Below are 54,737 nucleotides of genomic sequence, written 5' to 3'. Positions count from 1 at the left end.
CGCATCGATGTAGCCCTGATAAAAGAAAAGTCGCCTATGAACAGCCGTATAGTTTAACCCATTGGGGCGTGCATGCCTGCATGATACGTCAGCACCATACTTATGCAAATATGCTAATATTTAGCGATGAATCGCATAAAAGATGTCCGCCAAATCCAGAACGAGCTTCGCCAATTTTTTGATCGGCGTGGAGTAGTTTCAAGTTCAGGAATATCAAAGGTTACAGGGATCAACCAATCCCAAATTTTCCGCAACCTGAACCTGCAGCCGCAGCGTGTGACCAGCACGCTCAAACGCTTATGCATTTATGCAGAAATTTCAATCTATGCCGAACAGGCTGACCCCGGCACTTCGCCTATTCTCATGGATGCCCTGGCGGCGGTCTGGGATGGGTCTGATCAGCACGCAAAGCGACTCGCGCAATTGCTTTTTGCCCACCAAAAGGCGTCTCTGTGAAAATGGCAGCATGCACAGCGGTAAACAGGAGGAGCTATGGATGAGGCTTCAGCCCCAGTGACAGTGAAGTCAGCGTTCAGTAGCCTGAAGGCTGCGGGGTACCCGCGTTCCTATATTGAGAAACTCCTGCCCGACTGGTGGGACAATAGCCTGTTCAAAACCAGCGCCGGCGCTCTCCAATTTGCTTTGATCCTCAAGCAGCGCTTAGGGTTGGAGGCCAGCTTCGGGCTCGATGGCGAGCTGCACATCCAGGCGGACGCGCGCGGCGCTAGGTTTAAGCGTCGCTCGGATACCAAAGAGTCCGAGCTCAACGTTTCTGCAGGTCTAGGCGTCGCAATCGCCAAGCTTGCCTTATTTTGTGTGAAGACGGCTTACACCGCCCCAACTACAGACCCTCAGGCGTTGCGAGAAGAAATCCTCGAGCTCACCGGCAAAAAACATGTCGACTTCGAAGGTCTGCTCCAGTTTTGCTGGGTGCATGGCATCCCTGTGCTTTATCTGAAAGATCTCCCAAAAGCCAGCAAACGCGTAACGGGTATGGCGGTGAGCATTGATGGTCGACCAGTCATCGTCCTGGGCTTCAACAGCCCACAGCATCCGCGGCAGCTGTTTGTCCTAGCGCATGAACTTGGCCACATCCTCTGCGGCCACTTGGGTAAAGACGGTGTATTGATCGACGAGGATCTCGCCGAGGTTACAGACTCGTTGATTGAAGTAACGAACCAGCGCAAGGACACAGAAGAGCGTGAGGCGGACGCGTTCGCGTTGTCCCTAATCCGGAATGGGCATATCAAGCCCTTATCGACAGTGGGTCGCCTAACATCTGGTACAGCGCTCGCTGCCAAAGCGGTCGTGCTTGGGCGAGAGCTTGGTATTGACTCTGGACACCTGATTCTTTCCTACGCCAAAGAGCATAACGATTGGGCACGTGCGAATCAGGCCCTTGGATACAGTCCTTCCCAGCCCAGTGCGATAGAAGTGATAGAGCGGTACTTTCGAGATGGTGCCTCACTTGACGAGCTGAGCATCGAGAATCAGGAGTACCTTTTGACGATCCAGGGATTTGGTGAGTAAGCGCTTTGTACCTTCTCGACAGTGACGCAGCTCGTAAACTGTGCCAGTACCAACTCATCCACGAGCTAGTACGCGCTTTGGATTGTCGGCTGACGGATCTTGCAGTGCTGCCTCAGTTGCCCTTTCAGCTTCGGCTAAACAATCCGCCGGCGGCGCTGAAAAAGCTCGGCTCAGAAGAATCCGTGGTGCTTGCCAAGGAACTGATTCGCCATGCCAGCCTCGTTGATGTACGAGTTGAGCAATCGAACTACTTTCTTGATATTGAGCGACCAGACATTGATTCCGGAGAGGCCGTTCTCTTTGCTGCCATGTATCAGAGCTCTAGCGATTACATGGTCAGCGGTGACAAGAGAGCGTTCGTTGCACTGTCCAAAATTGACGACCATGCGGCCGTAGCAGGTATTTGGGCGCGCCTGATTTGCCTTGAGGAGGCCATCATGCTCATCCTGGAGCATGAGCACTTCGACGATGTTTCGGCGAAGGTCCGCGCCCGAAATGATGTCGATAAAGCGTTGAGCATGGCATTTGGGTATTCTCAGGCTGCAGATCACTCCGGTGTTAAAGACGCGCTGAACAGCTTCGTAGGGAGTCTGCAACACGAAACGGACGGTCGATGGGTGCTTCTGGAATCCAAAGGCAGGCATCACTTTCCAGCTAACGCCTCGGCCTGAACCTCATTTCTTTATAGAGCGTTAGCTTCATCATCGCGGCCTCCAGTGCTTGCTGGTTGTGATACATACACTCAGGTAGGCCTGAAGGCGCGAAAACCGATAATGGGATGTATTGAGTTTATTGTCTTCTCCCTATTTCTAGGAACGTTTTTAAATAGTTTTCGAGTATGCCTGCGCGATCCAGCATTCTAAATGAATTTCTATGCCCTGCATCTTTTTCATGGTTGTCAGTGATGCTGCACCAGGAGCATTGTTTGGACTGTGCATTGTATTTCGGCTCTAGGCATGAAATGCATCGGTTAGCGTGTAAAACAATATCGCTGCCATCGAAGGTGTATGTGTTGTTGTCTCTGTCTAAAAGATACGGGCTTGTAGAGCTTCTGCCAATACGCTTCTCAAAATATCTACACCCGATTTTATCGGAAATTCCTTTCAATAGATTTTTCGTCTCTAGGGATGACTTCGCACCTACAATTATAGAATTCACTAGCTCGGCAGGAAAATAAAGGAGTGAAAGGTTTTCGTTTATTTTGTTGGATATTTTCTCGCTTGTGATCAGTCGTCTTTCTTGTTCGTAGCTCCAGCAGTTTTGCTTTGTGTAATACGCAGCACTCGCAACAGCCTGCCAAAGGAAGCCGACATGTCTTGGTTTGCATAATACATATGCTCGCTGCAACATGTCCTGCATATGATTATGGGGGGTATCTTGATAGTCTATGTCACCAAAGCTTTCTGCGGCCTCTTGTTCTTGCAGCCACTTTTTTAACTTGGCTTCATTTATTTCTACAACAAATCCCTGCGAGTTTGAGGCATAGTGCGCCCACATGGGGGTTATTAATGGAGACTTGGAAAAACAGGTAACCGGCCTTTCGGTTACCATAGAGATTATTTCTTGGTAGTATGCAAGTATTTGGGGTTCTTGATTGTAGTCAATGGTAAGAAAAAATTCGAACGGATCATTGTAGTCCTTGAGATAAGATAATTTCAGGCTGCATTTATTATCAGTTAGCAAGAATTTGTCTGCGATGTCTGGCCCCATGTATTTATAGAGGTTCTTATTATCATCCATAATGGTTCGTCTCTGAGTTAAGTCGTTCGAGTTGTAATTTGATAGGGGCAGAATGCCATGACTGTTCGGGCAATAGGAAGCGGGTATCACTCAGTAGCCCCGGATTCTCTAGACGCTCAGCTGCCAAGATCACGAAGGATAATCGACATGTGCCCTATCTGCAGCGTGCCAGGGTCGACAGACGGTTTTCATTGCATAGCAAGAGCGTAGAAATGGAAATGAAGATTAGAGAGCTGAATAGGTTGGAGGCGCTCGGGCAGCCCGTTACCGAGCTGAATTGAATTCATCAAGAGGGATCAGGGAGTATCGGTCGCTCCGTCGCATTAATATCCAGAACCTCTAGAATTCGGTGGATAGATTCGCGCTGAGCAAGGGTAAGGCATCAAGGCTGCTATGGTGCGATAGCAAGAAATACCAGATTATTATGCTGGATTATAAGGCGTAATTGGTTGAGAATTCTAAAAATATGTTTTTATGCGATATTATTTGAAAATTCATAATCTGTCTTGAGGCAATGCTGGGCGACGAATACGAGGTGTCGGGAGCAGAAGGCCGAAACGGATGTTTTCAAGGAGGCACGGTCCAGCAACGCGACATCTTCCCAAGTGAGAAATCACGGTACGGTGCAATCCTCGCGTTGGGCGCTCAAGCAGTGGTTTTGTAGTCGTGGGCCGGTAGGACTGTCACTGGAACCCATCGACGGCCGAGAAAGAGGCATACTCGCTAGTGGTCACCGTCGCCGATAGGGACAACGTGCAGCTCAACTCTACACCCAGATGCAGGCGCTGTTAGCTGAGCAGGCTGTGGTGAGGGAGCATCAACAGGCTCGGCTGGAGACAGCTGTGCGGTACCGGGGGTAAACACCCCGCGGTTGTGTGCTCTGGTTATGATGCTCTGCCGACCCCCACTACGCGGCGATCGGCTATGGCCTATACCAGACCTGAAACCCAGGTGTTGATTTCGGAAAGAAGAAGGTTTTCCCAGTTATTCCCTAGTTTGGGATGTTTTACTTTCCTGAGCGCCAATTTGTGTTTTTTATATAGCTCGGATTCAGCAAGTTTCGCTGTGTCGTTTTTCTTGTCTTTGCCATCGAACGTAGGCCAACCATTGCTATAGGTCGTGGCCTTTAGAAATTTGTTTATTGCATCCTTATCAAGCTTCTCGAAGTCTCTGGTGCGCAGCAGAGCTGTGCAATGTGCATCTTTGCTTTGCTCCAGCTCCAGAATATAGAAATAATTATTTGAGCTTGGGCCAAGCCTAACCTCGACGCAGATCAACTGCCGACCCAAGTGCCACGTCCAGCGCCTGCTGTTGATTGGGGGAAAGCTTGTCGCGAAATAGTTGGGGTTGTCAGTGCGTATTCGTTTATTGGGCGTGATCGTTTGTAGTTCCCATTTTTTGACTGCAAACCCTTGTTTTAACTCGGGGAGCAGCTTTATAAATGAATTTAACTCCCTGCTCGGTGGTGTAGAGTCGATAGCAGTGTTTATCTGCTGCTTACCTTTGTGCTCACCCGCATGACTACCATCGCCAATGGCGTGCCCCTCCACGTCTACAGGGATTTTAGGAGCTTCTGATCGCCAATCTCGTTGCGTCTGATTGCGCCGGTTCTCCATGGTGATGGATTCCATCCATGGGAACGGATCGGCATCTCTGGTCACCACCTTCGTGGGCAGCCGGGCATCCGAGGGAGTGTCGAGGATCATATCGTCGATCTCGTCATCTTCCTGAGGGACGAACCTGGGGGAAGTGCCGGGAACTTTTTTATCGCCACCGATCCCCACATCATTTTCGCGATTGAAAATTAGGTGGGAGTATCCGCTTGGGTGAGTGCATTGGAGAATCTCCATAGCAAAGAGCGCATTATTGAGTCCCTTCGCCAAACTCATAGATACGCCAGCAATGGTTAGATTCGTAATGCCTTTGAATGGAAAGTTCGCCTCAATGGAAAGAGCTGCATTCCTCTTTTCGTTATTATTATTGGTATTAATTCTCTGTAGTCTGTGGTGGACTTCTTTCATTTCGGCCAAGTAGGTGTCTTTATTAGCATAGGCCCGGCCAAATATGATTTTTTCTAGCTTTTGCAGGTCGGTGGCGGCGCAAAGTGTAACCGTGTCACCTTCCAGTTCTCCGGAGACAACCATTGAATCGAGGTCGCCTTGAAGTACTCTCGCGATGAGCCTGCTGGTCGGCCCCATGTAGAACCTGAGAATCTCGGAGCATGGAATGACCATCCACTGGTACTGCCTGTTTCCTTCTATCGGAACTAGCAGATAGAGGCTCGCAATGAGATCTCTATGAGTTCGGGGGTCGAGGAAGTCGGGATCAGCTACGCCGTTATCGGTGTATTTCTCCCCAAGCTTCACACTTCTGTTGAAGGAGAGGAGTTGGGCTTTGCTTGTGTCCACTTGGAAATGGTCAGGCAAGGGCTCAGGCCTCGAAATCAGCCTTCCCTCATTCCATATCGAGCCTATGGTGAGTGAGCTGAGCCAGTGAGGGTTAAGGGTGATCAGCGTCGGAGCACTCTGCATGCAGGCGTCAGCTGCAAAGGGGTTCTCCACGTCGGGCTTGAGTTCAGAAAGCACTATCCCAGCCTTGATATCCCGACCATTCCAGTTTGCTTGAGAAACACCATCTACACGCCAGCGCCCCTTAAGATGACGGAGGGGGGCAGGAACTTTCTGATCCATTCGCTAGTAACCAGTCTGATTTAGCGATGGAGTATTCCAGTAATACGAAGTGAGTCGCAACTTTCAATGGAGCTTACACTGCCACCGACCAATGCCGGCCCGGAGGCCGAGTGATGGGGTTGGCGGAACGGGCGTTGCGGCCAGTGAGTCAGCGGCGCTCCACTGGCGACGGATTGAATCGCTGCCACTTCCAGCGCTTCACTCTCGGCCAGCGGTGGCAGCAATCCCGGCAATCGGCTGGCCAGCAACGTCTTGCCCGTCCCCGGTGGCCCGCTGAACAGCAGGTTGTGGGCGCCAGCAGCGGCAATCAGCAGCGCCCGTTTGGCGGCGAGTTGGCCCTGTACTTCATTCAGATCGGGATAAGGTTTGGCGGCATGGATCAGCCCATCCGAAACATAAGGCTCGACCGGTGTATGCCCGTTGAAATGCGCCACGGCTTCGAGCAGATGATCCACCGCAATCACTCTCAGTCCCGAAGCCAGACACGCCTCCTCGGCATTCGCCCGCGGTACCACCAGCGTCCGCCCGGCCTTGCGCGCTGCCAGCGCTGCCGGCAACACCCCACGCACCGCCCGCACGGCGCCGGATAACGCCAACTCACCCAGGCATTCCACGTCATCCAGCGTCAACGTCGGCACCTGCACACTCGCCGACAGGATCCCCAGCGCAATCGCCAGATCGAACCGCCCGCCATCCTTGGGCAGATCCGCCGGTGCCAGATTCAGAGTGATCCGCCGCGCCGGAAACTGCAGCCCGGAATTGATGATCGCACTGCGCACCCGGTCCTTGCTCTCCTTCACCGCCGCCTCGGGCAGGCCGACCATGGTCAGCGAGGGCAAACCATTGGCCAGGTGAACCTCAACGGTGACGGCGGGAGCATCCACGCCTATCTGGGCGCGGCTGTGGACGATGGCGAGGGACATGGTCGTTCCTTGAGTTGAGTCAGGGGCCGCTTCCTGCGGGTTTTTGAAGGGTAGTTGAGCGGGGTTCTTGCGTTTGAGTAGAGGTTTACAAGACGTATCAGAAAGCGGTTGTGCGGGCCTATGCACTCACGCTGAAGTGTTGACTCTCGAGAAGTATTAAAGGTTTTTCGCGCTCGAGGACTGCAATTGCGCATCTATCGGGACTGGGCACCAGCAAGGCTCCCCCGCATTTTTGGCAGTAGAGAAGCTGGTTTCTCTGAAGTAGTGACGACGGGCCAGGCCGTCGGATTCTGAACCCGAGGCCGTTAAGCCAGGAGTTAAAGAATTGCTGCTAGCTTTGTCTTCCTCTTTTTATCCTTCACAGAGACCTCCAGCCTGATGGGTGTCGCTAATGTAATGACAGGCGTAAGGACTGCATAACCAGGCGCAGACGCTGATTTTTGTAGGGGCATGCCCTAATAGTTGTAGGACGCCAGCGAAAGCGACTCGACGGTCTTGTATCGCAAAGTCTGATGCACCAGTTTGGCCGCTCAATGCAGCCGCTGAAGGCAAAAAATGGACCGCAATGGTATGCGTCCGATTCATCCGGGCGAGGTGCTGAATAAGGAATTCATGGAGCCATTGGGCATGACGGTCATGGACTTGGCCACGCCCACGAACTGGCCTGAAACCGAGATCGAGAAGCTTGTGAAATGCCAGCTCAGGATCTGCGCCGATCTGGCAATCAGGCTGGCCATCCACCTCAACACCACACCTGAGTTCTGGATGAATCTTCAGTCGACTTACGATTTACGCAGGGCTCAGCTCCGGCATGCGGGCCTATAGCGATTGCAGCATCCGCGAAGCCCTCGGTATTCGGGGCAGTAGTGGTAGACGAGGAGGGCGTAGATACCGGATTCGCTGATCAGGAGGGTGTTTTCGATCTGGTTGTGGATCAGGGTTTTGCGGGTTTGGTATTGGTCGGGGTCGAGTTTTCGCAGCATGCGTTCGTTGAGGTAAATGTGCAGCAGGCGGCCCAGGTCGCGGGCAGAGAACCAGGGTTGGTTCTGGATGAGCAGGGCGTGGAGAGGGAGTTTGTGGCGGGTGAAAACCTGAGGAGTGAGATACGTCTCTTCGTTATTCATTGAACAGCTCCTTTTGCTTTAAGGGCTGCCCTCAATTGTCGCCAAACAATTGGGTGGCAGTCGTACGCGGGTTGGCGAACCGGAGCAAAAGGAACCCGGCAGACCCGAAGGTCTCCCACGCACAACCGCCATGACTCGATGTGGCGGTAAACATAGCCGCCATCATGGTTGTCGTGCGCCTTAAGCTTTCCGGGTCGCCAAACCCAGTGCTGAACATTCAGCATTGGGTGAGCTTAGGAATCAGGACTTCACGACGCAATCGGATGGCGGGGTTGCAAGCTGTAGGATTCTGCCGAGATTCGGCAGCGAATCCTGATGGCGGGAAGGTCGTTCCGACCTTCATTCGCGGGCAAGCCCGCTCCCACAGGGGGCCGCAGTCACAAAGAAACGAGGTTTTACTCAGCCGGCGGCGCCAGCTTCGCTTCCATCTCCGCCACCTTCGCCTCAAGGCTCTCGAGCCGGGCGCGAGTGCGCGCCAGTACCACCATCTGACTGTCAAACTCTTCGCGACTCACCAAGTCCAGTTTGCTGAAGGCACTTTGCAGCAGCATCTTGAACTGGCTTTCGATTTCGGCTTTTGGCAACGGCGTGTCGCCGCTGAACAGGCGGGAAGCGGTGCCGCTCAGGGCGTCGAGGAAGTCTTTGGGCGCGAGCATGGGATATGTCCTGGAAACAATGGCCGGCAGTGTATCACGCAGTGTCTATAGTCATTGGCGCAGGCACGGATGCACGCTTTTCGCGCAACGGGATGCACGGCTGCGCACCGTTGTTGTGCGTATCCCGAGTGCCATTTGGGTGATGGCATCTGCGGCAGCCGCCAAGGGATTGAAATCAGTGGTTTTTGGCGAGATGGCAAGCTTTCTGCTTAGTCACCGTTGACCCATGCACTGATGCAGTCGCTGTGACGAATGCAGTGCGGCAGACGGAGCGGGGAGTTTCGTCTGGAGCGGTTAGCTGGCGTCGACAACGAAGCGTTACAAAGCCAGGCACTGCGCTTAGACTTGAGTCGGGTTTGTTTTCCTGGGGCAAGTCCACCAATTCGGGAGAGAGTTTCATGAAGCTAGTCACTGCCATCATCAAGCCGTTCAAGTTGGACGACGTGCGCGAGTCGCTGTCCGAAATCGGCGTGCAGGGCATTACCGTTACTGAAGTCAAAGGCTTCGGTCGGCAGAAGGGTCACACCGAGCTGTATCGCGGCGCGGAGTACGTGGTCGATTTTCTGCCCAAGGTGAAAATCGACGTTGCCATCGACGACAAGGATCTGGATCGGGTTATCGAGGCGATAACCAAGGCTGCCAACACCGGCAAGATCGGTGACGGCAAGATCTTCGTGGTCAATCTGGAACAGGCGATCCGCATCCGTACCGGCGAAACCGATACCGACGCGATCTAAACGCCGCCACAAACCCAACGCCCCAGGAGAAAACAATATGACTCTGCGTAAATTCGCAGGGCTAGGAGCCCTGTTGTCTATCGTAATGCCCGGCCTGGCCATGGCGGCAGACGAAGTGGCAGCCCCAGTCCTGAACTCCGGCGACACCGCCTGGATGCTCACCTCTACTGTCCTTGTGCTGTTCATGACCATTCCCGGTCTCGCGCTGTTCTACGGCGGCATGGTTCGGTCGAAAAACATTCTTTCCGTGATGATGCAGTGCTTCGCCATTACCGGTCTGATCAGCGTGCTGTGGGTCATTTATGGCTACAGCATCGCGTTCGACACCACCGGCATGGAGCAGGGCGTCGTCAACTTCAACTCGTTCGTGGGCGGTTTTGGCAAGGCGTTCCTGGCTGGTGTCACGCCAGCGAGCCTGACCGGCCCGGCGGCGCTGTTCCCCGAGGCGGTGTTCATCACCTTTCAGATGACCTTTGCGATCATCACCCCGGCGCTGATCGTCGGTGCGTTCGCTGAGCGGATGAAGTTCTCCGCGATGCTGATCTTCATGGGCATCTGGTTCACCCTGGTCTATGCACCGATCGCGCACATGGTCTGGTCCGGCAACGGCGGCCTGATGTGGGACTGGGGCGTACTCGACTTCGCCGGCGGCACCGTGGTGCACATCAACGCCGGTGTGGCCGGTCTGATTGCCTGCCTGGTACTGGGTAAGCGCAAAGGCTTCCCGACCACGCCGATGGCGCCACACAATCTGGGTTACACCCTGATGGGCGCAGCGATGCTGTGGGTTGGCTGGTTCGGCTTCAACGCCGGTTCCGCTGTCGCCGCCAACGGCACCGCCGGCATGGCGATGCTGGTGACCCAGATCGCGACTGCCGCTGCCGCACTGGGCTGGATGTTCGCCGAGTGGATCACTCACGGCAAACCCAGCGCACTGGGTATCGCCTCCGGCGTCGTTGCCGGTCTGGTGGCGATCACGCCGGCCGCTGGCACCGTGGGCCCGATGGGCGCCCTGGTGATCGGCCTGGCGGCGGGCGTGGTGTGCTTCTTCTGCGCCACCACCCTGAAACGCAAACTCGGATATGACGATTCCCTGGACGCCTTCGGCGTGCACGGTATCGGCGGTATCCTCGGCGCAATCCTGACTGGTGTGTTTGCCGCACCGTCGCTGGGTGGCTTCGGCACCGTCACCGACATCGCCGCACAAGTCTGGATTCAGTGCAAAGGCGTCGGCTTCACCGTGATCTACACCGCGATCGTCACCTTCATTATCCTGAAGGTACTGGATGCCGTGATGGGGCTGCGCGTGACCGAGGAAGAAGAATCGGTCGGCCTGGACCTGGCACAACACAACGAGCGCGGCTACAACCTGTAAGCACGCGCCGCCAAAAACTTGCCCGGCTTGCCGGGCATTTTTTTGTCTGGAATTTGTCTTTCCTGATACAGCTGAAAGGATTTTTCGTACTGCTTTGGTCGTGTTTACGACGAGTGTTTTTCTGCGGTCAAAGGCTTACATCATTGAAGGAATATTAGGGCCTTTGTTTTTTTCCAGAGCGCGCTAGAATGCGCCCCGAACGTGCGGAGAACTGTATGTGGCAACAGACTCTGATAACCCTGCGGGCAAGGCCCCGGGGCTTTCATCTGGTGACGGATGAGTTGCTCGCCGGCCTGCCTGAACTCAAGGCCTGCCGGGTCGGTCTGTTGCATTTGTGGCTGCAGCATACCTCGGCGTCGTTGACCATCAACGAGAACGCCGATCCGGCGGTACGTCGCGACTTCGAACGATTTTTCAATCGTCTGATCCCACAAGGAACAGACGGCTATGAGCATAACGACGAAGGCCTGGACGACCTCCCGGCGCACTTCAAGGCCAGCGTGCTGGGGTGTCAGATCAGTTTGCCGGTAACGGCGGGTCGACTGGCACTGGGTACCTGGCAAGGCGTTTACCTGGGCGAGCACCGTGACCATGGCGGTGCCCGTAAAGTCCTCGCCACCTTGCACGGTGAAGGGGCATGAACCGTTGGTCACCAACGGTTACCGATTTTTTTCCGGCGGCTTTCGACAGTCGCCAAAGCTGGTCTATAACTAATCTGCTTTTCGCAAGTCATGAGGTAGAACATGAGCGACGATGATCTGGAAAACGACGACCTCGAAGTAGGCGACGAAGACGAGGCCGAAGACGGTCTGGAAGCAGCAGCGGAAGACGTTGCTGAAGACGATGGCGGTGACGATACGCCGGCCCCGGCTGCCAAAGGTAAAGCCAAGGCTGCGGTGTCGGTCGACGAGTTGCCGAGCATCGAAGCCAAGAACAAGGAGCGCGACGCCCTGGCCAAGGCCATGGAAGAATTCCTTGCGCGCGGTGGCAAGGTTCAGGAAGTGGAGGCCAACGTGGTCGCCGATCCGCCCAAGAAGCCGGACAACAAGTATGGCAGCCGCCCTATCTGAGGCGTGCCGTTTGCTTGCTGAAAAAGCCCGCCGTCGCTGCGGGCTTTTTCATGGGCAGAAGAAATCTAGCTGCGGCTGTTCCAGCGGGCGAGTACCGCGGGCAGATCGTTCAGGCTGCGAATCTCGGCATCCGGCAGGCGCTCCGCTTCCCAGACCTTGCCGGCGGGGTTGAACCAGATCGCTCGCAAACCGGCCTGCTGCGCCCCGGCGATGTCATCCCCTGGATGATCGCCGATATGCACCGCCGCTTCGGCGCTCACGCCACCGCGCTGCAAAGCCTCGTGGAACAGTCGCGCATCCGGCTTGGCGATGCCGATGTCTTCGGCGCACAGCGCAAACCTGAAGTAATCCGCCAGCCCGAGACGACGTACATCCGCATTGCCGTTGGTGACCACGCCGAGAGCGTAGTGTTTGGCGAGGGTTTCCAGAACGGGTTCGACCTCCGGGAACACCTCGATCTGATGCCGCGCATGCAGAAACACTTCAAAACTCTTGTCCGCCAGATCCGAGGCTTCGCCGTGGGCGTACCCGGCCTCTTCCAGCGCATGGAACAGCACCCGCCGCCGCAGTGCGCTGATGCGATGCTTGAGACCCGGTTCGCTGGTCAGTACCCGCTCGCGGATCGACCACAGATGCTCCACCGGTACCGCGCCCAGATTCGGCGCATGTTCGCTTAGCCATTCGCGCAAAACCGCTTCGGCGCTGACGATCACCGGGGCGGTGTCCCACAGGGTGTCGTCGAGGTCGAAGGTGATCAACTGGATGCTCATGAATCGTCGCCTTTCATGCGTTTGGCCCGTGGATGGGCGCTGTCGTAGACCGCCGCCAGGTGCTGGAAGTCCAGGTGGGTGTAGATCTGGGTGGTCTTGATGTCCGAGTGGCCGAGCAGTTCCTGTACTGCGCGCAGGTCCTGAGAGGATTCGAGCAAATGGCTGGCGAAGGAGTGCCGCAGCATGTGCGGGTGCAGGTTTTGCCCCAGTTCGCGCTCGCCGGCCAGTTTGACCCGCACCTGAATCGCTCGCGGGCCGAGGCGTCGGCCTTGCTGGCTGACGAAAACGGCATCGTCCGCCGGGTTGGTCAGCGCCCGCAGCGGCAGCCATTGCTCCAGTGCTTCCCGAGCCTTCTTGCCGACCGGCAACAGGCGCGTCTTGCTGCCCTTGCCGAGCACCTGAACCATGCCGTCGGCCAGATCGAGCTGATCGAGATTGAGCCCGGTCAGCTCTGACAGGCGCAGCCCGGAAGAATAGAACAGCTCCAGAATCGCCTGATCACGCCGAGCCAGGAAATCGTCCTCCACGGCCCCTTCGAGCAGTTGCAGGGCGCGGTCGGTATCGAGAGTTTTTGGCAGGCGGCGCTCGCCTTTGGGGGGGGCCAGACCGGTGGCCGGATCGTGATCGCAGAGGCCTTCGCGATTCAGATAGTGATAGAGCCCGCGCACCGCCGAGAGCAGGCGCGCCAGGCTGCGCGAGGACTGACCCTGGGCATGCAGGCGGGCGATCAGACTGCGCAGGCGCTGGATGTCCAGGGCCTGCCAGCTGCCGATGTTTTGTTTGTTGCACCAGCCGAGGACTTTGTCGAGGTCGCGTCGGTAGGCCGACAGGGTGTGCGGCGACACCTGCCGCTCACTGCGCAGGTGTTCGCAGTAAGCGTCCAGTTGTCGTTCCATGGTCAGCGTACCGAGCGCAGGGAGCTGTTGACCCGTGGCAGCACGCGACCCATGACTTCGGCGATGTAGCTGAGGAACAGCGTGCCGACCGAACTCTTGTAATGCTGCGGGTCACGGCTGGCGATGGCCAGAATTCCGTGGATGCCCTGATGGCTGACGGCGACCACGGCGGTGGAGCCGATCTGCTTGCGCTGCTCTTCGCCAAACAGGAAGTCCAGTTCATGTTCGCGCAGGCTGCCGCTGACGCTCTTGCCTTCGGTGAGCAATCCGCCAATGGCAGTTTGCGCGTCGGCGTGGGTGACCCAGCGGCCGACCGGGGCTGGGTTGTCGCCGAGCAGGATCAGGCTGACGAAGGGCACCTGGAAATCCTGACGCAGGCTGTCTTCAACGCTGATCACCACGTCTTCCAGAGTGGCAGCGTCCATCAGTGCAAGGATCAGGCGACGGGTCTTGTCGAACAGGCGATCGTTGTCCCGGGCCACGTCCATCAAGTGCGAGAGGCGATGACGCATCTCGATGTTGCGGTCGCGCAGGATGGCCATCTGGCGCTCGACCAGCGAGACGGTATCGCCGCGCTGATGAGGGATGCGCAGGGACGGCAGTAGATCTTCATGCTCGACGAAGAAGTCCGGATGAGCCTCCAGGTACGCGGCAACGGCTGCCGCCTCCAGGCTCTCGGACGCTGATTCACCGGACTGTCGGGCGGGTACCTGAGGCTTATCGGTCATGGCTTCTGCTCACTCAAAGACGCACTTGTCCTTCGTATACGCGCACTGCCGGGCCGGTCATCAACACCGGTTGGCCGGGGCCTGCCCACTCGATGGACAGACGCCCGCCCGGCAGGTCGATCAGCAGTGGCGAATCCATCCACCCCTGACTGATCGCCGCTACAGCAGCAGCGCAGGCACCGGTACCGCAGGCCTGGGTTTCCCCGGCGCCACGTTCCCACACGCGCAGTTGCGCGCGATGGCGGTCGATGACCTGGAGAAAACCGACGTTGACCCGCGCCGGAAAGCGCGGATGGTGTTCGATTTTCGGCCCCAGTTCATGCACCGGTGCGGTGTTGATATCGCTGACTCGCAGCACCGCATGGGGGTTGCCCATGGATACCGCGGCCAGATCGACGGGCTTACCGTCGACATCGACCTGATAACTCAGGGCCTGCTCCGGCGCCTGGAACGGAATATCCGCCGGCACCAGGCGCGGGGCGCCCATGTTCACGCCGATCTGGCCGTCGTTACGCACGTCCAGTTCGATGATGCCGCCCTTGGTCTCGACGCGAATCTGCCGTTTGGCGGTCAGGCGCTTGTCGAGCACGAAGCGGGCGAAGCAGCGCGCACCGTTGCCGCACTGCTCCACTTCGGAGCCGTCGGAATTGAAGATCCGGTACCGGAAATCCACATCCGGATTGCTCGGCGCTTCGACGATCAGCAACTGGTCGAAACCGATGCCGGTGTGCCGGTCGCCCCACATTTTTGCGTGCTTGGGCTGAATATGCGCGTGCTGGCTGACCAGGTCGAGAACCATGAAGTCGTTGCCCAGGCCGTGCATCTTGGTAAAACGCAGCAGCATGGGGTTACTCCGGCAGCAGGCTTTCGCCGGCAAACAGCTCGGCCACGGTTTCGCGGCGACGCACTTCACAGGCCTGATCGCCATCCACCAGCACCTCGGCGGCACGGCCGCGGGTGTTGTAGTTGGAGCTCATCACAAAACCATAGGCACCGGCCGAATGCACGGCCAGCAGATCGCCTTCTTCCAGCGCCAGTTCGCGTTCCTTGGCGAGGAAGTCGCCGGTTTCGCAGATCGGGCCGACGATGTCGTAGGTGCGCGCAGCGGTCTCGCGCGGCTTGACCGGGGTCACGTCCATCCAGGCCTGGTACAACGCCGGGCGGATCAGGTCGTTCATGGCCGCGTCGACGATGGCGAAGTCTTTGTGCTCGGTGTGCTTGAGGTACTCGACCTGAGTCAGCAGCACGCCGGCGTTGGCGACGATGAAGCGGCCCGGTTCGAACACCAGCGCCAGATCACGACCGACCAGACGCTCACGTACAGCCTTGATGTAGTCGGCGGCCAGTGGCGGCTCTTCATCGCGATAACGCACACCCAGGCCGCCACCGAGATCGATGTGGCGCAGGTGAATGCCGCAGTCGCCGAGGCGATCGACCAGACCCAGCAAGCGATCGAGGGCATCGAGGAACGGCGGCAGGGTGGTCAGTTGCGAACCGATGTGGCAGTCGACGCCGACCACCTCCAGATTCGGCAGGTGCGCGGCACGCACGTACACGTCTTCGGCGTCGGCGATGGCGATGCCGAACTTGTTCTCTTTGAGACCGGTGGAAATGTACGGGTGGGTGCCGGCATCGACGTCCGGGTTCACACGCAGCGAGATCGGCGCTCGAACGCCCAGTTCGGCGGCGACCACTTGCAGGCGCTCGAGCTCGTCGGTGGATTCGACGTTGAAGCAATGCACGCCGACTTCCAGCGCACGGCGCATGTCGTCACGGGTCTTGCCGACGCCGGAGAACACGATCTTGTCCGGGCTGCCGCCGGCGGCCAGAACACGTTCCAGTTCGCCACGGGAGACGATGTCGAAACCGGCGCCGATACGGGCCAGGACATTCAGGACGCCGAGGTTGGAGTTGGCCTTGACCGCAAAACACACCAGGTGCGGCATGCCGGCCAGCGCATCGGCGTAGGCCAGGTACTGGGCCTCGATGTGGGCGCGGGAGTAGACGTAGGTGGGAGTGCCGAAGCGATCGGCGATGGCGGACAGCGCCACACCTTCCGCGAACAGCTCCCCGCCACGGTAGTTAAAAGCGTCCATGGCGATCCCTTAGTAAACGTCGTGCTTGTGTGCCTTGGAGACAGGCTGCTTTTGCGAAGACTGGGCTTGCTCGGCCGGGTCCTGATCTTCATCGGGCAGGTACAGCGGGCCTTTTTGACCACAAGCCGAAACAAGGCAGGCAACCGCGACGAGCGCAGCAAGGGAAGAGATCAGGCGCTTCATGGCGAAATCCTTGAAAATGCGTTAATTGCGCCGGAGTATACCGGCCACCCGGCAGCTTGCCTATGCGACGGAACTCCCGTCCGGCGGGGCTCGGGCTGCGGCGCGGAAACTTTTCCCGCGTGGCGGATGGATATTTCGTCGCCGGGCAGGGCGCTTGGTCGTTATCCTTTGCAATCGGCCGGCAGCGTCCGTATCTTGCGGCGCTTGAGCCTGATCAGACATTTTTTGAGGTTGCCGCAATGAGTTTGTCCGAAGCCCGTTTCCACGATCTGGTCGATGAAACCCAGGAAAAACTGGAAGACATCTTCGACGACAGCGACCTGGACATCGACATGGAGAACTCGGCCGGTGTGCTGACCGTCAAGTTCGAGAACGGCACCCAGCTGATCTTCAGTCGTCAGGAACCGTTGCGTCAGCTGTGGCTGGCCGCGGTGTCCGGCGGTTTCCACTTCGACTACGACGAAGAGAGCGAACGCTGGATGTGCGACAAGAGCGAAGAACAGCTGGGCGAAATGCTTGAGCGCATCGTCAGGCAGCAGGCCGGCACCGAATTCGACTTCGAAGGCCTGTGATTTCGTGACTGACACCGCGCCCGCCCGTCCGCCGAAGCCGCTCTACAGCAACGTCAGCCCGGCCGTGCCTTCGCCGTGCACCGGCGTGTGCCGGCTGGATGAGCAGAAGGTCTGCCTCGGTTGCATGCGCCCTGTCGAAGACATCCGCGAGTGGCGCTCGGCCGATGACGAGCGCCGCCGGGTGATTTGCGCGCAAGCGGCTCAGCGCCGTCAGCTCGCCGGAGCGTAGCTTGTATATTTTTTGAGCTGTGTTAGTGTCCGGAAACGCCTCAACCCATCGAGGCCTGGTGAAAACCCCGTCTTTTTTGGCGGGGTTTTGCTTTTTTTGTGTGCAGAAGAAAGGAGTCTGCCCGGATCATGACCGCACCTTCCATCACCCTTACCCGTCTGGACGTGCAACGTCTGGAGCGCCTGATCGACAGCCTGGATGACACGCTGCCGGGCGTGATTGCGCTGCAAACCGAATTGGACCGCGCCGATACCCTGGTCGGTCACGATGAAGTGCCTGCCGATGTCGTGACGATGAATTCCCGTGTGCACTGCCGCGAAGAGAGCAGTGGCAAGGACTACCACCTGACCCTGGTCTATCCGAAGCACGCCAACGCCGACGAAGGCAAAGTCTCGATCCTGGCTCCGGTCGGCAGTGCGCTGCTGGGCCTGAAAGTCGGTCAGCACATCGACTGGCCGGCACCGGGTGGCAAGACCCTGAAACTGACCTTGCTCGAAGTCGAATCGCAGCCGGCCAACGGCGGTGATTTCCCGGAGTAACCCGCCTCAGACCTGCTCGAGGGCCTCGTTCAGAGAGCGTTCCAGGTCGGCCTTGTAGCGCAGATACAGATTGCTTGAACTCTGCCCGTCACCGATCACGCCCGACAGGTCCAGGTCGGTGATGTAGCAGCGGTAGCGCTCGGTTTCCCGGCGCTGCCCGACGATCTCCCGAGCGACCACGCTGAACAGCTGGTCGCCATGTTCCAGCTCGCTGAATTCCCGTTGATTGCAATACAGCGTGACCTGCACCTCGCCGGGGGCGGCTTTACCGACGATCGCCTGCACGTCGTAGAACGGTTTGTTGGCCGGCGTCTGCGGTGCCGGGCGCATTTCGACCCGTCGCGCGCGTCCCGGGCCTGATGGCAATAACTGGTAATACAAGATTTCAAGGCTGGCGGCGTGGCTGGAATCCATCGGCAGCGATGCTTCGCGCCGGAACTGGATCGACTGCAGGAACCGCTGCAATGGGACTAACAGGCTTTGCTCGTCGTGATAGGGCAAGTGTTGTTGCCACAGCGCATTGAACTCGTCGAGTACGTACAGCTCGGCGGTTTTTTCGGTGATCCGGTAGAACACTTGAATGCATTCAGGCTGGCCCATCGGCAGGATCAGTGCGAGGTCGTGGTCTTCCAGCGCCATCGGGTCCAGGTGCAACGGGCTGTAGCGCGGTTGCTCCTCGCCCAGGTAATCGAACAGCGCCGGCAGGGTGGCGAGGGCCACATGGCTGACCTGGCCCGGCACCAGTTCCAGCACGTGATAATGCTGCTGAACCTGAATCAGGTAGCGGTGATTCAGGTCGCTGAGCAACAGGGTCTGCGCGGTGTCGATGATTTCTTCCACCCGGCGCGCAATGAATTGCGCGCGGTTGTGACAGAAGCAACGCACCCGCAGCGACGGCTGTTGCGGTCCGCGCGGCAGGTTGTTGAGGTAATCGCGCAGGCAGTCCATCAGGGCATGCGGACCGTCGAAGCGGTTGACCAGCACTTCGTTCCAGCTGTTGAGCGTGACCTGATCCAGGGTCAGCACCAGGTTTTCGCGCACGCCGGCGTAGCTCAGTGAGTCCGTGCGTTCGGTGGTCATCAGGATGTTCAGGTCGCGGTGATGCTTGAGCGGATCGACCCCGACATTCACCAGCATCAACACCTCGCTCGGCACGGCGGCGCGCAGCAGCGGTTCTTCGGCAACGGTCGGCAAGGGCAGGGCGATGCTCTGTTGCAGGCTGCCGAGCAGGTTGAACAGCTCGAATTCGCTCATGTCGCTGGTGCCGGGGTGCAGGGCCAGTCGGGTGCTGCTGTCGATCACGCCGTTGCGGTGGCACCAGGTCAGCAGTTCCAGCAACTCGCGGCTGCGCTTGATCGGCGCGAAGTGTTCCCACTCCAGCGCCGTCAGGCTGCCGTTGTACAGGCCCCACTGGGTCTGGCCCGGTTCCTTTTTGTTCGGCGATTGCACCAGGGTCAGGGTGTCTTCGGCCAGGTCCGGGGCGATACCGGGATTGATGAACTCGACCTTGTCGGCCTTGCGTTCGAACGCGGCATACAGCCGCCGGCCAAGAACGTTGAGGTCGCGCTTGTTGATCAGGCTGACGGTCTGTTCGGTACGGGCGAACTGGGTCAGGAAGCGGTAGCTGTAATTCAGCTCGTTGACCAGCGCCCGGCGCTCGGCGCTGACCTGGCGGACTTTCCACTGGCTGCGGCTGTCGAGCAGCGCCAGTTGCCGCTGGTCCCAGTGCCATTCGCTGGCCAGTCTTTCCAGCAGCGAGCGCTGCCAGCTCTGGGTGCGGCTGTTGCCGGTGAGCTTGCGGTTGACCTTGAGGTACAGCGCCCGCCGCACGAGCTCAAGGCGTTCCGGCTCATTGCGCGCAGTGAGGTATTCCTCGATCCGCCGGTAAACCACCATGTACGGATCCAGCTCGTCGAGGTCCAGCCGATTGGCGAACACCGCCTGCTTGAAGCGCAGGCTCAGGCACTGCACATGGGGATGTTCGCTGGCGTAGACCTCGGTCAGCAGCAACTTGAGCACCGACTTGTAAGGCGATTCGATGCCCTTGAACAGTTGCCACAGCCCGGCGCCGACGAACTCGCCCGGTGGAATGTGCGCCATCGGCCCCAGGTCGAGGGTTTCATCGTTGCGGATGAAACGCTTGGAAATCAGGGTGTGGGTGTATGCGTCGTAGGCACGTTCTTCGTAAATCGGCACCAGCCACCAGATCGGCGTGCGTCCGGCGAGCCAGATTGCGGTGCGGTAGAACTCGTCCAGCAGCAAGTAATGCTGAGTGGTGCCGCAATCCTCGGAGCTGAGCTGGGTGTCGCGTTCGCCTTTGACGAAACGCACCGGGTCGATCAGGAAAAAGTGCGCCTCGGCCCCCTGGCTGGCAGCCCAGGTTTCGAGCAGCTGGCATTTTTTACGCAGCTCGGCCAGTTCACTGTCGCTCAGGTCGGGGGCGTGGCAGACCCACACGTCCATGTCGCTCTGGTCGGCCTGGGCAAGCGTGCCGAGGCTGCCCATCAGGAACAACCCGTGGATCGGCCGTGGCGGATTGCTGCCGTGACGCGGCTTGTGGGAGAACGAGCGCGTCAGGCGCTGAGCTTCGGCAAGCGCGTCGGCGTCGGGTTCGTAATTCGACAGCCCGGCCGGCGTGCTGCCCGAGACATAGCCGGGCAGCAGCGGATGATTGACGTGGAAAAACAGCGGCAGCAGCGTCAGCACACTTTGCTGGCGCGTCGACAGGCCTTCCCGCGCGCGGTTCAGGCGGCCTGCGTTGAGTTTGAGAAAGCGTGCGCGTAACTGGCTGAGTACCTTGCGGTCGATGCCTTCGTCCAGGTCGGGGCGGATTTCATGGGTGCGGGTCATGTCGGCTCAAACCGGCGCGCAGGGCTCGGAGGCAAGGGGTCTCGGGTGTCCGGGAGTTTAGCGCCTGAGCGGCAGGAGTTTTAAGCTGAATTTGTTTTTTGACGTCAGATTTCTATCGCGTGGCGATGGGCGATGTTCTTGGCTGGCCCGCGGAAATCCCGTGGCAGGGGTTTCCGTGGGCAAAGTCGGGAGGATCAGGCGGTTTGCTGCTCTTTGAGAATCGTCAGTACGCTTTGCACGTTTTGTGCGGCATCGCGACCGAGGCTGGTCAGGTAACCGCCGTCAGGCTGGTCGGTCAGTTCTTTTTCGAACAGACGTTGTGCGGCGGCAATGTGCTTCGGGGCAGCGGTCTGATGAATTTTCAGACCTTCCTGGGAACTGTCCAGGTTGAAGAGTGCAAGGACTTCCAGTTCGGCAACCAACTCAGGGGTAAGCGACATAAGGACTCCAGACTTTCTAGGAATTGGACGACAGCGCCCCTAAGGTGAACCTGCCGGCGCGGGCTGTCCAGTGCGCGTGTCAGGGTTTTTGTCCCAGGGTGGATTCCAGTGTAGTCAGGGGGCGGCAGAAGGCCGCGCAGATGGGTGACAAATTGTGTGGGAGCAGGCGAGCTCCCACAGGGCGGGGCCGTTTACTGCTTTTCCGGTGGCAGCTCCGGCAGGGCGCGCAGCGCCGTTTCGTACCACTCGCTGTCGAACGCGCGGTCTTCGTCGAGCATCGCGTCGATTTCGTAGGCCAGCACGTGGGCCATCAGATTCAGGATGTCGTCACGCTCGTAACCGACCAGGGTCAGCTTGTTGAAGGTTGCCTTGGCCGCTGGCGGGTTGTCGCTTTCGATCTGGTTCTCGATCGCTTCGATCAGCGTCGATTCGGTGAACGCTTCGTCATCATTGTCGATGTCAGTCGGCTCGCTCATGGCAGGCTCCTCAGGGAAAGGCGCCAGTTTACCCGCATTCAGCGGCGTGATGCTGCTGGCGAGAATCCCCGGGGCGATCTATAAACAGGCACTGCCCACCCCGCACGGCCTGGAGGCTATGTGATGTTCAAGCTCTATGGATTCTCCGTCAGCAACTACTACAACATGGTCAAACTGGCGCTGCTGGAAAAAGGCCTGCCGTTCGAAGAGGTCACGTTCTACCCGACGCCAACGCCGGAGTCCCTGGCCATCAGCCCGCGCGGCAAGGTGCCGGTGCTGGGGGCCGAAGGTGGTTACATCAATGAAACGATGGTGATGCTCGAATACCTCGAAAGTACCCAGAAGGGTGCGCCGCTGTTACCGACCGAGCCGTTTGCCCGTGCTCAAGTGCTGGCGGTGGCCAAGGAAATCGAGCTGTACATCGAGCTGCCGGCCCGTGCCTGTTACGGCGAAGCGTTCTTCGGTACGGCGTTGCCGGAGGCGATCAAGGAAAAAACCAAGGCTGAATTGCTGCTGGGTTTTGCGGCGCTGGGCCGTCACGGCAAGTTCGCCCCGTATGTGGCGGGCGACAACCTGAGCATTGCGGATTTGTACTTCCTCTACAGCGTGCCGCTGGCAGCTGCGGTGGGGCACAAACTGTTCGGTCTGGATTTGCTGGCGGAGATGCCGAAGGCCAGGGCGCTGCTGGAGCGGCTTGAACAGAATCCGCACGTGCAGAAGATTGCCGCGGACAAGGATGCGGCGATGCCGGCGTTTTTGGCGATGATCGCAGCCAAAAAGTAGAAACTTGTCTTGAAGCCAGTTCGCGGGCAAGTCGAGCATTCGACTTGCCCGCGATGCTTTCAGCGGCTGGCGATCAACGCCTGACCGCGAATCACGGCAGCCTTGACCTGCGCCGGCGCAGTGCCGCCGATATGGTCACGGGCATTCACCGAGCCTTCCAGGGTCAGCACGGCAAACACGTCCTGCTCGATCTGGTCGCTGAACTGGCGCAGTTCTTCCAGGCTCATCTCGGCCAGATCCTTGCCGGTGTCCACGCCGTACTTCACGGCATGACCGACGATCTCGTGGCAGTCACGGAACGGCAGGCCACGGCGTACCAGGTAGTCGGCCAGGTCTGTGGCGGTGGAGAAACCGCGCAGCGCCGCCTCGCGCATGATCGCGTGTTTCGGCTTGATCGCCGGAATCATGTCGGCAAAGGCCCGCAGCGAGTCGCGCAGAGTGTCGGCGGCGTCGAACAGCGGTTCCTTGTCTTCCTGGTTGTCCTTGTTGTAGGCCAGCGGCTGGCCTTTCATCAGGGTCAGCAGGCCCATCAGGGCGCCGAACACACGGCCGGTCTTGCCGCGCACCAGTTCCGGCACGTCGGGGTTTTTCTTTTGCGGCATGATCGAGCTGCCGGTGCAGAAACGGTCCGGCAGATCGATGAACTGGAACTGCGCGCTGGTCCACAGCACCAGCTCTTCGGAGAAACGCGACAGGTGCATCATCGCGATGCTCGCGGCGGAGCAGAATTCGATGGCGAAGTCACGGTCGGACACGTTGTCCAGCGAGTTGCCGCCGACGGCGTCGAAGCCCAGCAGTTGCGCGGTGTATTCGCGGTCGATCGGGTAAGTGGTGCCGGCCAGCGCGGCGCTGCCCAGCGGCATGCGGTTGGTGCGCTTGCGGCAGTCGACCAGGCGTTCGTAATCGCGGCTGAGCATTTCGAACCAGGCCAGCATGTGGTGCCCGAAGGTCACCGGCTGAGCGGTTTGCAGGTGCGTGAAGCCCGGCATGATGCTGGCGGCTTCGCGCTCGGCCTGCTCCAGCAGGCCTTTTTGCAGGCGGGTGATCTCGCCGAGGATCAGGTCGATCTCGTCACGCAGCCACAGGCGGATGTCAGTGGCGACCTGGTCATTGCGGCTGCGGCCGGTGTGCAGCTTCTTGCCGGTGACGCCGATGCGGTCGGTCAGGCGTGCTTCGATGTTCATGTGCACGTCTTCGAGGTCGACGCGCCAGTCGAACTGGCCGGCCTCGATTTCACCCTGGATGGTCTTCAGGCCATCGATGATGCTGTCGCGCTCGGCATCCGTCAGCACGCCGACCTTGGCCAGCATGGTGGCGTGGGCGATCGAGCCCATGATGTCGTGGCGATACAGGCGCTGGTCGAAAGTGACGGAGGCGGTGAAGCGGGCGACGAAGGCGTCGACGGGTTCACTGAAGCGGCCGCCCCAGGACTGATTGGTCTTGTCAGTGCTCATGAATTCGCTCGTATCGGCTTGAAGAAAGAAGGCGTGAAACGCTGGCGCGGATAATAACAGGGTTGCCAATCCTGTCGCTGACACTGGTCGATACGTTTTTTTCTCATTCGCTCCGTCATAGTCGTCGGCGTCTTCGGGGGATTTGCGCAAGGATATTTTCCGATTGAGCAATATCGGCCCGACGAGCGTCTACAGTAGGACATAGGGGTCGGGTGGCCACGGATCGGGCAAAGATCCGGCCACCGACTATAAGAAGAGAGAGGGGTGGGTGTATTGGCCACTGGCATACCCTGCGTAAAACGCAGTCAGCGACGGGCGTCGGGCGGTACGTTGCGGGTGTCGGCAAATATTGCCGGCCGACGTACGGCACTTTTTGGCGCTCCCGCTAGTCTTAGCGTGGATCGCGGTGACGGACGTCACTCCACTTGTCTACGCTATCCTTGTGCGAGACTCACGCAGGAATCCAGCGCAATATGAATGTCCTGATCGTTGATGACGAACCACTGGCCCGCGAGCGACTCAGCCGAATGGTGAGCGAGCTCGAGGGCTACACAATCCTGGAGCCCAGCGCCACCAATGGTGAAGAAGCGTTGGCACTGATCGACAGCCACAAGCCGGATATCGTGCTGCTCGATATCCGCATGCCGGGCCTCGATGGCCTGCAGGTGGCTGCCCGTCTGTGCGAACGCGAAACCCCGCCGGCCGTGGTGTTTTGCGCAGGTCCCGATGAATTTGCCGTGGAAGCCCTGCAGGCCAGCGCCGTGGGCTATGTGGTGAAACCCGTGCGAACCGAACATCTGCATGACGCCCTGAAACGGGCTGAACGTCCCAACCGGGCCCAGCTCTCGGCCCTGACCCGTCCTGCCGCCGAAAGCGGTAACGGCCCGCGCAGCCACATCAGCGCCCGCACCCGCAAAGGCATCGAACTGATCCCGCTGGATCAGGTGGTGTACTTCATTGCCGACCACAAATACGTGACCTTGCGCCATGAAGGTGGCGAAGTCCTTCTGGATGAGCCACTCAAGGCGCTGGAAGACGAATTCGGCGAGCGCTTCGTGCGGATCCATCGCAATGCACTGGTGGCCCGCGATCGCATTGAGCGACTGCAACGCACGCCGCTGGGCCACTTCCAGTTGTTTCTCAAGGGCCTGAACGGTGATGCGCTGATCGTCAGCCGCCGGCATGTGGCGGGCGTTCGCAAAATGATGCAGGGGCTTTAGTCCGCAGGCTCCGGGCGGTTCTTCGTTCCTTTCACCAGGCATCGCAGGCCAGGGAGGCCACGCCGTATCTGATTCAGGTCAAAGTGGATTTGGCTGAGCTGTTATTATCCGCCGTATCTATTCAGTACGGATTGATCCATGTCCTCTCGCGAAATCCGCATCGCCACCCGCAAAAGTGCTCTGGCCCTCTGGCAGGCCGAATACGTCAAAGCCCGTCTGGAAGCAGCCCACCCGGGCCTGCTGGTGACGCTGGTGCCCATGGTCAGTCGCGGCGACAAGCTGCTCGATTCGCCCCTGTCGAAAATCGGCGGCAAGGGCCTGTTCGTCAAGGAACTGGAAACCGCGCTGCTGGAAAACGAAGCCGACATCGCCGTGCACTCGATGAAAGACGTGCCGATGGATTTCCCCGAAGGCCTCGGTCTGTTCTGCATCTGCGAGCGCGAAGATCCGCGTGACGCGTTTGTCTCCAATACGTATTCCAGCCTCGATGCGTTGCCTGCCGGCAGCATCGTCGGCACCTCGAGCCTGCGGCGTCAGGCGCAGTTGCTGACGCGCCGTCCGGATCTCGAGATCCGTTTCCTGCGCGGCAACGTCAACACCCGTCTGGCCAAGCTCGACGCCGGCGAGTACGACGCGATCATCCTCGCGGCGGCCGGCCTGATCCGTCTCGGTTTCGAAGAACGCATCACCTCGGCCATCAGCGTCGACGACAGCCTGCCGGCCGGTGGCCAGGGCGCCGTCGGTATCGAATGCCGCAGCGCCGACACGGAAATCCATGCCTTGCTTGCGCCTCTGCATCACGCCGACACCGCTGACCGTGTCACCGCCGAGCGTGCCCTCAACAAACATCTGAATGGCGGCTGCCAAGTGCCGATCGCCTGCTACGCCGTGCTCGAAGGCGATCAGTTGTGGCTGCGCGGTCTGGTGGGCGAACCGAGCGGCGGCAAGCTGCTCAGCGCACACGCTCGTGCACCGCGTGCGGCAGCCGAGACGCTGGGTGTGCAGGTTGCCGAAGACCTGCTCGGCCAGGGCGCCGACGATATTCTCAAGGCAGTCTACGGCGAGGCAGGTCACGAGTGACCACTTGGCGCCTGCTGCTGACGCGCCCGGCGGAAGACTGCTCGGCGCTCGCCGCCGTGCTGGCCGAACAAGGGTTTTTCAGCAGCTGTCTGCCGCTTTTGGAAATTGCGCCACTGCCGGTCTCTGACACAATGCGCCGCACGATCGCGCAACTGCCGCGTTACAGCGCGGTGATCGTGGTCAGCAAGCCGGCGGCGCGTATCGTGGTGGGTTTACTCGACGCTCTGGGGCTGGCTGATCCGACGATGCCGTGGTTCAGCGTGGGGGCGGCGACCGCCGCTATCCTTCGCGATCGGGGGCTGGATGTGAGTTTCCCCGATGCGGGGGACGACAGCGAAGCCTTGCTGCAATTGCCGCGATTGCTGGCGGCGGTGGCGGTGCCCGGCTCGCAGGTGTTGATCCTGCGCGGGGAGGGCGGACGCGAGCTGCTGGCCGAGCGCCTGCGCGCGCTTGGTGCTAGTGTCGAATATCTGGAGTTGTACCGTCGCGACCTGCCGGACTATCCGTCGCAGGAGCTGCCCCGCAGGATTGCAGCGGAACGCCTGAACGGGCTGGTGGTCAGCAGTGGACAGGGTTTCGAGCACCTGCGCCAACTGGCCGGCGATACCTGGCCTGTGCTTGCGCAGTTGCCGTTGTTTGTTCCAAGCCCAAGGGTTGCCGAGCAGGCCACTGCCGCCGGGGCCCGAACAGTTGTGGATTGTCGCGGCGCCAGTGCCGCGGCCTTGCTGACGGCGTTACGGGAGCATCCCGGGCCCGTTCTCTAATGCAAAGGATGGATACGTGAGCGAAACAGCCTTGCCTAAAGATGACGTTCAACCTGTGATCGATGCGCCGGTTGATGCACTGCCACCGGCCGCCGAACCACGCCGAGGCAACGGATTGGCCATTCTCGCGCTGCTGCTCGGCGCCGCCGGCGTTGCGGTGGGTGGCTGGGGTGTCTGGCAGGTGCGACACCTGCAGGCCAATACGCAGAATCAGTTGAGTCAGGTGCAGGCGTTGAGCGATCAGGCCCAGACCCTGAAGCTCAATGAGCAACGACTGACCGAGCGTCTCGGGCAATTGCCCGGCGCCGATGAACTTGCCGATCGCCAGCGTCTGGTGACCCAGCTTCAGGGCGATCAGCAACGCCTCAATCAACGTCTGGAAACCGTCCTCGGCGCCAGCCGCAAGGACTGGCGTCTGGCCGAGGCCGAGCATTTGCTGCGTCTGGCCAGCCTGCGTCTTTCCGCCCTGCAGGACATCAGCAGCGCCCAGGCGCTGGTGCAGGGTGCCGATGAAATCCTGCGCGAGCAGAATGACCCCGGCTCGTTCGCCGCCCGCGAGCAAGTGGCGAAAACCCTGATAGCGCTGCGCAGCACCGAGCAGCCGGATCGCACCGGGCTGTTCCTGCGCCTGGGCGCCTTGCGCGATCAGGTCGTCGGCCTCACCGAGCTGGCGCCGGAGTACAAGGATCGCGGTGATTCGCTGCTGGGCCTGACCGCCGATGGCGACGGCGCCAGTCGCTGGGCGCAGTGGTGGGATCAGATCTCGCGCTACATCCGCATCGATTTCAACGCTGACCAAAACGTCCGGCCGCTGCTTGCCGGCCAGAGCCTGAGCCAGGTGCGTCTGGCCCTCAGCCTTTCGCTCGAACAGGCGCAATGGGCCGCGCTCAACGGTCAGGCGCCGGTGTACACCCAGGCCCTGGCGGAGGCGCGTGACGTCCTCACGGGCAACTTCAACCCGGACAACCCGCAGAGCAAAATCATGCTTGAGCAGGTCATGGAGTTGAGCAAACAACCGGTGACCGTCAATACGCCGGATCTCGCCGCAACGTTGAGCGCAGTGCAGGCGTATCTGGAGCGCCGCAACGTCAACGCCGAAGACTCGGTGAAACCCTTCGCCAAACCGGCCGCCAGCACCGCGCAGGAGGCGACACCATGAAGCGCCTGTATGTGATCGTGTTTCTGGTGATCGCGGCAACGGCGGCGCTGGGCCTGGCGATTGCCGAGCATTCCGGTTACGTGCTGGTCGCCTACAAAAGCTTTCGTTATGAATCGAGCCTGTGGGCGACCCTGGCAGTGGTGGCGGTGTTGTGGCTGCTGGTCTGGGGCATCAAGGCACTGGTCGAACTGGTGCTGACCTCCGGTGGCGTGGTCAATCCCTGGTCGCGGCGCAACCGCAGCCGTCGCGTGCAGGTGGCAATCGAGCATGGTCAGCTCGACCTGGCCGAAGGCCGCTGGGCCAGTGCCCAGCGTCACCTGTACCGGGCCGCCGAAGCCGAGCGTCAGCCGTTGCTGTATTACCTGGGTGCCGCTCGGGCCGCCAACGAGCAAGGCAACTATGAGGAAAGCGATCGCCTGTTGGAGCGCGCCCTTGAACGTCAGCCGCAGGCCGAACTGGCGATCGCCCTCAGCCATGCGCAGTTGCAGACCGATCGTGGCGATACCGATGGGGCGCTGGTCACCTTGCAAGCGATGCACGAGCGCCATCCGCACAATGCCCAGACCTTGCGCCAGTTGCAGCGTCTGCATCAGCAGCGCGGTGACTGGTCGTCCGTGATCCGGCTGTTGCCGGAGCTGCGCAAGGACAAAGTCCTGCCACCGGCCGAACTGATCGAATTGGAGCGCCGCGCCTGGGGAGAAAACCTGTCCCTGGCCGCCCGGCGCGAAGAAGATGGCACGGTCGGTTTGCAATCGCTCAACCGTGCCTGGCAGCAACTGACGTCTGCCCAGCGCCAGGAGCCGGCGCTGGTGCTGGCCTACGCCGAGCAACTGCGTCAGCTGGGCGCTCAGGTCGAAGCGGAAGAGGTGTTGCGCACGGCGCTCAAGCGCAAGTACGACAGCCATCTGGCGCGCCTTTACGGTCTGGTGCGCGGCAGTGATCCAGCACGTCAGTTGCAGACGGCCGAAGGTTGGCTCAAGGATCATCCGGGCGATGCCAGCCTGCTGCTGACGCTGGGACGTTTGTGCCTGCAAGCCAGTCTGTGGGGCAAGGCGCGGGATTATCTGGAAAGCAGCCTGCGAGTGCAGCGCAATCCGGAAGCGTGCGCCGAGTTGGCGCGCCTGCTGGCCCGGCTCGGCGATACCGAACGCAGCAATCTGCTGTTCCAGGAAGGGCTCGGTATGCTGGATGAACGATTGCTGGCTGCGCCATTACCTGTAGCGGTTCGAGCGTGATCAGAAAGGAGGAGCGTGCTCCTCCTTTTCTTTCCCGGTGACTGAATAGTTACCGGTGAATCCCTTCCCAAGTAAAATCCTACAGTGGACTACACCGAATCCTTCGATGTCTGTCGGGATTTCCCTACACTTCTGGTGAAGTGTCGTCAGCGACTCGCCTTGAAAGCCCAAGGCCCTTTCCTCTACCGTAACTGCCTGTCTTTATTGTTACGGATAAGCCATGTCGTTGGCCTGCTCACGTTCCCTGTTCTTTATGGCTTTCACTGCGGGGATTCTGGCCCTGGGAGCTTCCTATTACCTGGAATACGCAATTGGTCTGGTGCCCTGCAGTCTGTGCCTGGTCCAGCGTCTGTTCATGAGCGCACTCACCGGTTTTTGTGGTGTGGCGGCGATCCATGGACCACAGCGTTTCGGTCTGTCGCTGTATTGGATAATGGTGTTGCTGAGCAGTCTCGGCGGTATGACGGCGGCATGGCGGCAAGTGTTGTTGCAAGGTGATTCGCTGCAGAGGCTGGCGCATTGCACGCCCGATCCTCAGGAAATGTTCAGCAGCCTGCCATGGTTATGCGCACTGAGGCGGATGTTCTACGACTCTGCCGATTGCACGGAATTATCCTGGACTCTGTTCGATCTGAGTATTCCTGAGTGGAGTCTGCTGTTTTTCGTGGGGATGTCGATCCTCGCCGCTTACCAGTTGCTGCGGCTGGTCTGGATGGCTCTGCAGCGACCGCTCAGCGGCCAACCGTCGTACCCGGCGCTGGTCAGGGATTAAACACTTGTATGAACTTTCTCTCCTGCGTACCTTGAAGCCATAGGCGTGCGGGCATAATCTGGCCCGCACGTGTCATTGGAATTATGTTGCTCGATGACGCTCTGCCTGGCCGCCTCTCAAAGCAATAGCCACAAGAAGAGGCGCGGGTGTAGGGCAGCATGACCCACAAGGGAAGAGAGATCGCCATGCTCGAAAGTTGTCAGAATGCTCAGGAACGTTGGGGTGGAGTTCATCTGCTGATCGACCGCTGGCTCCAGGAGCGTGAGGAGTTGATCGCTGCCTATGACAAGCTGGGTGCCAAACCTCAAGCGCTGTCCGAGGATAGAAAGCCCTTGCAGGAATTCTGTGGCGTGCTGGTCGATTATGTCTCGGCCGGGCACTTCGAGATCTACGAACAGCTGACGAGCGAGGCCAAGGCCTTCAACGACAAGCGCGGTCTGGAACTGGCCGAGACGATCTATCCGCGGATCGATGTCATCACCGAAAAACTGCTCGCGTTCAACGACCTCTGCGATGAAGGCAAATGCGTTGCGGAGAAATTCAAGGAGCTGGGCGGCCTGCTTCATGAGCGCTTCGAGCTGGAAGACTGCCTGATTGAAGTGCTGCATACCGCACACAAGGAAGAGGATTCGGTTCAGGCCTGAACCGAACCTCGCAAGACACAGAAACGGTGCGCCCCAGGCGCACCGTTTTTTATTGGGCGATCAACTGGTCGCGCCGCGCAATTCCACTTCGAACACCAGCGGCGTGAACGGCGCGATCAAGTCGCCGGCACCGTCGGCGCCATAAGCCTGATCCGATGGGATCACCAGGCGCCACTTCGCGCCTACCGGCATGTTCTGCAGCGCGGTACGCCAGCCTGCGATCACACTGTCGAGATTGAACCACTGCGGCTGGCTGTTCTGATCGAACACGGAGCCATCCGGCAGCCGGCCGATGTATAGCACCTGCACTTTTCCATCAGGACCGGCCTTCGCGCCATTCCCCGGCGTCAGCTCGGTCAGCAGGATGCCGTCGGCTAACTCTTTCACACCCGGCCTGGCTTTTTCGGCGGTGAGAAAACGTCGCTCGTTTTCCATCGCGGCTTCAGTCGAAGGCATCGCCGCCTGCTCGGCTGTCTGCGATTCGTGATCGGCCAGAATCTGCTCGATGCGTGCTTCGCTCAGTGCCAGCGGCTTGCCTTGATAGGCCTGTTGCAGGCCTTCGATCAACGCCTGGATCTGGAGCTGCGGCACCTCCTGGCGGAGCCGCTCACCGAGGCTGGCGCCCAGGCTGTAAGCCAGATCATGGGCATCATTCGCGGTGGTTTTTTCGTCGGCCTGAGCCACGGAAAAAATCATGCAGAGGGATAAAAAAAGGTAGCGCGACATGGGCACTCTCCGTCCTGAATTGCGGTGGATTATGCCAGCGCGAACGTCTGCAACGGTGAACTGCTTTTGCCAATGCGCAGAAGTTTTACGCAAGCCTGCAACCGAGTGCTTTCGATACTGTCAACATGCCCTAGCGGCGGTAGCAGCAGAGGTCTAGTATGAGCCGCACTCACGTCAGCCAGGAGGTAAACCATGTCGGCCACCAAGAAGCCTGTAAACACTCCGTTGCACTTACTCCAACAACTCTCGGGCAGCCTGCTCGAGCATCTGGAAAACGCTTGCTCCCAAGCCTTGGCTGATGCTGAAAAACTGCTCGCCAAACTGGAAAAGCAACGCGGCAAGGCGCAAGAAAAACTGCACAAGTCCCGCACCAAATTGCAGGACGCAGCAGCAGCCGGTAAAGCCAAGGCGCAGACCAAGGCCAAGGCTGCCGTGAAGGAACTCGAAGACCTGCTCGATGCGCTGAAGGAACGTCAGTCCGATACCCGCAGCTACATTCTGCAACTCAAGCGCGATGCCCAGGAAAGCCTGAAACTGGCTCAGGGTGTCGGTCGTGTTCAAGAGGCCGTCGGCAAGGCGTTGTCCCTGCGTTCGGCCAAACCGGCAGCGGCACCTGCGAAAAAAGCAGCCGCCAAACCTGCTGCAAAAGCCCCGGCCAAGGCTCCTGCAAAAGCCCCTGCAAAAGCGCCAGTGAAAGCCGCTGCAAAACCAGCCGCGAAGAAACCCGCAGCCGCCAGCGCTGCTAAACCTGCGGCCAAAACCACAGCAGCCAAACCAGCTGCCGCCAAGTCAGCTGCTGCAAAACCAGCCGCCAAACCTGCGGCGAGAACTGCTGCTGCGAAAGCGGCTTCAGCGAGTACTGCCGCTGCGAAACCTGCTGCCAAGCCAGTTGCCAAAGCAGCCGCCAAGCCGGCAGCAAAACCAGCCGTTAAAGCCGCCGCTAAACCAGCCGTCAAAACAGCTGCTGCCAAGCCTGCGGCGAAAACCGCTGCCAAACCGGTTGCGGCAAAACCCGCTGCTAAAGCAGCAGCGAAACCAGCGGCCAAGCCTGCGGTAAAAGCTGCGGCCAAACCCGCTGCAAAACCCGCCGCCAAACCGGCTGCCGCCGCCAAGCCTGCAACGACCACCGCTAAACCGGCCGCCAAGCCAGCAGCGAAACCTGCGGTAAAAAAACCTGCCGCTGCCAAGCCTGCTGCCGCCAAACCAGCGGCAGCAAAACCGACCGCTGCTCCTGCGGCCAAACCTGCCGCACCGGCAACTCCGGCTGCGACCGCTGCACCAGCACCCGCCGCCACTACCTCGACCACCGCAACCACGCCATCGTCGGCGCCGGTGTCGAGCGTCGCCAGCAACCCGTCCAGCGCTTCCTAAGCGCCGGTCGCCGCGACGCGCAGCACTTGCAGCGCGTCGCGGTTCAGGTTGGCCGTCGGGCCGGCCAGCACTTGCAGCCAGTCACTCGACTCCTTCGAATGACGCTTCCAGCCCTGCGCAACTCCTTCAAGTCGAGACAGCAGCGCACGTTCCGCTTCCAGTTCCAGTCCCTTGATCTGCTCGCGCATCCCCTTGAGCACCGGATCGGTTTCGGCCAGCGCCTTCCACTGCATGCGCAGTGTGCGCAACGGTTGCACCACCTCCCGGTCCCAAGGCTCTGTCAGTTCAACAAGTTGCCGGGCTCGCGTCTCGTTGCAGGTGGCATCGCGTTGTTCCAGCCACAGGCCGCAAAGCATCAGGCATACATTGGCCCCGGTCGATTGCAGACGCAGGCAGGCATCCTCCACGCCGGGACGGGCGTAGACGGCAAGGGCAAAGCTCCACAGGTCAGAGGACATCGTGCTACTCGCGCCAGTTGCGGGGGAAGCTGGTAGACTCCGCCGCCATTATGATCCGACTTCAGAACCTGACTTTACAGCGTGGCCCGCAACGTCTGCTAGAAGACGCCGAGCTGACCCTGCACGCCGGCCACAAAGCCGGCCTCATCGGTGCCAACGGCGCCGGCAAATCCAGCCTGTTCGCCCTGCTCCGCGGTGAGTTGCACCCGGACTCGGGCGACTGCCTGCTGCCGGCCGACTGGCGTATCGCCCACATGCGCCAGGAGGTCGACACGCTCGAACGCCTGGCGGTTGACTATGTGCTCGACGGCGACCTGCGTCTGCGCGAAGTGCAGCGTGAGCTTGCAGCGGCCGAAGAGGCCCACGACGGCACCGCGCTGGCCCGCCTGCACGCCGAACTGGACAGCGCCGATGGCTACACCGCCGATGCGCGGGCGCGCAAGCTGCTCGCCGGTCTCGGTTTCACTAACGAGCAGATGGATCGTCAGGTAGGAGATTTCTCCGGTGGCTGGCGGATGCGTCTGAACCTTGCGCAGGCTTTGATGTGCCCATCGGACCTGCTGCTGCTCGACGAACCGACCAACCACCTGGACCTCGACGCCATCATCTGGCTCGAAGAGTGGCTGAAAAGTTACCCCGGCACTTTGCTGCTGATTTCCCACGACCGGGATTTCCTCGATGAAGTGGTCGATCACGTGGCCCACGTCGATCAGCGCAAACTGACGCTCTACCGTGGCGGCTACACCGCGTTCGAACGCGCCCGTGCCGAGCGTCTGGCCCAGCAGCAACAGGCCTACGAGAAGCAGCAGGCGCAGCGTGCGCACATGGAAAGCTACATCGCCCGGTTCAAGGCCCAGGCCACCAAGGCCCGTCAGGCCCAGAGCCGGATCAAGGCGCTGGAGCGGATGGAGGAGCTGTCGGCGGCCCACGTCGATTCGCCGTTCGACTTCGTATTCCGTGAGTCGACCAAGATTTCCAGCCCGCTGATCGACCTGTCCGATGCACGTCTGGGTTATGGCGAGAAAACTGTGCTGGAGAAGGTCAAGCTGCAACTGACCCCCGGCGCGCGGATCGGCTTGCTTGGCCCCAACGGTGCGGGCAAGTCGACCCTGATCAAGAACCTCGCCGGCGAGCTCGAACCGCTGGCCGGACGCCTGACTCGCGGTGAAAACACCGTGGTCGGTTACTTCGCCCAGCATCAGCTCGACTCGCTGGACGCCAAGGCCAGCCCGTTGCTGCATTTGCAGCGTCTGGCACCGACCGAACGCGAGCAGACCCTGCGCGACTTCCTTGGTGGTTTCGATTTCCGGGGTGCGCGGATCGACGAGCCGGTGCTGAATTTCTCCGGTGGCGAGAAGGCCCGTCTGGCCCTGGCGTTGATTGCCTGGGAGCGGCCGAACCTGTTGCTGCTCGACGAACCGACCAACCACCTCGACCTGGAAATGCGTTTGGCGCTGACCATGGCGTTGCAGGAGTTCAGCGGCGCGGTGCTGGTGGTTTCCCACGATCGGCATTTGCTCAAGAGCACCACCGACAACTTCTTCCTGGTGGCGGATGGCAAGGTCGAGGAGTTCGATGGCGACCTTGAAGACTACGCCCGTTGGCTGGTCGAGTACCGTCAGCGTAACGCCCCGGTCAGCAACACGCCGGTCAATCCGGACAAGACCGACAAGAAGGCCCAGCGCCAGGCCGCCGCTGCGTTGCGTCAGCAGCTGGCACCGCACAAGCGCGAAGCCGATAAACTCGAAGCCGAGCTCGGCAAGCTGCACGAGAAACTGGCCAAGGTCGATGCCAGCCTTGGCGACAGCGACCTCTACGACCCGGCGCGCAAGAACGAACTGCGTGACCTGCTGGCCGAGCAGGCCAGGCTGAAAGTCCGCGAAGGCGAGCTTGAAGAAGCGTGGATGCAAGCTCTGGAAACGCTGGAAAGCATGCAGGCGGAGCTGGAGGCGTTGTCCTGATGGAAGCCTTCAGACTTCCATTGCCGGCGATGTGGGTCGAGCCGATCTGGCTCGGCGTGCAGATCCTGCTGATTCTGCTGGCCGGCTACGTCGCTCAGCGCGTCGTCGCCCGGTTCCTGACCGGCCTGGGCGAAAAGTATCCGTTGCCGCCGCAGCTGCTGATGCCGCTGCGCGGCGGTCTGCGCTGGCTGATCATGGGCAGTGCGCTGATCTTCGTGCTGGAACGCCTCGGGGTCTCGGCCACGGTGCTCTGGACTGCGCTGTCGGGCTTCGTCGCGGTGGCGGCGGTCGCGTTCTTCGCCATGTGGAGTGTGCTGTCGAACCTGCTCTGCGCGATTCTGATTTTCACCGTCGGCCCGTTCCGTCTCGGCGACGTGGTCGAATTGGTGGACACCACCGACAAACCGGGCGTCAAAGGTCGGGTGGTGGCGATCAATCTGCTCTACACCACGTTGATCGAAGCCGAAGAACTCGGCACCGGCAGCGCCATGGTGCAAGTGCCCAACAGCCTGTTCTTCCAGCGTTCGGTGCGACGCTGGCGCGGCACGGATGTCTTCCCTTCCAGCGGTTTCGAAAAGTGACCGGACGCCGGCTGCGTTGGTCGGCGGCCGCAACATCCTGCAAAAAATCGGTAGTCATCCAGCCAAATCCGCATTAGCTTTGAGGATTGTCACGAGTCCGAGTCGAGGTGTGCGATGGAGCTTCAAACATGGCTGGCGTTTTTTGCCGCCTGCTGGGTGATCAGTCTTTCTCCGGGTGCCGGCGCCATTGCGTCGATGTCCAGCGGCCTGCAATACGGTTTCTGGCGCGGCTACTGGAATGCCCTGGGCCTGCAGATCGGCCTGGCTGTGCAGATTGCCATCGTGGGTGCCGGTGTCGGCGCGATCCTCACCGCCTCGGCCACGGCCTTTCACGCGATCAAATGGTTCGGTGTTGCCTATCTGGTTTATCTGGCGATCAAGCAGTGGCGCGCCCTGCCGATGGACATGAGTGACGACGCGGCGGTTCGGCCGATCGGCAAGCCGCTGGCGCTGGTGTTCCGTGGTTTTCTGGTGAACATCAGCAACCCCAAGGCTCTGGTGTTCATGCTCGCGGTACTGCCGCAGTTCATCAATCCGCATGCACCACTGCTGATCCAGTATGTGGTGATCGGCGTGACCATGATCGCGGTCGACCTGATTGTCATGGCCGGCTACACCGGTCTGGCGTCGAAGGTATTGCGCCTGTTGCGTACCCCGACCCAGCAGCGACGCATGAACCGCACGTTTGCCGGCCTGTTCATTGGCGCAGCGGCGTTCATGGCCACACTGCGCAAAGCGGCCGCGTAAAGCGTACAGGCATTAAAAAAGGCGACCTTTGCAGGTCGCCTTTTTCGTTTCCGGCGATCGATCAGCGCAGAATCACCGGTGCCGTATCACGCGGCAGATTATTGCGTTGCTGCGGCTCGCGCGGCTGCTCATAACCGCCACCGCCGAGCTGCATGCTCAGCTGTCCGGCCACGTCTTCGCCCAGCGCCTTCGAGACGTCGCGCACCACCCGTGGGCGGTTCAGCGAAATCTTGATATCGCGGTGGTTCACCAGTTTCGTGTCCTGCGCTTCACCCATCGCCGTAAAGGCCGAAGTGATTTCGTAGGTCTTGGTGTTGATCAGGCTGAAGTCGGCCACCAGCGTCAGGCCCAGCACGGCGGAATAGCTGTCGGTGTTCGCCAGCTCGTTGACGTCCTGGGTGAAGTCGATGTCCGACACGGTGCCGAACAGCACGTAGTCGGCGCCCTTGAAGTTGCCGGCCTTGATCCGCTTGATCACATCGTAGATGTCACCCTTGGACGAGGCGGTGTACGGGGTGCCCTGTATCAGCTGGAACATCCCGGTGCGCAGGATTTCACCCTTGATATCGCCAGTGAATTTACGCAGCTCGGCCTGCTCGATGTAGCTGGTGTTGGCTTCGAACTCGTTGTAGCTCGAAGAACCGCTGGAGCTGTAATAGCCCTCGCGGTAATTGCTCTTCGACGAAACGATGTGGATGTATTGCTCCACCCGTTCCTGGTACGCCAGATCCGTCACCGCGACTTTCGGGGCCGCCTGCACGCTGAACGCGCAAGCCAGGGCCATCATGCCAATCCATGTGCGCATCGATTAACGCTCCGTGGTTTTGCGGATCTCTTTTTCGTCCATCCACTCGGCCAGACCGCTTTCAACGTCGATCAGTTGCAGGCTGAATTTGTAGAAGACGTCCTTGTAGTCGCTGCTGCGCTTGACGATCGAGCTGATCGAGCCTTCAAGACGGTATTTGGCGGCGATCATGTTGCCAGTCTTGGCCACGGTGCTCTTCTTGTACAGGCCGCTCTGGTTTTGCAGCTTGAGTTGGTCGACCTGGCTCTGCATCGCGGTGTTGTCGCTGGCGAAACGGGCGGTGCCGGACTTCATCAGCTGGGTCTTGATGCTGGTGGTGATTTCGCGGGTGTCGATGTATTCGCTGGTCTTGTTCTTCACGTCGTAGACCTGCACCACCGGGCGGCCCTGCAAAATGCCGGACTGGGCCAGGGAACGGGTCATCGACTCGGCGATCATCTGCAGGTCGGTGGAGCCGAATTCGTTGGTCACGGTTTCAACGGCCTTGGTGTCGCCGTAGCTGATGTTCTTGTTGCCCAGGGTCGGCGAAGTGTTGGCGCAACCGCTGGCCAGCAGGGCGAGGACGGCGATGAAGGAAAAGCGTGCAAACATGGGAATGCTCTCTGAATCGGGAATGGGGTGTCGGGCTTAAGGCGTCTTGAGTTCCAGACGGAAGTCCACGGCTTTGGGTGTCGGGGCGATGCCCTGGATGAAGCTGGTCTGGGCGCCGTACATCATCTGGCTCTTCCAGACTTCTTCTTCGGCGATCGGGAAACCTTCCGGCCCGAGCCAGGCGAAGCGGTAGTAGAACGTCTTGTTGCTGTTGAGGGTGTTGCTCAACTGCACGTTGACGGTCATGAAACCGTTTTCGCGGGCCACGCGCATCGCGCCGACCACGATGTGTTTCTGCGGGCCCATGGCCACGACCTTGCTCGCGGCACTGCCCGGCTCCGGTGGTGGCGGGGTGGCGCAGCCGCTCGCCAGCAGGGCGAGGGCGGCGACGGCGATGAGTTTGAAGCGCATGCAAAGACTCCGTTCTTAAGGTTGTTTGAGGCTGGCCACGGCGGTGGCGCCAGCACTCGGGGTGACGTGGGCGGCGAGGCCTGCGGCGAACACCTGATTGCCGACGGCGCGCAGGGTGATTACCTGATAACGCTGATCGACGGTGACCTTGACCTGAGAGCCACCGACGGCGTTCGGCAGGGTGACGTGGTGCTCGCCTTTCTTCAAACGCAGACGTACGACCTGAGTCGTGTCCGGCAGAGTACGCCACGTACGGGTATCGGCACCTTCGAGCACAGCTGAAGAAATACCGACCGCCAGACCGGCCAGCGGGTTGGTTTCGTTGATCTTCTTCTGCGCCACACCCTTGGTGATCGCGCGCACGGTGGTGCGCAGGATGATCCCCGGCATGTCATCGCGCAGGGCGCGGCGGGACATGGCGGTGGTGCTGTTGAGCGCGGTCAGGTCGACCTGTTGGCCATCGACACCGATCTGCGCGAACGTCGCGGTGGAGGTGTCAGGCTTGATCACCGGGAACGACAGCGGCGTGATGACCACACTGTTGGAGATCGGCAGCGGCAGCGGGATGCGGATCGAATCGCGGGCCGGCGCCAGACCGCTTTGCACCACGATCAGGATGTCGCTGTCATCGCTCTTGACCGGTTTGTCGAGGTTGACCAGCGCCTGCTCCAGCAGCGGCGTGTTCGGGCGCAGTTCGGCAGCCTTGCGATAGCCCGGCGCAGCGAGGTCTTTTTCGCCCAGGGCTTCATAGACGAAACCGGCCAGGTAATGGCTGAACGCGCTCTGGTAGCTGTTTTTCAGGCCGACCACTTCCGGTGCGTCGAGGCTGGCGACCGGGTAGCCCTGCAAGTCCTTGTATTGGGTCTTGATGCCTTCTTTCTCGGCTTCCTCTTCGCTCTTGAGGTATTCCTTGTCGCGCAGGTCGGCGATCACCGCTTCACGTTCGTGAGTCTTCTTGATCGCGGTACGGGCGCCGTCGAAATCATTGACCGCCAGCAGGTTCAGGGCCATCTGCGTGGTCAGCATGACCTTTTCGTAGTCGTAGCCTTCGTAGCGGCGCACCTTGTCGTTGACCAGGAAGCTGCCGAACTGAGCCAGGTACTTGTCGGTGTCGAGCTTGACCGAATCTTCCCACTTGCCCACCACCTGGTCGGCGCTGGTCCAGGCATTCTGGCTGCCTGACAGGTCGCCCTTGGCGCGCAGCAGTTCACCCTTCTCGAAGTAATAGAGCAGGTCCTTGTCCGGGCCGGTGTTGTTCTTTTCCAGCAAGGTCAGGGCGGCGTCGACGTTGCCGGTGGCCAGTTGCTGGTTGGTCTGGGCCAGTTCGGAATCGTAGTTGCGAAACGCCGAACAGCCGGACAGCAGGGTGACAGCGCTGAGCGCAATCAGGGTGGGGGCGCGAAATGCCATGGGGTACTTCTTCCATGAGTAGCGACAGCCTCGGGTGCGGGTCGGGCTGCTGGGACCGATCGGCAGTGGCGCTGGCCTCCTGCCAATTCCTCATAAAAAGAGGAGCTTTAATGCCGCAACGCGATAGCGCGGGCGCGGCATTATAAGCGGGCGATGCTGGCTATGTAATAGCTTTTTAATTGCACTGGTTAGTTCGGTGCCATTACTTATCCGGCAGTCTGGCATCGCCGATTACGTTGGCGATATCTCTCAGAACTCGCAGGTTGACCAACTGGTGTTCGCGATCGATGCGCAGGGTGACCGATGACGCTCCGGGTGCATTGGGCGCATTGAATTGATGATCGCCTTTCTTCAGCCGTATGCGTGCCACCAATGTCTTGTCGGGAAGCGTGCGCCAGGTTCTGGTGTCGGCCTCCTCAAAAGGGTCGTGCTCGGTGACAACTAATGAGGCCTTGGCCGGATTGCGTTCGTTTTCCTGGGCCTGGGCAATGGCGGCCATGTTGGCGCGGAACATCGCCCGGGAAATGATCGCCGGCATGTCATCGCGCAGCGTACGAAACGCCATGTCGGTGACGCTGTTGATCACGGTCAGCGGTCGTTTGCGGCCATCCACCAGGATGTGGTCGAACGCTGGTGTGACGGTGTCCGGCACCAGAATGGGAAACGAGATCGGTGCAGTGATGACCAGATTTTCATTGAGCCGCACCGGGATCGGCACGCTCACCGAACTGCGGGCAGGTGCCAGGCCACTCTGAACGACGATCAGCACGTCGCTCTCATCGGCCTTGGGCGGCTGGTCGAGATTGCGCAGCGCCTGTTCGAGGAAGGGTGTGTTCGGGCGCAACTCGATCGCCTGGCGATAACCCGGCGCGGCCAGGCCGCGTTCGCCCAGCGCTTCATAGGTGAAACCGGCCAGGTAATGGCTGAAAGCACTCTGGTAGCCGTTCTTCAGTTCAATCACCGCTGGCGCGTCCAGGGTGGTGACGGGATAGCCCTGCAGATCCTTGTATTGCACGACGATGCCTTGACCTTTGGCCTGTTCCTCGAGCTCTTCATACTGGCGCTCCCGCTGGCGGGCGATCAGTGCTTCACGTTCGTGGGTCTTCTTGATGTCTGCCCGTGCGCCGTCGAAATCACTTTCGCCCAATTGGTTGAGGGCCATCTGCGTAGTCAGCATGACCTTTTCGTAGTCGTAGCCTTCGTAGCGGCTGAGCTTGTCGTTGACCAGCATGGTGCCCATTTCATAGGCAAACCGGTTGAGCAGCTTCATGGGGGCGGAAGGCACGGCTTCTTCGCGCTGGAACACCATCCGGTCTGCGCTGCGCCAGGCTTTCTGGCTCTGCGGGCGTGCGTTGGCGAAGCTGAGAATCGAACCCTTCTCGAAGTAGTAGAGCAGGTCCTTGTCTTCCCACGGGTTGTGCCACTCCAGCACATCCAGGGCGCCCTGATAGTCGCCGAGCATCAGCCGGTCGTTGGTTTGCTGCATTTCCAGGTCGTAATTGCGGTAAGCCGCGCAGCCGCTCAGTTGCAGGATCGTGCTGATTAATACCGGGAGTAGCAGGCGTTGGCGCATGGAGTGCAGCTCTTCCTGGAGCAGAGAGGCGAAAGGTGAAGGATTATAGGGGTGGGCAGTGGCCATGTGCCGGGTATTGGAGAGAAAGCTTGAGGGAATCGCGCTCGAAGTGAACAATATGTAACTTCGCATTTCCACTTGAGACTCATTCATGACTGCCGCGTCCCGATTTCTGGCCTGGCTGGCGTTTCCGCTGTGCGCCCTGGGCAGCTTCAATCTGCTGGCCGACACCGTGGAAGGCGCGCCACAGGCGCTGCACCTGCTCGATTACATCAGCGCCGATTACCCGCCGACGGTCGAGGCCGGCAAGGTTATCGACGACGGCGAATATCGTGAGCAGCTGGAATTCACCCAGGTGCTGCAAGGGCTGATCGCCGGCCTGCCGGCCAAACCGGAGAAAGCGGCGCTGGAACAGGGCGTCAGCGCCTTGCACGCCGCGATCACGGCGAAACAGGATGGCGCGGACGTGGCCCGTCAGGCCCGGCAACTGGGGGCGAAACTGGCGGTGGCTTATGAAGTCAGTCAGGCCCCGATCATCACCCCCGACCCTGCCCGTGGTGCGCCGCTGTATGCGCAAAACTGCTCGGTGTGCCACGGCGACACGGGTGCCGGCGACGGCCCGGCGGGTCTCGGCATGACGCCGGCGCCGGCCAATCTGCGCGACGCGGCGCGGATGGATCACCTGAGCCTGTACGCGATCTACAGCACCCTCGGCCAGGGCGTCGAAGGCACGGACATGCCGGCCTTTGCCGATCAACTGGACGACCGTCAGCGCTGGGATCTGGCGACCTACATCGCGCAGTTCAGCGCCGATCCGGCCACGGCCAAATCCGACAAGACCTACAACATCGCCGATCTGGCCCGCCAGACCCCGGCCGAAGTGCAGGCCGCCGAAGGCCCTGAAGCCGCGGCGATCTTCCGTGTACAACGGGCGCAGCCGCCGCAGGTCAAGCGCGGCCCGGCGCAGTTGCTCGATTACACCGCGGCGACCCTGGACAAGAGCCTGGCGGCGTACCGTGCCGGTGAACACGATCAGGCTTACGACCTGTCGGTGGCGGCGTATCTGGAAGGCTTCGAGCTGGTCGAAAGCTCGCTGGACAACGTCGACGCCAACGTACGCAAGGACACCGAAAGATCCCTGATGGCCTATCGGCAAGCGCTGCAGGACGGCTTGCCGGTGGAGCAGGCCGAGCAGCGTCTCGACGCGGCCAAGGCCAAACTCAAGGAATCCGCCGGCCTGTTGGGCAGCGACGGTCTGAGCTGGTCGCTGAGCTACATCTCCGGGCTGTTGATTCTGCTGCGCGAAGGTCTGGAAGCGATTCTGGTGCTGGCGGCGATCCTCGCGTTCCTGCGCAACACCGGCCAGCAATCGGCGGTGCGCAGCGTCAACGTCGGCTGGGGGCTGGCGCTGCTCGCCGGCCTCGGGACCTGGGCGCTGGCGGCGTACGTGATCGATGTCAGCGGCTCCCAGCGTGAACTGCTCGAGGGCGCCACGGCGCTGTTCGCCAGCGTCATGGTGCTGTGGCTCGGGGTGTGGATGCACGACCGTCGGCACGCGGCGGCCTGGCAGGATTACATCAAGCAGAGTCTGGTCGGTGGTGGCGGGCGTTTCGGTTTCGCGATCCTGGCGTTCTTCTCGGTGTATCGCGAGCTGTTCGAAGTGATCCTGTTCTACGAAACCCTGTGGCTGCAGGCCGGTCCCGCCGGGCATAACGCGGTACTCGCTGGCGGTGCGACGGCGCTGGTGCTGCTGTTCGGTCTGGCGTGGGTGATCCTGCGCGGTTCGGCGAAACTGCCGCTGGCGCTGTTCTTCAGCATCAACGCGGCGCTGCTCTGCGCGTTGTCCGTGGTATTCGCCGGTCACGGCGTGAAGGCGTTGCAGGAAGCCGGGGTCTTTGGCACGCGGCCGGTGGCGTTCTTCGATTTCGACTGGTTGGGGATTCATGCCGACGCCTATTCGCTGACGGCGCAGGCCGTGGCGATTGTGGCGATCATTGTGCTTTATGGCCGCAGTTGGGTGGCTGAAAAGCGCCGCATGGCTGCTTGAACAGCATTCGCTGCGCTCACTCCGCGGGCAAGCCCGCTCCCACAGGGATTGTGTATGACCTTGTGCGAGCATGGCTTGCCCGCGATGTTTTTGGATTGAGGAAATCATGATGCGCGTATGGATCGATGCCGACGCCTGCCCGAAAATGGCCAAGGAGCTGGTAGTCAAGTTCGCCCTCAAGCGCCGCTTCGAAGTGGTGCTGGTGGCGGGGCAGCCGCAGAGCAAACCGGCGCTGGCGATCGTCAAGCTGATCGTGGTGCCGAGCGGCCCGGATGCGGCGGATGATTATCTGGTGGAACACGCGGTGCCGGGCGAACTGGTGATCTGCAGCGACATTCCGCTGGCCGACCGGCTGGTGAAAAAGGGGGTGGCGGCGCTGGACCCGCGAGGCAAGGAGTTCGACGCGCAGAACATGGGTGAGCGGCTGGCGACACGCAACCTGTTTACCGACCTGCGCGAGCAGGGCCAGGTCAGTGGCGGCCCGGCGCCGTTCGGTGAGCGCGAGAAGCAGGCGTTCGCCAATGCGCTGGACCGGATCCTGACGCGCCTGGCGCGTCAGGTTTGATCGTCACCCGTTGATCGTTCCCACGCGGAGCGTGGGAACGATCACGGTCTCCGGTCAGGCGTCGTTTTCGTGAGTCAGCTCGAGCACCCGATCCACCAGTTTGTTGATCCCCGAAGCCGCTTCGCTGATTGACTGCGCCAGCATGTAGGCCGGGGTGGTCACCAGTTTGCGCGCCTTGTCTTCGATGATGTCGGTCACCGCGCAGTCTTCGTGGGTGGCGCCCATCTTGTTCATGGCGGCGGCGGTGTCGGCGTCGTTGCCGATGGTGCAGGTCACGCCGGGGCCGTAGATTTTCGCGGCCAGCGCCGGCGAGATGCAGATCAAACCAACAGGCTTGCCCGCTTCGGCAAAGGCTTCGGCCAGCGCCAGCACCTCCGGCTGCACGGTGCAGCCAGCGCCTTCGATGGCGAAATTCGACAGGTTCTTCGCCGCACCGAAACCGCCTGGCACGATCAGCGCATCGAAGTCCTCGACATCGGCCTCGCGCAGATCCTTGACGTCGCCCCGGGCGATGCGAGCCGATTCCACCAGCACGTTGCGCGACTCGGGCATTTCTTCACCGGTCAGGTGATTGATCACATGCAATTGCGCGATGTTCGGGGCGAAGCACTGCACCTGGGCACCGCGCTGGTCGAGGCGCAGCAGAGTAATGACGCTCTCCTGAATCTCGGCGCCGTCGTACACGCCGCAACCGGACAGGATCACTGCAACTTTTTTGCTCATGGGTTTCTCTCCAGATTCATGGCGTTAAATGTCCTCTAATTTGTCGTTCGTTGCCATAGGATCAAGCCGCGGCTACACCTAGGATCTGTGCTACAGATTCCGACCAGGGCGCGTCATGAACTTCATCCTGTATGCGGTACCGTTTTTCTTCGTGTTGATTGCGGCGGAGCTCATCGCCGACCGCTGGCGCGGGATGAGCAACTATCGCCTGGCCGATGCGGTGAACAGCATCAGCACCGGGGTGTTGTCGACCACCACCGGCCTGTTGACCAAGGGCGTGGGCCTGGTGACCTATGCGTTTGCCCTGGAGCATCTGGCGCTGGTCAGGTTGTCGGCGGACAGTGTCTGGGTCTGGGTGTTTGCCTTTGTCTTCTATGACTTCTGCTATTACTGGCTGCATCGCCTGGGCCATGAACGGAACATTCTCTGGGCGGCGCATTCGGTGCATCACCAGAGCGAGGACTACAACCTTTCCACGGCCTTGCGCCAGACCAGCACCGGGTTTCTGTTGAGCTGGATCTTCTACCTGCCGATGGCCGTGTTCGGGGTGCCTTTGCTGGTGTTCGTCAGCGTTGCGGCGCTGAATCTGCTGTATCAGTTCTGGGTCCATACCCGGCACATTTCCAAGCTCGGCTGGTTCGAGTGGTGCTTCGTCACGCCGTCCAATCATCGGGCCCACCATGCACAGAACGCTCTCTACATGGATCGCAACTATGGCGGGGTGTTCATTATTTGGGACCGTCTGTTCGGCTCGTTCCAGGAAGAGGACGACAACGAGCCGGTGATTTTCGGCGTGACCACGCCATTGGCGAGCTGGAATCCGTTGTGGGCCAACCTGCAGTTCTACGCGCAGCTGTGGGACGATGCGCGCCGGGCCGAGCGTACGTGGGACAAGATCCGGATCTGGTTCATGCGTACCGGCTGGCGGCCGGCGGACGTCGCGGCGAAGTACCCGATGAGCAAGCGGGACTTGAGTCAGTTCCGCAAATTCGAAGTGCCGCTGGACAGCCGTCAGCAGTGGTACGTGGGGTTGCAGTTTGGCGTCTATGTGGCGCTGGGCAGTTATCTGATGAATCTGGAACACAGTCTGCCTACCGGAGCATTGGTGCTGGGCTGGGGCGCGGAGGCGTTCGGTTTGTTCGTGTTGGGCGTGGCCCTGGAGAATCGCCCGTGGGCGGCGAAGCTGGAAGTGTTGCGGCTGGCATCGAACCTGCCGCTGGTGTGGCTGGCGCCGCAGTTCGGGCTCTGGCCGACCAGCCCGGGGATATGGGTCGGCCTGCTCATTTACAGCCTGCTCAGCGGCATCGGGCTGTATGGCTGCCGCCAGCGACTTACTCGGCTGGCGTCTTAGGGTCGGCGGCGTTGGTCATTTCGGCTTTGTGCCGTTCGGCCTTGGCCAGTAGCTCGGCCTGTTCTTCCTCGTAGACCTTTTTCGCCAGTCGCGCGTTCTTGAACCGGCGACGCAGCCACAGGCCCAGGCCGAGCACCAGCAGCGCGCCCAGCACCCACAGCTCATATTTCTTGATGCTGCCGAGCATGCCTTCGAGCACGGCGCCGAAATGGTAGGCGGCAGCAGCCAGGGCGGTGGCCCAGATCGCGGCGCCGATACCGTTGAGCAGCAGATAGCGTCCTGGCGGATAGCCCGACAGGCCGATTGCCACCGGCATCACCGTGCGCAGGCCGTACACGAAGCGAAAGCTCAGGACCCAGATGTCCGGGTGCCTGCGGATGTGTTCCAGCGCGCGGTCGCCCATCATCTGCCAGCGCGGTTTGCGCGCCAGCAATTTGCGTCCGTGCTTGCGGCCCAGGAAGTACCACAGCTGATCGCCGGCATAGCTGCCGAAGAATGCCACGACCACCACCAGTTTGATGTCCATGTATTCACGGAACGCGAGGAAGCCCGCGAGCACCAGGATGGTTTCGCCTTCGAAAAATGTCCCGAGAAACAGGGCAAAGTAGCCGAAGTCATGCAGAAATTGTTGGAGCATTGTCTGGGTGCTGGCGAAATGAACGCGCAGCCTAACCCTTCGGACACATTCAGGAAAGTGTCGAAATGTGTCTCGACGTGAACATTTCCTACACGGACAATGGAAAGCGACTACCTGTCGCAGGGGTGCACATAACTGTCATACGACCGTCATAATGGCCATCTATAACTGTCACGCTCGCCCGTTTGCGCGGGCTCAGGAGTCTGCCGTGAGCTTTACCCCAGCCAACCGTCTGTTCCCTGCCACCCGCCTGCGTCGCAATCGTCGTGATGATTTTTCCCGGCGGCTGGTGCGTGAGAATGTGTTGACGGTCGATGACCTGATCCTGCCGGTATTTGTGCTCGACGGTGAAAACCGCCGCGAAGCGGTGGCTTCGATGCCGGGTGTCGAGCGCCTGACTATCGACCTGCTGCTTGAAGAGGCTGCCAAATGGGTCGAACTGGGGATTCCGGCGCTGGCGCTGTTCCCGGTCACCCCGCCTGAACTCAAATCCCTCGATGCCGCCGAAGCGTGGAATCCCGAAGGTATCGCCCAGCGCGCCACCCGTGCCCTGCGTGACCGGTTCCCGGAGCTGGGCGTGATCACCGATGTCGCCCTCGACCCGTTCACCACACACGGTCAGGACGGCATTCTCGACGAAGAGGGCTACGTGCAGAACGACGTCACCGTCGATGCACTGGTCAAACAGGCGTTGTCCCACGCCGCTGCAGGCGCCCAGGTGGTTGCCCCTTCGGACATGATGGACGGCCGCATTCAGGCGATCCGTGAAGCGCTGGAGCTGGCCGGTCACGTCAACGTGCGGATCATGGCCTACTCGGCCAAGTACGCGAGCGCCTATTACGGCCCGTTCCGTGATGCCGTGGGTTCGGCCGCGAACCTGGGCAAGGCGAACAAGGCTTCTTATCAGATGGACCCGGCCAACAGCGATGAAGCGCTGCACGAAGTGGGCGCGGACTTGTCTGAAGGCGCGGACATGGTCATGGTCAAGCCCGGCATGCCGTACCTGGACATTTTGTTCCGGGTAAAAGATGCCTTCAAAGTGCCGACCTTCGTCTATCAGGTCAGCGGCGAATACGCCATGCACATGGCGGCGATCCAGAATGGCTGGTTGAGCGAAGGCGTGATCCTCGAATCCCTGACCGCCTTTAAACGTGCCGGCGCTGATGGCATCCTGACTTACTTTGCTGTCCGTGCCGCTCAATTGTTACGAGAGCAGAAATAGCCCTCCCAGGAACATTCGATGAATACCGAAGGACTCACTGAAGTTGCCGTAAAAGAAGCACAACCGGTGGTCGAGCAGATCACCGAAACCCCGCCGGAACTGGAGCCTGCGCCACCCGCGCCGGCAACCGAGCCTGCCGCGGCGGTTCCGGCGATCGTGATTCCCGGCCTGGATGACAGCAGCCTGTACATCCACCGTGAATTGTCGCAACTGCAGTTCAACATCCGCGTGCTGGAACAGGCGCTGGACGAGTCCTACCCGTTGCTGGAGCGGCTGAAGTTCCTGCTGATCTTCTCCAGCAACCTCGACGAATTCTTCGAAATCCGCGTTGCCGGCCTCAAGAAGCAGATCACCTTCGCCCGCGAACAGGCCGGCGCCGATGGTCTGCAACCGCATCAGGCACTGGCCCGCATCAGCGAGCTGGTGCACGGTCACGTAGACCGTCAGTACGCAATCCTCAACGACATCCTGCTGCCGGAGCTGGAAAAGCATCAGGTGCGTTTCATCCGTCGGCGCAACTGGACGACCAAGCTCAAGACCTGGGTGCGCCGATATTTCCGCGACGAAATCGCGCCGATCATCACCCCGATCGGCCTCGACCCGACGCACCCGTTCCCGTTGCTGGTGAACAAGAGCCTGAACTTCATCGTCGAGCTCGAGGGTATCGACGCCTTCGGTCGTGACTCCGGTCTGGCGATCATCCCGGCGCCGCGTCTGCTGCCGCGGATCATCAAGGTGCCGGAAGAAGTCGGCGGCCCTGGCGACAACTATGTGTTCCTGTCGTCGATGATCCACGCCCACGCCGATGACCTGTTCCAGGGCATGAAGGTCAAGGGCTGCTACCAGTTCCGCCTGACCCGGAACGCCGACCTTGCGCTCGACTCCGAAGACGTCGAAGACCTGGCCCGCGCCCTGCGTGGCGAGCTGTTCTCGCGTCGTTACGGCGACGCCGTGCGTCTGGAAGTCGCCGATACCTGCCCGAAACACCTGTCGGACTACCTGCTCAAGCAGTTCAACCTGAGCGAGACCGAGCTGTACCAGGTCAACGGTCCGGTGAACCTGACGCGTCTGTTCAGCATCACCGGTCTGGACAGCCATCCGGAGCTGCAATACACGCCGTTCACGCCGCAGATCCCGAAACTGCTGCAAAACAGCGAGAACATTTTCAGCGTGGTCAGCAAGCAGGACATCCTGCTGCTGCACCCGTTCGAGTCGTTCACCCCGGTGGTCGACCTGTTGCGCCAGGCCGCCAAGGACCCGCATGTTCTGGCCGTGCGCCAGACCCTGTACCGCTCCGGCGCCAACTCGGAAATCGTCGATGCGCTGGTGGACGCCGCGCGTAACGGCAAGGAAGTGACGGCCGTCATCGAGCTGCGTGCGCGCTTCGACGAAGAATCCAACCTGCAACTGGCCAGCCGTCTGCAGGCGGCCGGTGCGGTGGTGATCTACGGCGTGGTCGGCTTCAAGACCCACGCCAAGATGATGTTGATCCTGCGTCGCGAGCAGGGCGAGATCGTGCGTTACGCGCACCTCGGTACCGGTAACTACCACGCCGGCAACGCCCGTCTGTACACCGACTACAGCCTGCTGACTTCCGACGACGCCCTGTGCGAAGACGTCGGCAAACTGTTCAGCCAGTTGATCGGCATGGGCAAGACGCTGCGCATGAAGAAGCTGCTGCATGCGCCGTTCACCCTGAAGAAGGGCATGCTCGACATGATCACCCGCGAGACGCAATTCGCGCTCGACGGCAAGCCTGCGCACATCATCGCCAAGTTCAACTCGCTGACCGATCCGAAGATCATCCGCGCGCTGTACAAGGCCAGCCAGTCCGGCGTGCGCATCGATCTGGTGGTGCGCGGCATGTGCTGCCTGCGTCCGGGCATCGCCGGGGTTTCGCACAACATTCACGTGCGCTCGATCATCGGCCGCTTCCTCGAGCACACCCGGGTGTTCTACTTCCTCAACGGTGGCGAGGAGCAGATGTTCCTGTCCAGCGCCGACTGGATGGAGCGCAACCTCGACAAGCGCGTCGAGACCTGTTTCCCGGTGGAAGGCAAGAAGCTGCTGACCCGGGTCAAGAAAGAGCTGGAGCTGTACCTGACCGACAACACCCACAGCTGGAGCCTGCAATCGGACGGCCGCTACATCCGCAACACGCCAACCGGCAACCAGAACCCGCGCAGCGCGCAGGCGACGTTGCTGGAGCGGCTGGGCAGCCCGATTCTGCCGGTCAGCAGCTGACCGCAGCTCTCAAAACAATAAAAAAGGCGATCCATCCGGATCGCCTTTTTTGCGCCTGCCCGTTACTCAATGCACGGTCAGGACAATCCCCACCCGCGTCAGCCACTCGGCCTCAAGCCCGAAATCCGCCTGGGTCAGCTGGTTTTCATCCAGCCAGTTCTCCGGGAATTCCACATCGAGGTTGTTGCCGTTGGCATGCAGCGCCACTTGCGGCATCGCCTGGGTGCCACGGATGTGGTGGAACAGGATGGCGAAACGCAGCAGCACGCACAGGCGGATCAATTTGGCGCCGTCGTCGCCGAACTCGGCAAACTTGTCCTTGGGGATGTTGCGGCGGTGACCGCGCACCAGCAGGGCAAGCATTTGCTGGTCTTCGCGGGAGAACCCGGCGAGGTCCGAGTGTTCGATCAGGTAAGCGCCGTGCTTGTGGTAGTGATAGTGCGCGATGTCGAGCCCGACTTCGTGCACTTTCGCCGCCCAGCCCAGCAGTTCGCGCCAGATGCCGTCTTCCAGCTCCCAGTCCTCTGCCACTTGATCGAACGCGTGCAAGGCTTTGCGCTCAACCCGTGCGGCCTGTTCCAGGTCGACGTGGTAGCGCTCCATGAGCGAGGTCAGGGTGCGTTCGCGCACGTCTTCGTGGTGATGGCGACCCAGCAGGTCATACAGCACGCCTTCACGCAGGGCGCCTTCGCAGTGATCCATGCGTTGCAGTTCGAGGGCGTCGAAGATCGCTTCGAGAATCGCCAGGCCCGCCGGGAAGATCGCTCGGCGATCCGGCTTGATGCCTTCGAAATCGATCTTGTCGACATCGCCGAGTTTGAACAGGCGGCGCTTGAGCCACGCCAGACCTTCGGCATTCACTTCGCCGGTGCCATGGCCGCCAGCCTTCAGTGCCAGGCCGATGGCGCGGATGGTGCCTGAGGAGCCAATGGCTTCATCCCAGGTCAGGCGGTGCAGGGCGTGTTCGATGCTCATGATTTCCAGCCGCGCCGCCGTGTACGCCTGGGCGTAGCGGGCCGGGGTGATCTTGCCGTCCTTGAAATAGCGCTGGGTGAAACTCACGCAACCCATTTGCAGGCTTTCGCGCAGCAGCGGTTCGAAACGCTGGCCGATGATAAATTCGGTACTGCCGCCGCCGATGTCGGCGACCAGACGTTTGCCCGGGGTGTCGGCGAGGGTGTGGGAGACGCCGAGGTAGATCAGGCGCGCCTCTTCACGGCCGGAGATGACTTCCACCGGATGGCCGAGGATTTCTTCGGCACGGCGGATGAATTCGCCACGGTTGCGCGCCTCGCGCAGAGCGTTGGTGCCGACGATCCGCACGGCGCCCAGCGGCATGCCGTTGATCAGTTGGGCAAAGCGCTTGAGGCAGTCGAGCCCGCGCTGCATGGATTCTTCGTTGAGCTGACGCTCATCGTCGATGCCGGCGGCCAGCTGAACCTTTTCTCCGAGCCGTTCGAGAATACGGATTTCGCCGTTCTGGGCCTTGGCCACGACCATATGAAAGCTGTTGGAGCCCAGGTCGATCGCGGCGATCAGGGACAGATTCTTGGCTTGGGATTGCGGCATGGTCTGGGGTCTCGGTCGATAACCCCGACATCGTGCCACGATCAAACGCTGCCGCCAACGCGCATGGTTCAAACCCTTGATCCTGCGCATAAAAGCCCTGCCCGCTACGGACGCCGATCGTTCAATGATCATTCCCACGCGGAGCGTGGGAACGATCAGAAGTCCCGAAGATCCTTCAGGCTGTCGCTTCGACGGTGCCAATGAAATTCGCCAGCTCCGGCGTCTGCGGATCGGCAAACAGCACTTTCGGATCCCCGACCTCATGTACCTTGCCCTGGTGCATGAACACCAGTTTGTCCCCGACCTCCCGGGCGAAGCGCATTTCGTGGGTGACCATGATCAGCGTCATGCCTTCCTTCGCGAGCTGACGAACCACACTGAGCACTTCGTTGACCAGCTCCGGGTCCAGCGCCGAGGTGATCTCGTCGCACAGCAACACCTTGGGCGACATCGCCAGCGCCCGGGCAATCGCCACGCGCTGTTGCTGGCCGCCGGAAAGGCGCTCAGGGAAGGCATCGAACTTTTCGCCCAGGCCGACGCGCTCGAGCATCTGCCGCGCCAGCTCATGCGCCTTGGCCTTGGGCACTTTCTGCACCACTTGCGGCGCGAGCATCACGTTCTCGCCCACCGTCAGGTGCGGGAACAGGTTGAACTGCTGAAACACCATGCCGACTTTCTGTCGCAGGCTGCGCAGGTCGGCGCGTGCGGCGTCGAGATATTCGCCGTCGACTTCGATCACGCCGTCGTTGATCGACTCCAGACCGTTGAGGGTGCGCAGCAGGGTGGACTTGCCTGAGCCGCTGCGGCCGATGATTGCCACCACCTGGCCTTCCTCGACACTCAGGTCGATGCCTTTGAGCACGTGGTGATCGCCGTAGTATTTATGCAGGGCGGAAATTCTAAGCAGAGGCATGCAGTCTCCTTTCCAGGTAGCGCGCACTGAGGGACAGGGGGTAGCAGAGCAGGAAGTAGCCCAGGGCGACGAGGCCATAGACCATGAACGGTTCGAAGGTGGCATTGGCGAGCATGCCGCCGGTCTTGGTCAGTTCGGTGAAGCCGATGATCGAGGTCACGGCGGTGCCCTTGACCACTTGCACCGAGAAGCCCACGGTCGGTGCCACGGCAATCCTCAGCGCCTGCGGCAGGATCACGTAACGCAGTTGCTCCAGCGGATTGAGCGCCAGGCTGGATGAGGCTTCCCACTGGCCATTGGGAATCGCCTCGACGCAACCGCGCCAGATCTCCGCCAGATAAGCACTGGTGAAGAGCGTCAGGGCAATTGCCGCCGCCATCCACGGTGAAATTTCCACCCCGGCCAGCGCCACGCCGAAGAACACCAGAAACAGTTGCATCAGCAACGGCGTGCCCTGAAACAGTTCGATCCAGGTGCGCGCGATGCTGCTGGGCAGCGGGTTTTTCGAGATGCGCATGATCAGGATCAGCAAGCCGACGATCCCGCCGCCGATGAACGCCACCAACGACAACGCCAGCGTCCACTGCAGGCCGGTCAGCAGGTTGCGCAGGATGTCCCAGAACGTGAAGTCGCTCATTGGCTGCTCCTTGCGCTGCTTTTCGACAAGTAGCGCCGACCGAGCCAGTTCAACAACTGACGGATCAGCAGCGCCATGCACAGATAAATGAGGGTGGTCAGAGCGTAAGTTTCAAAGGCGCGGAAGTTGCGCGATTGAATGAAGTTGGCGGCGAAGCTCAATTCTTCGGTGGCGATCTGCGAACACACCGCCGAACCGAGCATCACAATGATGATCTGGCTGCTCAGCGCCGGCCAGACCTTGCCCAACGCGGGGAGCAGCACCACGTGGCGGAAGGCTTCGAAGCGGCTCATCGCCAATGCTGCCGCCGCTTCCAGTTGCCCGCGCGGGATCGCCTGGATGCCGGCGCGGATGATTTCGGTCGAGTACGCCCCCAGGTTGATCACCATCGCCAGCACCGCCGCCTGCCACTCGGAAATCTGCACACCGAGGGACGGCAGGCCGAAGAAGATGAAAAACAACTGCACCAGAAACGGCGTGTTGCGGATCAGCTCCACATACACGCCGAAGATCGCCGAGAACGGGCGGATGTTCCACGCCCGTACCAGCGCCCCGACGATGCCCACGCCAACCCCGAAGAGTGCGCCGATGGCCGTCAGCTCAAGGGTGAACAGGGCCCCGCGCAGCAGCAGGTCGGTGTTTTCCACCACCGGCAAGAAATCGAACTGATAGGCCATGAAAGTCTCCCGCGTCGCCGGTCAGAGGTCGGCCGGCAGCGGCTCTTTGAGCCAGGTCTGCGCGTTCTTTTCCAGCGCACCGTCAGCCTTGGCGGTGGTCAGGATCTCGTTGACCTTGCCCAGCAGCGCCGGCTCGTTCTTGTTCACGCCGACGTAGACCGGCGAATCCTTGAGCTTCACTTTCAGCGCGGGTACGCGTTTGGGGTTCTTCTCGCTGATCGCGACCATCACCACGTTGCCGCTGGCGATCAGGTCGACTTGCCCTGCAAGGTAGGCGGCGATGGTCGAGTTGTTGTCTTCGAAACGCTTGATGGTCACGCCTTCGGGGGCGACCTTGGTCAGCTCGATGTCTTCGATGGCGCCCCGGGTGACGCTGATGGTCTTGCCCTTCAGGTCGTCGAGGGTGCTGACGGCTGCGTCCGGCGGGCCGAACACGGCGAGGTAGAACGGCGCATAGGCGCGGGAAAAATCGATGACCTTCTCGCGCTCGGGGTTTTTGCCGAGGCTGGAAATCACCAGGTCGACCTTGCCGGTGGTCAGGAACGGGATGCGGTTCGTGCTGTTGACCGGGGTCAGTTCGAGTTTGACCTTGAGCTGGTCAGCCAGCAGTTTCGCGGTGTCGATATCGAGGCCGCGCGGCTTCATGTCCGGGCCGACCGAACCGAACGGCGGGAAGTCCTGAGGCACGGCGACTTTCAAGGTGCCACGTTTGACCACGTCGTCCAGACCGTCGGCATGGGCGGGGGCCTGGCTCAGCATCAAACCGGCAAACAGGGCGGCGAG

General features: G+C 60.5%; 56 protein-coding genes and 2 pseudogenes (2 of these 58 only partly in view). 28 read left to right on the top strand and 30 right to left on the bottom strand.

The features are described from left to right. A protein-coding gene (locus ACKJSM_RS04680; protein ID WP_410236764.1) for a sce7726 family protein crosses the window boundary here: on the bottom strand, positions 1-5 show its beginning. It extends 586 nt beyond the left edge of the window; 5 of the gene's 591 nt are visible here — the first part of the coding sequence; the start codon lies at positions 3-5; its stop codon lies off the left edge, out of view. A 121-nt stretch (positions 6-126) separates the two neighbouring features. Here ACKJSM_RS04680 and ACKJSM_RS04675 point away from each other — a divergent pair, with 121 nt between their 5' ends. The 3 genes from ACKJSM_RS04675 to ACKJSM_RS04665 all read left to right on the top strand — a co-directional run bounded on the left by ACKJSM_RS04675 (position 127) and on the right by ACKJSM_RS04665 (position 2,201). Then, positions 127-456, top strand: coding sequence for a hypothetical protein (locus tag ACKJSM_RS04675; protein ID WP_410236763.1), 330 nt, complete (start codon positions 127-129; stop codon positions 454-456). Between the two features lie 36 nt (positions 457-492). Then, the gene (locus ACKJSM_RS04670) at positions 493-1,530 is read left to right on the top strand and encodes an ImmA/IrrE family metallo-endopeptidase (protein ID WP_410236762.1); all 1,038 of its coding nucleotides are present in this window, start codon (positions 493-495) and stop codon (positions 1,528-1,530) included. A gap of 104 nt (positions 1,531-1,634) precedes the next feature. Next, on the top strand, positions 1,635-2,201 hold the full coding sequence (locus tag ACKJSM_RS04665; RefSeq protein ID WP_410236760.1) for a hypothetical protein: 567 nt from the start codon (positions 1,635-1,637) through the stop codon (positions 2,199-2,201). Between the two features lie 118 nt (positions 2,202-2,319). Here the strand turns inward: ACKJSM_RS04665 and ACKJSM_RS04660 are convergent, their stop codons facing one another. The 3 genes and pseudogenes from ACKJSM_RS04660 to ACKJSM_RS04650 all read right to left on the bottom strand — a co-directional run. After that, complete coding sequence (locus ACKJSM_RS04660; protein WP_410236758.1) at positions 2,320-3,270, bottom strand: DUF2971 domain-containing protein; 951 nt, start codon at positions 3,268-3,270, stop codon at positions 2,320-2,322. Between the two features lie 929 nt (positions 3,271-4,199). Then, positions 4,200-5,960 carry a hypothetical protein gene (locus tag ACKJSM_RS04655; RefSeq protein WP_410236757.1) on the bottom strand — a complete coding sequence of 587 codons (1,761 nt, stop codon included), beginning with the start codon at positions 5,958-5,960 and terminating at the stop codon, positions 4,200-4,202. An 80-nt stretch (positions 5,961-6,040) separates the two neighbouring features. Next, positions 6,041-6,883, bottom strand: a pseudogene (locus ACKJSM_RS04650) (YifB family Mg chelatase-like AAA ATPase); the annotation flags it as partial. Between the two features lie 555 nt (positions 6,884-7,438). On the opposite strand from ACKJSM_RS04650, the gene ACKJSM_RS04645 reads away from it, so the two are divergent. Next, positions 7,439-7,708 carry a HigA family addiction module antitoxin gene (locus ACKJSM_RS04645; protein ID WP_236182266.1) on the top strand — a complete coding sequence of 90 codons (270 nt, stop codon included), beginning with the start codon at positions 7,439-7,441 and terminating at the stop codon, positions 7,706-7,708. 14 nt (positions 7,709-7,722) lie between these two features. Here the strand turns inward: ACKJSM_RS04645 and ACKJSM_RS04640 are convergent. Further along, a pseudogene (locus ACKJSM_RS04640) lies at positions 7,723-8,007 on the bottom strand (Bro-N domain-containing protein); the annotation flags it as partial. 395 nt (positions 8,008-8,402) lie between these two features. After that, positions 8,403-8,663: an accessory factor UbiK family protein gene (locus tag ACKJSM_RS04635; protein WP_305440458.1), complete on the bottom strand. Its 261-nt coding sequence runs from the start codon at positions 8,661-8,663 to the stop codon at positions 8,403-8,405. 398 nt (positions 8,664-9,061) lie between these two features. On the opposite strand from ACKJSM_RS04635, the gene glnK reads away from it, so the two are divergent. The 4 genes from glnK (at position 9,062) to sutA (ending at position 11,845) form a co-directional block, all read left to right on the top strand. Further along, positions 9,062-9,400 (top strand): P-II family nitrogen regulator, encoded by a 339-nt coding sequence (gene glnK / locus ACKJSM_RS04630; RefSeq protein WP_002555808.1) that lies wholly within the window; start codon positions 9,062-9,064, stop codon positions 9,398-9,400. 37 nt (positions 9,401-9,437) lie between these two features. After that, entirely contained in the window at positions 9,438-10,775 is a 1,338-nt protein-coding gene (locus ACKJSM_RS04625; protein WP_236182523.1) for an ammonium transporter, read from the top strand. Between the two features lie 215 nt (positions 10,776-10,990). Continuing rightward, a complete protein-coding gene (locus ACKJSM_RS04620) occupies positions 10,991-11,416 on the top strand; it encodes a secondary thiamine-phosphate synthase enzyme YjbQ (protein ID WP_039765261.1) in 426 nt (141 codons plus the stop codon). A gap of 102 nt (positions 11,417-11,518) precedes the next feature. Beyond that, positions 11,519-11,845 (top strand): transcriptional regulator SutA, encoded by a 327-nt coding sequence (sutA, locus tag ACKJSM_RS04615; protein WP_007951900.1) that lies wholly within the window; start codon positions 11,519-11,521, stop codon positions 11,843-11,845. Between the two features lie 65 nt (positions 11,846-11,910). Here the strand turns inward: sutA and ACKJSM_RS04610 are convergent, their stop codons facing one another. The 6 genes from ACKJSM_RS04610 to lptM are packed head-to-tail and all read right to left on the bottom strand — an operon-like array spanning position 11,911 to position 16,518. Continuing rightward, positions 11,911-12,615, bottom strand: coding sequence for an HAD family hydrolase (locus ACKJSM_RS04610; protein ID WP_236182524.1), 705 nt, complete (start codon positions 12,613-12,615; stop codon positions 11,911-11,913). Next, positions 12,612-13,511, bottom strand: coding sequence for a tyrosine recombinase XerC (xerC, locus tag ACKJSM_RS04605; protein WP_007951897.1), 900 nt, complete (start codon positions 13,509-13,511; stop codon positions 12,612-12,614). The genes ACKJSM_RS04610 and xerC overlap by 4 nt, the downstream gene beginning before the upstream one ends. A gap of 2 nt (positions 13,512-13,513) precedes the next feature. After that, positions 13,514-14,239, bottom strand: a complete 726-nt coding sequence (locus tag ACKJSM_RS04600; protein ID WP_236182525.1) for a DUF484 family protein — start codon at positions 14,237-14,239, stop codon at positions 13,514-13,516. A gap of 13 nt (positions 14,240-14,252) precedes the next feature. Continuing rightward, complete coding sequence (gene dapF, locus ACKJSM_RS04595) at positions 14,253-15,083, bottom strand: diaminopimelate epimerase (RefSeq protein ID WP_236182526.1); 831 nt, start codon at positions 15,081-15,083, stop codon at positions 14,253-14,255. Positions 15,084-15,087: 4 nt separating this feature from the next. Next, a complete protein-coding gene (lysA, locus tag ACKJSM_RS04590; protein WP_410236746.1) occupies positions 15,088-16,335 on the bottom strand; it encodes a diaminopimelate decarboxylase in 1,248 nt (415 codons plus the stop codon). Between the two features lie 9 nt (positions 16,336-16,344). Then, positions 16,345-16,518, bottom strand: coding sequence for an LPS translocon maturation chaperone LptM (lptM, locus tag ACKJSM_RS04585; protein ID WP_007951888.1), 174 nt, complete (start codon positions 16,516-16,518; stop codon positions 16,345-16,347). Positions 16,519-16,757: 239 nt separating this feature from the next. Between lptM and cyaY the strand changes: the two genes are divergently transcribed. The 3 genes from cyaY (at position 16,758) to rnk (ending at position 17,858) form a co-directional block, all read left to right on the top strand. Further along, the gene (gene cyaY, locus ACKJSM_RS04580) at positions 16,758-17,090 is read left to right on the top strand and encodes an iron donor protein CyaY (protein WP_236182528.1); all 333 of its coding nucleotides are present in this window, start codon (positions 16,758-16,760) and stop codon (positions 17,088-17,090) included. A gap of 4 nt (positions 17,091-17,094) precedes the next feature. After that, on the top strand, positions 17,095-17,319 hold the full coding sequence (locus ACKJSM_RS04575; protein ID WP_236182529.1) for a DUF1289 domain-containing protein: 225 nt from the start codon (positions 17,095-17,097) through the stop codon (positions 17,317-17,319). Positions 17,320-17,447: 128 nt separating this feature from the next. Beyond that, positions 17,448-17,858 carry a nucleoside diphosphate kinase regulator gene (rnk, locus tag ACKJSM_RS04570; protein ID WP_007951886.1) on the top strand — a complete coding sequence of 137 codons (411 nt, stop codon included), beginning with the start codon at positions 17,448-17,450 and terminating at the stop codon, positions 17,856-17,858. Positions 17,859-17,864: 6 nt separating this feature from the next. On the opposite strand, the gene ACKJSM_RS04565 is transcribed toward rnk, so the two are convergent. The 3 genes from ACKJSM_RS04565 to ACKJSM_RS04555 all read right to left on the bottom strand — a co-directional run bounded on the left by ACKJSM_RS04565 (position 17,865) and on the right by ACKJSM_RS04555 (position 21,624). Next, entirely contained in the window at positions 17,865-20,708 is a 2,844-nt protein-coding gene (locus tag ACKJSM_RS04565; protein ID WP_410236743.1) for a class I adenylate cyclase, read from the bottom strand. A gap of 194 nt (positions 20,709-20,902) precedes the next feature. Continuing rightward, positions 20,903-21,148, bottom strand: a complete 246-nt coding sequence (locus ACKJSM_RS04560; protein ID WP_410236742.1) for a TIGR02647 family protein — start codon at positions 21,146-21,148, stop codon at positions 20,903-20,905. A gap of 191 nt (positions 21,149-21,339) precedes the next feature. Next, positions 21,340-21,624, bottom strand: coding sequence for a hypothetical protein (locus tag ACKJSM_RS04555; protein WP_410236741.1), 285 nt, complete (start codon positions 21,622-21,624; stop codon positions 21,340-21,342). A 123-nt stretch (positions 21,625-21,747) separates the two neighbouring features. Here ACKJSM_RS04555 and ACKJSM_RS04550 point away from each other — a divergent pair, with 123 nt between their 5' ends. Then, complete coding sequence (locus ACKJSM_RS04550; protein ID WP_410236740.1) at positions 21,748-22,407, top strand: glutathione S-transferase family protein; 660 nt, start codon at positions 21,748-21,750, stop codon at positions 22,405-22,407. Positions 22,408-22,466: 59 nt separating this feature from the next. On the opposite strand, the gene argH is transcribed toward ACKJSM_RS04550, so the two are convergent. Next, the gene (argH, locus tag ACKJSM_RS04545) at positions 22,467-23,861 is read right to left on the bottom strand and encodes an argininosuccinate lyase (RefSeq protein WP_236182533.1); all 1,395 of its coding nucleotides are present in this window, start codon (positions 23,859-23,861) and stop codon (positions 22,467-22,469) included. Between the two features lie 473 nt (positions 23,862-24,334). Here argH and ACKJSM_RS04540 point away from each other — a divergent pair, with 473 nt between their 5' ends. The 7 genes from ACKJSM_RS04540 to rsd all read left to right on the top strand — a co-directional run bounded on the left by ACKJSM_RS04540 (position 24,335) and on the right by rsd (position 30,735). Then, the gene (locus ACKJSM_RS04540) at positions 24,335-25,081 is read left to right on the top strand and encodes a LytR/AlgR family response regulator transcription factor (protein ID WP_236182534.1); all 747 of its coding nucleotides are present in this window, start codon (positions 24,335-24,337) and stop codon (positions 25,079-25,081) included. Positions 25,082-25,219: 138 nt separating this feature from the next. Beyond that, positions 25,220-26,161 (top strand): hydroxymethylbilane synthase, encoded by a 942-nt coding sequence (gene hemC, locus ACKJSM_RS04535; protein ID WP_236182535.1) that lies wholly within the window; start codon positions 25,220-25,222, stop codon positions 26,159-26,161. Beyond that, positions 26,158-26,925 carry a uroporphyrinogen-III synthase gene (locus tag ACKJSM_RS04530; RefSeq protein WP_410236739.1) on the top strand — a complete coding sequence of 256 codons (768 nt, stop codon included), beginning with the start codon at positions 26,158-26,160 and terminating at the stop codon, positions 26,923-26,925. Before hemC ends, ACKJSM_RS04530 begins: the two co-directional genes overlap by 4 nt. Positions 26,926-26,941: 16 nt before the next feature. Then, positions 26,942-28,084 (top strand): uroporphyrinogen-III C-methyltransferase, encoded by a 1,143-nt coding sequence (locus ACKJSM_RS04525; RefSeq protein ID WP_410236738.1) that lies wholly within the window; start codon positions 26,942-26,944, stop codon positions 28,082-28,084. Next, positions 28,081-29,319 carry a heme biosynthesis protein HemY gene (locus ACKJSM_RS04520; protein WP_339486470.1) on the top strand — a complete coding sequence of 413 codons (1,239 nt, stop codon included), beginning with the start codon at positions 28,081-28,083 and terminating at the stop codon, positions 29,317-29,319. The genes ACKJSM_RS04525 and ACKJSM_RS04520 overlap by 4 nt, the downstream gene beginning before the upstream one ends. A 220-nt stretch (positions 29,320-29,539) precedes the next feature. After that, positions 29,540-30,091, top strand: coding sequence for a disulfide bond formation protein B (locus tag ACKJSM_RS04515; RefSeq protein WP_410236737.1), 552 nt, complete (start codon positions 29,540-29,542; stop codon positions 30,089-30,091). Between the two features lie 185 nt (positions 30,092-30,276). After that, positions 30,277-30,735, top strand: coding sequence for a sigma D regulator (gene rsd, locus ACKJSM_RS04510; RefSeq protein ID WP_236182540.1), 459 nt, complete (start codon positions 30,277-30,279; stop codon positions 30,733-30,735). A 60-nt stretch (positions 30,736-30,795) separates the two neighbouring features. Here the strand turns inward: rsd and ACKJSM_RS04505 are convergent, their stop codons facing one another. Next, complete coding sequence (locus tag ACKJSM_RS04505) at positions 30,796-31,461, bottom strand: FKBP-type peptidyl-prolyl cis-trans isomerase (RefSeq protein ID WP_410236735.1); 666 nt, start codon at positions 31,459-31,461, stop codon at positions 30,796-30,798. Positions 31,462-31,653: 192 nt separating this feature from the next. Between ACKJSM_RS04505 and ACKJSM_RS04500 the strand changes: the two genes are divergently transcribed. Then, positions 31,654-32,832, top strand: coding sequence for an AlgP family protein (locus ACKJSM_RS04500; protein ID WP_410236734.1), 1,179 nt, complete (start codon positions 31,654-31,656; stop codon positions 32,830-32,832). On the opposite strand, the gene ACKJSM_RS04495 is transcribed toward ACKJSM_RS04500, so the two are convergent. Next, on the bottom strand, positions 32,829-33,290 hold the full coding sequence (locus tag ACKJSM_RS04495; protein WP_410236733.1) for a TIGR02444 family protein: 462 nt from the start codon (positions 33,288-33,290) through the stop codon (positions 32,829-32,831). The two genes, ACKJSM_RS04500 and ACKJSM_RS04495, sit on opposite strands and share 4 nt — an antisense overlap. Before the next feature lie 50 nt (positions 33,291-33,340). Here ACKJSM_RS04495 and ACKJSM_RS04490 point away from each other — a divergent pair, with 50 nt between their 5' ends. From ACKJSM_RS04490 to ACKJSM_RS04480, 3 genes are all read left to right on the top strand, one after another. Further along, entirely contained in the window at positions 33,341-35,251 is a 1,911-nt protein-coding gene (locus tag ACKJSM_RS04490; protein WP_339486474.1) for an ATP-binding cassette domain-containing protein, read from the top strand. Continuing rightward, entirely contained in the window at positions 35,251-35,832 is a 582-nt protein-coding gene (locus ACKJSM_RS04485) for a mechanosensitive ion channel family protein (protein ID WP_236182545.1), read from the top strand. Before ACKJSM_RS04490 ends, ACKJSM_RS04485 begins: the two co-directional genes overlap by 1 nt. 114 nt (positions 35,833-35,946) lie before the next feature. Beyond that, complete coding sequence (locus ACKJSM_RS04480) at positions 35,947-36,579, top strand: LysE family transporter (protein ID WP_064600316.1); 633 nt, start codon at positions 35,947-35,949, stop codon at positions 36,577-36,579. Positions 36,580-36,640: 61 nt separating this feature from the next. Here ACKJSM_RS04480 and ACKJSM_RS04475 read toward each other — a convergent pair whose 3' ends face one another. The 5 genes from ACKJSM_RS04475 to ACKJSM_RS04455 all read right to left on the bottom strand — a co-directional run bounded on the left by ACKJSM_RS04475 (position 36,641) and on the right by ACKJSM_RS04455 (position 41,369). Beyond that, positions 36,641-37,384, bottom strand: a complete 744-nt coding sequence (locus ACKJSM_RS04475; RefSeq protein WP_410236732.1) for a penicillin-binding protein activator LpoB — start codon at positions 37,382-37,384, stop codon at positions 36,641-36,643. 3 nt (positions 37,385-37,387) lie between these two features. Continuing rightward, positions 37,388-37,975, bottom strand: coding sequence for a penicillin-binding protein activator LpoB (gene lpoB, locus ACKJSM_RS04470; protein ID WP_410236731.1), 588 nt, complete (start codon positions 37,973-37,975; stop codon positions 37,388-37,390). A 36-nt stretch (positions 37,976-38,011) separates the two neighbouring features. Next, a complete protein-coding gene (locus ACKJSM_RS04465) occupies positions 38,012-38,386 on the bottom strand; it encodes a YcfL family protein (RefSeq protein ID WP_011336502.1) in 375 nt (124 codons plus the stop codon). A 15-nt stretch (positions 38,387-38,401) separates the two neighbouring features. Beyond that, positions 38,402-39,796: a COG3014 family protein gene (locus ACKJSM_RS04460; protein ID WP_410236730.1), complete on the bottom strand. Its 1,395-nt coding sequence runs from the start codon at positions 39,794-39,796 to the stop codon at positions 38,402-38,404. Between the two features lie 202 nt (positions 39,797-39,998). After that, positions 39,999-41,369, bottom strand: coding sequence for a COG3014 family protein (locus ACKJSM_RS04455; protein WP_410236728.1), 1,371 nt, complete (start codon positions 41,367-41,369; stop codon positions 39,999-40,001). A 151-nt stretch (positions 41,370-41,520) separates the two neighbouring features. On the opposite strand from ACKJSM_RS04455, the gene ACKJSM_RS04450 reads away from it, so the two are divergent. Both ACKJSM_RS04450 and ACKJSM_RS04445 read left to right on the top strand, forming a co-directional pair. Beyond that, entirely contained in the window at positions 41,521-43,416 is a 1,896-nt protein-coding gene (locus ACKJSM_RS04450) for an FTR1 family protein (RefSeq protein WP_410236727.1), read from the top strand. Positions 43,417-43,525: 109 nt separating this feature from the next. Then, positions 43,526-43,981 carry a YaiI/YqxD family protein gene (locus ACKJSM_RS04445; RefSeq protein ID WP_179693319.1) on the top strand — a complete coding sequence of 152 codons (456 nt, stop codon included), beginning with the start codon at positions 43,526-43,528 and terminating at the stop codon, positions 43,979-43,981. A gap of 54 nt (positions 43,982-44,035) precedes the next feature. On the opposite strand, the gene elbB is transcribed toward ACKJSM_RS04445, so the two are convergent. Continuing rightward, positions 44,036-44,704, bottom strand: a complete 669-nt coding sequence (gene elbB, locus ACKJSM_RS04440) for an isoprenoid biosynthesis glyoxalase ElbB (protein ID WP_236182550.1) — start codon at positions 44,702-44,704, stop codon at positions 44,036-44,038. Between the two features lie 115 nt (positions 44,705-44,819). Here elbB and ACKJSM_RS04435 point away from each other — a divergent pair, with 115 nt between their 5' ends. After that, positions 44,820-46,055 carry a sterol desaturase family protein gene (locus ACKJSM_RS04435; RefSeq protein WP_410236726.1) on the top strand — a complete coding sequence of 412 codons (1,236 nt, stop codon included), beginning with the start codon at positions 44,820-44,822 and terminating at the stop codon, positions 46,053-46,055. Here ACKJSM_RS04435 and ACKJSM_RS04430 read toward each other — a convergent pair. Then, positions 46,036-46,692 (bottom strand): DedA family protein, encoded by a 657-nt coding sequence (locus tag ACKJSM_RS04430; protein ID WP_410236724.1) that lies wholly within the window; start codon positions 46,690-46,692, stop codon positions 46,036-46,038. The two genes, ACKJSM_RS04435 and ACKJSM_RS04430, sit on opposite strands and share 20 nt — an antisense overlap. A 208-nt stretch (positions 46,693-46,900) precedes the next feature. Between ACKJSM_RS04430 and hemB the strand changes: the two genes are divergently transcribed. After that, entirely contained in the window at positions 46,901-47,914 is a 1,014-nt protein-coding gene (hemB, locus tag ACKJSM_RS04425; protein ID WP_410236723.1) for a porphobilinogen synthase, read from the top strand. 18 nt (positions 47,915-47,932) lie between these two features. Further along, complete coding sequence (gene ppk1, locus ACKJSM_RS04420; protein WP_236182553.1) at positions 47,933-50,158, top strand: polyphosphate kinase 1; 2,226 nt, start codon at positions 47,933-47,935, stop codon at positions 50,156-50,158. Between the two features lie 66 nt (positions 50,159-50,224). On the opposite strand, the gene ppx is transcribed toward ppk1, so the two are convergent. The 5 genes from ppx to ACKJSM_RS04395 all read right to left on the bottom strand — a co-directional run. Further along, complete coding sequence (gene ppx / locus ACKJSM_RS04415; RefSeq protein WP_236182554.1) at positions 50,225-51,727, bottom strand: exopolyphosphatase; 1,503 nt, start codon at positions 51,725-51,727, stop codon at positions 50,225-50,227. A 175-nt stretch (positions 51,728-51,902) separates the two neighbouring features. Next, positions 51,903-52,640, bottom strand: a complete 738-nt coding sequence (locus ACKJSM_RS04410; RefSeq protein WP_410236722.1) for an amino acid ABC transporter ATP-binding protein — start codon at positions 52,638-52,640, stop codon at positions 51,903-51,905. Next, the gene (locus tag ACKJSM_RS04405; RefSeq protein ID WP_007951832.1) at positions 52,627-53,277 is read right to left on the bottom strand and encodes an amino acid ABC transporter permease; all 651 of its coding nucleotides are present in this window, start codon (positions 53,275-53,277) and stop codon (positions 52,627-52,629) included. Before ACKJSM_RS04405 ends, ACKJSM_RS04410 begins: the two co-directional genes overlap by 14 nt. Beyond that, on the bottom strand, positions 53,274-53,954 hold the full coding sequence (locus ACKJSM_RS04400) for an amino acid ABC transporter permease (RefSeq protein WP_039765327.1): 681 nt from the start codon (positions 53,952-53,954) through the stop codon (positions 53,274-53,276). Before ACKJSM_RS04400 ends, ACKJSM_RS04405 begins: the two co-directional genes overlap by 4 nt. A 21-nt stretch (positions 53,955-53,975) precedes the next feature. After that, positions 53,976-54,737, bottom strand: partial view of a transporter substrate-binding domain-containing protein gene (locus ACKJSM_RS04395; protein WP_064379930.1) — the 3' portion only. It continues 24 nt past the right edge of the window; 762 of the gene's 786 nt are visible here — the last part of the coding sequence; its start codon lies off the right edge, out of view; the stop codon is at positions 53,976-53,978.

It is taken from the genome of Pseudomonas sp. PHC1, assembly GCF_046487845.1.
GTDB classification, from domain to species: Bacteria; Pseudomonadota; Gammaproteobacteria; order Pseudomonadales; family Pseudomonadaceae; genus Aquipseudomonas; species Aquipseudomonas sputi.
The sequence above is the reverse complement of the archived record's forward strand: the minus strand, read 5'-3'. Positions and strand labels throughout refer to the sequence as shown.

Excerpts from the sequence above, each read along its gene's own strand:
- ACKJSM_RS04410 (WP_410236722.1), bottom strand. The coding sequence starts at position 52,640 with ATGCCTCTGCTTAGAATTTCCGCCCTGCATAAATACTACGGCGATCAC.
- ACKJSM_RS04675 (WP_410236763.1), top strand. The coding sequence starts at position 127 with ATGAATCGCATAAAAGATGTCCGCCAAATCCAGAACGAGCTTCGCCAA.
- hemC (WP_236182535.1), top strand. The coding sequence starts at position 25,220 with ATGTCCTCTCGCGAAATCCGCATCGCCACCCGCAAAAGTGCTCTGGCC.
- argH (WP_236182533.1), bottom strand. The coding sequence starts at position 23,861 with ATGAGCACTGACAAGACCAATCAGTCCTGGGGCGGCCGCTTCAGTGAA.
- ACKJSM_RS04620 (WP_039765261.1), top strand. The coding sequence starts at position 10,991 with ATGTGGCAACAGACTCTGATAACCCTGCGGGCAAGGCCCCGGGGCTTT.
- ACKJSM_RS04660 (WP_410236758.1), bottom strand. The coding sequence starts at position 3,270 with ATGGATGATAATAAGAACCTCTATAAATACATGGGGCCAGACATCGCA.
- lysA (WP_410236746.1), bottom strand. The coding sequence starts at position 16,335 with ATGGACGCTTTTAACTACCGTGGCGGGGAGCTGTTCGCGGAAGGTGTG.
- ACKJSM_RS04465 (WP_011336502.1), bottom strand. The coding sequence starts at position 38,386 with ATGCGCTTCAAACTCATCGCCGTCGCCGCCCTCGCCCTGCTGGCGAGC.
- ACKJSM_RS04610 (WP_236182524.1), bottom strand. The coding sequence starts at position 12,615 with ATGAGCATCCAGTTGATCACCTTCGACCTCGACGACACCCTGTGGGAC.
- ACKJSM_RS04600 (WP_236182525.1), bottom strand. The coding sequence starts at position 14,239 with ATGACCGATAAGCCTCAGGTACCCGCCCGACAGTCCGGTGAATCAGCG.
- ppk1 (WP_236182553.1), top strand. The coding sequence starts at position 47,933 with ATGAATACCGAAGGACTCACTGAAGTTGCCGTAAAAGAAGCACAACCG.
- ACKJSM_RS04430 (WP_410236724.1), bottom strand. The coding sequence starts at position 46,692 with ATGCTCCAACAATTTCTGCATGACTTCGGCTACTTTGCCCTGTTTCTC.
- ACKJSM_RS04555 (WP_410236741.1), bottom strand. The coding sequence starts at position 21,624 with ATGAGCGAGCCGACTGACATCGACAATGATGACGAAGCGTTCACCGAA.
- ACKJSM_RS04490 (WP_339486474.1), top strand. The coding sequence starts at position 33,341 with ATGATCCGACTTCAGAACCTGACTTTACAGCGTGGCCCGCAACGTCTG.
- ACKJSM_RS04445 (WP_179693319.1), top strand. The coding sequence starts at position 43,526 with ATGCGCGTATGGATCGATGCCGACGCCTGCCCGAAAATGGCCAAGGAG.
- sutA (WP_007951900.1), top strand. The coding sequence starts at position 11,519 with ATGAGCGACGATGATCTGGAAAACGACGACCTCGAAGTAGGCGACGAA.
- ACKJSM_RS04550 (WP_410236740.1), top strand. The coding sequence starts at position 21,748 with ATGTTCAAGCTCTATGGATTCTCCGTCAGCAACTACTACAACATGGTC.
- ACKJSM_RS04565 (WP_410236743.1), bottom strand. The coding sequence starts at position 20,708 with ATGACCCGCACCCATGAAATCCGCCCCGACCTGGACGAAGGCATCGAC.
- rsd (WP_236182540.1), top strand. The coding sequence starts at position 30,277 with ATGCTCGAAAGTTGTCAGAATGCTCAGGAACGTTGGGGTGGAGTTCAT.
- cyaY (WP_236182528.1), top strand. The coding sequence starts at position 16,758 with ATGAGTTTGTCCGAAGCCCGTTTCCACGATCTGGTCGATGAAACCCAG.
- ACKJSM_RS04645 (WP_236182266.1), top strand. The coding sequence starts at position 7,439 with ATGGACCGCAATGGTATGCGTCCGATTCATCCGGGCGAGGTGCTGAAT.
- ACKJSM_RS04560 (WP_410236742.1), bottom strand. The coding sequence starts at position 21,148 with ATGTCGCTTACCCCTGAGTTGGTTGCCGAACTGGAAGTCCTTGCACTC.
- dapF (WP_236182526.1), bottom strand. The coding sequence starts at position 15,083 with ATGCTGCTGCGTTTTACCAAGATGCACGGCCTGGGCAACGACTTCATG.
- glnK (WP_002555808.1), top strand. The coding sequence starts at position 9,062 with ATGAAGCTAGTCACTGCCATCATCAAGCCGTTCAAGTTGGACGACGTG.
- ACKJSM_RS04625 (WP_236182523.1), top strand. The coding sequence starts at position 9,438 with ATGACTCTGCGTAAATTCGCAGGGCTAGGAGCCCTGTTGTCTATCGTA.
- ACKJSM_RS04450 (WP_410236727.1), top strand. The coding sequence starts at position 41,521 with ATGACTGCCGCGTCCCGATTTCTGGCCTGGCTGGCGTTTCCGCTGTGC.
- rnk (WP_007951886.1), top strand. The coding sequence starts at position 17,448 with ATGACCGCACCTTCCATCACCCTTACCCGTCTGGACGTGCAACGTCTG.
- lptM (WP_007951888.1), bottom strand. The coding sequence starts at position 16,518 with ATGAAGCGCCTGATCTCTTCCCTTGCTGCGCTCGTCGCGGTTGCCTGC.
- ACKJSM_RS04540 (WP_236182534.1), top strand. The coding sequence starts at position 24,335 with ATGAATGTCCTGATCGTTGATGACGAACCACTGGCCCGCGAGCGACTC.
- ACKJSM_RS04655 (WP_410236757.1), bottom strand. The coding sequence starts at position 5,960 with ATGGATCAGAAAGTTCCTGCCCCCCTCCGTCATCTTAAGGGGCGCTGG.
- ACKJSM_RS04435 (WP_410236726.1), top strand. The coding sequence starts at position 44,820 with ATGAACTTCATCCTGTATGCGGTACCGTTTTTCTTCGTGTTGATTGCG.
- lpoB (WP_410236731.1), bottom strand. The coding sequence starts at position 37,975 with ATGTTTGCACGCTTTTCCTTCATCGCCGTCCTCGCCCTGCTGGCCAGC.
- ACKJSM_RS04515 (WP_410236737.1), top strand. The coding sequence starts at position 29,540 with ATGTCGTTGGCCTGCTCACGTTCCCTGTTCTTTATGGCTTTCACTGCG.
- ACKJSM_RS04455 (WP_410236728.1), bottom strand. The coding sequence starts at position 41,369 with ATGCGCCAACGCCTGCTACTCCCGGTATTAATCAGCACGATCCTGCAA.
- ACKJSM_RS04635 (WP_305440458.1), bottom strand. The coding sequence starts at position 8,663 with ATGCTCGCGCCCAAAGACTTCCTCGACGCCCTGAGCGGCACCGCTTCC.
- ACKJSM_RS04520 (WP_339486470.1), top strand. The coding sequence starts at position 28,081 with ATGAAGCGCCTGTATGTGATCGTGTTTCTGGTGATCGCGGCAACGGCG.
- elbB (WP_236182550.1), bottom strand. The coding sequence starts at position 44,704 with ATGAGCAAAAAAGTTGCAGTGATCCTGTCCGGTTGCGGCGTGTACGAC.
- xerC (WP_007951897.1), bottom strand. The coding sequence starts at position 13,511 with ATGGAACGACAACTGGACGCTTACTGCGAACACCTGCGCAGTGAGCGG.
- ACKJSM_RS04460 (WP_410236730.1), bottom strand. The coding sequence starts at position 39,796 with ATGGCATTTCGCGCCCCCACCCTGATTGCGCTCAGCGCTGTCACCCTG.
- ACKJSM_RS04505 (WP_410236735.1), bottom strand. The coding sequence starts at position 31,461 with ATGTCGCGCTACCTTTTTTTATCCCTCTGCATGATTTTTTCCGTGGCT.
- ACKJSM_RS04500 (WP_410236734.1), top strand. The coding sequence starts at position 31,654 with ATGTCGGCCACCAAGAAGCCTGTAAACACTCCGTTGCACTTACTCCAA.
- ACKJSM_RS04495 (WP_410236733.1), bottom strand. The coding sequence starts at position 33,290 with ATGTCCTCTGACCTGTGGAGCTTTGCCCTTGCCGTCTACGCCCGTCCC.
- ACKJSM_RS04405 (WP_007951832.1), bottom strand. The coding sequence starts at position 53,277 with ATGAGCGACTTCACGTTCTGGGACATCCTGCGCAACCTGCTGACCGGC.
- ACKJSM_RS04670 (WP_410236762.1), top strand. The coding sequence starts at position 493 with ATGGATGAGGCTTCAGCCCCAGTGACAGTGAAGTCAGCGTTCAGTAGC.
- ACKJSM_RS04485 (WP_236182545.1), top strand. The coding sequence starts at position 35,251 with ATGGAAGCCTTCAGACTTCCATTGCCGGCGATGTGGGTCGAGCCGATC.
- ppx (WP_236182554.1), bottom strand. The coding sequence starts at position 51,727 with ATGCCGCAATCCCAAGCCAAGAATCTGTCCCTGATCGCCGCGATCGAC.
- ACKJSM_RS04475 (WP_410236732.1), bottom strand. The coding sequence starts at position 37,384 with ATGCGCACATGGATTGGCATGATGGCCCTGGCTTGCGCGTTCAGCGTG.
- ACKJSM_RS04400 (WP_039765327.1), bottom strand. The coding sequence starts at position 53,954 with ATGGCCTATCAGTTCGATTTCTTGCCGGTGGTGGAAAACACCGACCTG.
- ACKJSM_RS04480 (WP_064600316.1), top strand. The coding sequence starts at position 35,947 with ATGGAGCTTCAAACATGGCTGGCGTTTTTTGCCGCCTGCTGGGTGATC.